The following is a 57,671-nucleotide window of genomic DNA, read 5'->3' on the forward strand; positions in this document are numbered from 1 at the left end:
GTCACCATCACCGGTGTTCCGGATGGCGCAACCCTGTCCGCCGGCACCGACAATGGCGACGGGAGCTGGACGCTGGCGCCGGCCGACCTGGACGGCCTCACCATCACCCCGCCGGCGAACTTCGCCGGGGACATCGCCGTGTCGGTCACCGCGACCGCTCGCGAGTCCAATGGCGACACCGCGACCCGCACCGCCGCCCTGACCGTGACGGTGACGCCGGTCGCCGACGCGCCGCTGCTCACGGCCGCCGACGCGGCCGGTGCCGAGGACAGCGCCATCGCGCTGGACCTGTCGGCCGCGCTGACCGACACCGACGGGTCGGAGGTTCTGTCCGTCACCATTTCCGGCCTTCCCGACGGGGCCACGCTGTCCGCCGGCACCGACAATGGCGACGGAAGCTGGACCCTGGCGCCGGTCGACCTTGACGGCCTCACCATCACCCCGCCGGCGAACGCCAGCGGCGCCTTCGCCCTGACGGTCACCGCGACCTCGACCGAGGCGGGTGGCGGCACGGCAACGACAACGGCGCCGGTCACCGTGACGGTGACGCCGGTCGCCGACGCGCCGCTGCTCACGGCCGCCGACGCGGCCGGTGCCGAGGACAGCGCCATCACGCTGGACCTGTCGGCCGCGCTGACCGACACCGACGGCTCGGAGACGCTGTCCGTCACCGTGTCCGGCCTGCCCGATGGGGCGACGCTGTCGGCGGGAACCGACAACGGCGACGGAAGCTGGACTCTGACCGCGAGCGAGCTGGATGGGTTGACCATCACCCCGCCGGCGAACTTCGCGGGCGAGATCGCGCTGACCGTCACGGCGACCAGCGTGGAGAGCGACGGGACCACGGCAACGAGCACGGCGGCCTTCGCGGTGGCGGTGGCGGGGGTTGCCGATACCCCGGTCCTGACGGTTGTGGACTCTGCCGGCGTCGAGGACACGGCCATCGCGCTGGACCTGTCGGCGGCGCTGACCGACACCGACGGGTCGGAGACGTTGTCGGTGACGGTGTCCGGCCTTCCCGACGGGGCCACGCTGTCCGCCGGCACCGACAACGGCGATGGCAGCTGGACACTGACGCCGGATCAGCTCGACGGGCTGACGATCACCCCGCCGGCCGGATTCGCTGGCGCGATGGGCCTCACGGTAACCGCCACCGCCGCGGAAGCCGGCGGTGGCGTCGCGACGAGCAGCACCGCCTTGACGGTCACGGTCGCGGCGGTGGCGGATGCGCCTTCGCTTGCTGTCGCAGAGACGACGGGCGTCGAGGACACGGCCATTCCGCTGGACATCGTCGCGACGCTCGGCGATCCGGACGGGTCCGAGACCCTGTCGGTCACGATCGGCGGAGTCCCGGCGGGCGCCACCCTGTCGGCCGGAACCGACAACGGCGACGGGTCCTGGACGCTGGGGGCCGACGATCTGGCTGGGCTGACGCTGACCCCACCGCAGGATTTCAGCGGCGCACTCGACCTGACCGTCACCGCCACGGCCCGCGAGGCGACCGGTGATACGGCCGTTGTCGCGCGCACCCTCACGGTGACGGTGACCCCGGCGGCGGACGCTCCGGTACTCGCGGTGACCAATGCCTCCGGCGCCGAGGACGGCGCCATCGCGTTGGATCTGTCCGCCGCGCTGACCGACACCGACGGGTCGGAAACGCTGTCCTTGACCGTGTCCGGCCTGCCCGACGGTGCGAGCCTGTCGGCCGGTACGGACAATGGCGACGGAAGCTGGACGCTCGCGCCCACCGATCTTGACGGCTTGACGGTAACGCCGCCGGCGAATTTCAGCGGTGGGATGGCGCTGACCGTGGCGGCGACCAGCCGCGAGGCCAGCGGCGCCACCGCGACGACCACAGCGGTGCTGACCGTCACGGTGGCGCCGGTGGCTGACGCGCCGGTGCTCGTGGTGACCGACGCCGTCGGCGCCGAGGATACCGCCATAGCGTTGGATCTGTCGGCCGCGCTGACCGACACCGACGGGTCCGAGACGTTGTCGGTGACGGTATCCGGTCTGCCCGACGGTGCCACGCTGTCTGCGGGAACCGACAACGGGGATGGAAGCTGGACGCTCCAGGCTGCCGATCTGGACGGGTTGACCCTGACTCCGCCGCTTGATCACAGCGGCTCGATCGCGCTGACCGTCACGGCGGCGAGCCTCGAACGTGACGGCTCCACAGCAACCACGACCGCAAGCCTTACGGTCGCGGTCGAAGCGGTGGCCGACGCGCCCGGCCTGTTCGTGTCGGACGCCGCCGGCGTCGAGGACGAGGCGATCGCGCTCGACATCCATGCGGTCCTTGGTGACATGGACGGGTCCGAAGCCCTCTCCGTCACCGTGTCGGGCGTGCCGCAGGGTGCGTCGCTGTCGGCCGGTACCGATCTTGGCGACGGCGTCTGGGCGATCCCCGTTGACGCGCTGGATGGGCTGGCCATCACCCCGCCGGCCGACTTCAGCGGTGCCTTGATGCTGACGGTGACCGCCACCAGCACCGAGGAGAACGGCGACCGTTCCTCCAGCACGGCGTCGATCACCGTTCAGGTCGCCGGTGCCGCCGACGCGCCGGTGTTGGATGTGACCGACGCCACCGGCGCCGAGGACACCGCGATCGCGCTGCCCATCGCCGCCGGCCTGTTCGACGATGACGGATCGGAGACGTTGTCCGTCACCATTTCCGGCGTTCCGGCGGGCGCTTCCCTGTCGGCCGGCACCGACAACGGCGACGGCACCTGGACGCTGTCGGCAGCGGAACTCGACGGGCTGACGCTGGCGCCACCGCCCAACGTCAGCGGCACCTTCACGCTCACCGTGTCCGCCGTCTCCACGGAGGGTGGCTCCAGCGCCGCCAGCACGGCGGCCCTGACGGTGACCGTGACGCCGGTGGCCGACGCGCCGGCGCTCTCTGGCGCCGACGTTGCCGGCAACGAGGATTCGGCCATCGCCCTGGACCTGTCGGCGGCACTGACCGATCTGGACGGCTCGGAAACCCTGTCGGTGACGGTCGCCGGCCTGCCGGACGGCAGCACCCTGTCGGCCGGCACCGCCAATGGCGATGGAAGCTGGACGCTGTCGGCGGCCGATCTGGACGGACTGACCCTGACACCCCCCGCCGGCCACGCCGGTGTGCTGGCCCTGTCGGTCACCGCGACCAGCACGGAACGCGACGGGACGCAGGCAACCTCCGCTGCGACGGTCACCGTGACCGTGGCCGCCGTCGCCGACGCTCCGGCACTCGCCGTCGGCGATTCGTCGGGTGACGAGGACGCCGCCATCGCGCTGGACATAGCCGCCGCGCTGACCGACCTCGACGGCTCGGAGACCCTGACCATCACCGTGTCCGACCTGCCCGACGGCGCCAGCCTGTCGGCCGGCATCGACAACGGCGACGGAAGCTGGACGCTCACGCCCGACGATCTGGACGGACTGAAGGTCACCCCGCCGGCAAACTTCAGCGGCGCGATGGCGCTGACGGTGACCGCGACCAGCCGCGAGGCGGCCGGCGGCACGGCCACCAGCACGGCCGCCCTGACCGTGACCGTCACCCCGGTCGCCGACACGCCGACCCTGACCGGCAGCGACGCGTCGGGCACCGAGGACACTGGCATCCCGCTGGTCCTCTCGGCGGCGCTGACCGACACGGATGGGTCGGAAACCCTGTCCGTCACCATCTCCGGTCTGCCGGAGGGGGCCAGCCTGTCGGCCGGCATCGACAACGGCGACGGAAGCTGGACACTCACGCCCGACGATCTGGACGGGCTGACACTCACCCCGCCGGCCGACTTCGCGGGCGACCTGGCGCTGACGGTCACCGCAACGAGCCGTGAAGCCGATGGAGCGACCACCAGCAGCACGGCCGGCATGGCCGTCACCATCGCCGCGGTCGCCGACACCCCGACGTTGACGGTCACGGACGCGGCGGGCGACGAGGACACGGCCATCGACCTGGACGTGACGGCCGTGCTGGGCGATCTCGACGGGTCGGAAACGCTGTCGGTCATCATCGGCGGCGTTCCTGCGGGCGCGGTCCTCTCGGGCGGCACCGACAACGGCGACGGCAGCTGGACGCTGGGCGCCGCCGACCTGGGCGGCCTGACCATCACGCCGCCGGCGGACTTCAACGGCGATCTGCAACTCTCCGTCACCGCCGTCGCCACCGAGGCGAACGGCGATCGCGCAGAGACGGCGACCGCGACGCTGACCGTCTCCGTCGCCCCGGTGGCGGATGGTCCGCAGCTCACCGTCGAGCCGGCCTTCGGCGACGAGGACAGCGCCATCCGGCTGGACATCAGCGTTGTCGCGCCGAACGGCTCCGACGACATGCTGACCGTCGCCGTCAGCGGCCTGCCGGAAGGCTCGACCCTCACCCGCACCGACGGCCCGGACGGCGGCTGGTACTTCACGCCGCCCGCGAACTTCAGCGGTGAGATCGCGCTGACAGTCACCGCCATGACCACTGGTCTGGACGGGGTGACCTACGCGGTCGAACAGCCGCTGACGGTCACCGTCGCCCCGGTCGCCGACGCGCCCACGCTGGGCGTCGCCGATGCGTCGGGCAGCGTCAACGCCCCGGTGGCGCTTGACATCGCCGCGGCGCTGACGGACCTGGACGGGTCGGAGAGCCTGTCCGTCGTCGTCGGCGGCGTGCCTGCCGGTGCCACACTTTCGGCCGGCACCGACAATGGCGACGGCACCTGGACCCTGACCGCGGAGAATCTCGCCGGCCTGACGCTGACGCCTCCGCTGAACATGGTTGGTGACATCGCCCTGACCGTTACGGCAACGGCCAGCGAGGCCGGCGGCGGCACGGCGTCGGTCGCGGCATCGATGACGGTCACGCTCGACGATGGGCCGACCCGCATCGTGGTCAGCAACGGTGTGTCCGCCGACGGCTCGCAGGACCGCACCGACTTCTTCACCCTGCCATATGCGGGCGTCGACAGCCGGCGGACGGTCGACGGCACCGCCATGCAGATCGCCGGCGTCGCCGCGACGGCCACCGTGTCGGTGGCGCGCGACGCGTCCGACAACCCCACGGTCACGGCCGACCTCGGGTTCGGCAGCGTGCGCAATGTCTACGTCGAAGGCGAAGGGGGCGGCCGCGTCACCACCCAGGACTTCGTCAGCAGCGACGTGACGCTGGGCGACGGCGGCAACTCCACCGTGGTTGCCACGGGCGGCCTGTCGGCCGCCATCGACACCGGCAACGGCGACGACCGGATCGAGTTCACCAGCGCCACCCAGGCGGTCGCCGGCAGCGGTGCCGCGGGCGTGGTGCGCGTGCGGTCCGGAGCCGGCAACGACACGGTGCTGGTCACGGCCCAGACCGGAGTCGCCGTCGCGGCGGCCATCGAGGCGGGTGACGGCGACGATGTGGTCACCATCAGCAACCGCTCCGCCGATGTGATCGACGGTGGCGACGGCAACGACACGCTGTCGGGTGGTGGCGGCGACGACACCATCATCGGCGGCGCCGGAAACGACGTCCTGAGCGGTGGCGCCGGGGGTGGCGATGTGCTGCTGGGCGGCGCTGGAAACGACACGTTGCGCGATTCCGATGGTGTCGTCACCGCCGATGGCGGCGAGGGCGACGACAGCTTCGTGCTCGACGTCTCCGTCGCCGCCGCGGATCCGGACGTCCAGCGGCTCATCCGCGGCGGTGCCGGGGCCGATCTGATGACGCTGAGCAGCTCGCTCGGCACGCTGGCCCTGCGCATCCTGGGTGACGGTGATACCGCCGCCCCGGACGACGGCGCGGACAACATCACGCTCACGGGCATCTACGCCACGGCCGAGGTGATTCTCGGCAACGGAGCCGACTTCTATCAGGGCGACAATTCCGGAAGCAGCACCACCACCATGCTGATCGACCTGGTCAGCGGCGGTGACGGGGACGACGAGATCCGCACTGGCGGCGGCAACGACGTCGTCTATGGCGATGAGGGCAACGACCGCATCTTCGGCGGCTTCGGCGACGATCGGCTGTACGGCGGCGTCGGCAACGACGACTTGTGGGGCAATGGCGGCAACGACACGCTGTCGGGCGATGCCGGCGACGACACGCTGCGCGGCTTCGACGGCAACGACACGCTGGCCGGCGGTGACGGCAACGACACGCTCTATGGCGAGGCGCACAACGACACGCTCGACGGCGGCGCCGGAGATGACACCCTGATCGGCGACACCGGGAATGACCGGCTCGACGGTGGTGCCGGCTCTCTCGACCGGCTGGATGGTGGCGCCGGCAGCGACGAACTGGTCGATGCAGACGGCGTGCAGGAAGCGCTTGGCGGCTCCGGAAGCGACAGCATCACCGTGACCTTCACCAGCGACGGCGGTCGCGCCGATCTGGTGCGCACCCTGTCCGGCGGCGACGGCATCGACACCATCACGGCGGTCAGCCAGGACGCGGACCTCCGTTTCCAGCTCGATGGCGACGACGGGGTGGACGAGGCTGGCGACAACGCCGACACGGTGCGGCTCTCCGGCCCCTACACGGTCGCCCAGGTCCGGCTCGGCGGCGGCAACGACACCTACACCGCGGATGCCGCGGACAGCGCGACCCTGATGGTGGACAATGTGTCGGGCGGGTCGGGTGACGACACGATCAACCTGGGCGGCGGCCACGACATCGCCGACGGCGGCACCGGAAACGACAAGCTGTACGGCGGTGCCGGGCGCGACACGCTGGCCGGCGGCGCCGGTGACGACCAGCTCTACGGTGATGCGGGCAATGACGCCTTGGACGGCGGGGTGGGGCTGTTCGACCAGTTGTTCGGCGGTGCGGCGCAGGACACCCTGACCGACGCCGATGGTGTCCTGGTTGCCGACGGCGGAGCCGGTAACGACGTGATGACCATCACCTACACCGACGACGGCGCACTGCTCGACCCGCGCCGCGTGCTGGGCGGCGATGGTCTCGATACGATCACCGTCACCAGCCGCGATTCCGATCTATCCTTCGTGGTCTACGGTGACTACGACGGTGAGACGACGGGTGACAAGGCGGATGTCGTGAACATGGTTGGCACTTACCGTGCCGCGGAGGTGCGGCTCGGTGGCGGCAACGACACCTACCAGGGGGACAACGAGGGAGCCGGCGGCGGACGGGTCGACACCGTCTACGGCGGCACCGGCGACGATACCATCCGCATGGGCGGTGGCAACGACATCGGCTATGGCGAGGCGGGCAACGACCGCGTCTCCGGCGGCGACGGCGATGATCTGGTTTATGGCCAGGATGGCGACGACCTGCTGTGGGGCAATCTCGGCAACGACCGCGTCGAGGGCGACGTCGGCAACGATACGCTGTGGGGCAACGAGGGCAACGACACGCTCGACGGTGGGGCTGGTGACGACATCCTCTATGGCGGCGATGACGCCGACCGCATCACCGGCGGAACCGGGAACGACACCATGACCGGCGGCACCGCGGAGGACATCTTCGTGTTCCGCCGCGGCGACGGGTTCGACATCATCCAGGACTTCGGGGCCGGTCCGGACAAACTCGACTTCACCGCTTTCGGTTTCGCATCGGCCAACGACGTGTTGGCCCACGCCATCGAGACTGTGGACGGGTTGCTGATCCAGATCGATGAAGACCAGTCCATCCAGCTCTCGGGCCTCACCGCCCGTCAGCTCGCCGCCACCTCGCTCATCATCTGAATGCCGCGCCGGGGTTCCGCTGTCCGCCCGTCCGGGATGGGACCGGCCCTGGCGCTCGCCGGCTCGCTGCTGACGGCGTCCTGTACGGTAGGGCCGGACTACACGTCACCGGCGGTGGACATGCCCGCCGCGTTCGGTGGCATCACCGGAACCGGGTCGGGCGGGGCCGCCACACCCGTGGATGCCGCCGTGCAGAACGCGTGGTGGGCCGGATTGCAGGCGCCGGTGCTGACGGACCTCGTGACGCGGGCCGCGGATCGGAACCTGACGGTGGCGGCGGCGCGGGCCCGCGTCCGCGAAGCGCGGGCCTTGCGCCGTGCGGCCGGTGCCGCGTTCGACCCGCGGCTGGATGCGGCTGCCGGCGTGCGCACCGGCCGCACCAGCAAGACCGTGGATTCGAACGACACGGGTGGGAACAGCGATTTCCACAGCGTCGGCTTCGATGCCGCGTGGGAGATCGACCTGTTCGGCGGTGGCTGGCGCACGGCCGAGGCCGCCACCGCGCGATACGAGGTGGCGATCGAGGAGGCGCGCGGTGTGCTCATCACCGTGATGGCGGAGGTCGCGCGCAATTACGTGGAACTTTGCGCCGCGCAACGCCGGATGGTTCTGGCGGAGTCCACCATCGCGATGCGTCAGCGGCTGGCCGAACGCGTGCGCAACCGCTATCGCGCCGGCCTTGCCGTCGAATACGACGTCGCGGGCAGCGAGGCGCAGCTGGAGCGCAGCCGCGCGCAGGTGCCGAAGCTGCGCGCCCAGATCCGTGCTGCGGCGCACCGCATCGCGGTGCTGACCGGTGACAATCCGTCCAACCTGGTGGAACGGCTGACGGCGGAGCAGCCACCTCCGGCCGCACCGGACCTGGTGCCGGTCGGGCTGCCGTCCGACCTGCTGCAGCGCCGCCCTGACCTGCGGCGGGCCGAGCGGGCGGTGCACGCGGCGACCGCCGAGGTCGGCGTGGCCACGGCGGACCTGTTCCCGCGCGTCTCGCTGACCGGCAGCGTCGGCTTGCGCAGCGGCTCCTTCACCGACCTGTTCCAGGCGGCCAGCGGAGCCTGGTCCTTCGGTCCCTCGATCACCATCCCGCTGTTCAATCAGGGACGCCTTCAGGCGCTGGTGGACGCGGCCGGTGCGCGGGCCGAGGCGTCGGTGGCCGAGTACCGGCAAGCGGTCCTGATCGCGCTGGAGGAGGTGGAGAACGAGCTTGTCCGCCATGCCCAGGAGCAGATCCGCAGCCGCGACCTGCGGCAGGCCGTGGCCCGTTCACGCCGGGCGCTGGAGCTGGCGACCGACCTCTACGACCGGGGGCTGAAGGATATCGTGAACGTGTTGTCGGCGCAGCGCGAGGCGAACGAGGCCGAGGAGGCCCTGATCGCCAGCGAAACCGCGGCCATGCTCCATCTCGTCGCCTTGTACAAGGCGCTGGGAGGGGGCTGGGCCCCCTCCGACCTGATGGGCTAAGGCGTGCCGGACGGCGTGTTCCAGCGCACCCGCGGCAGGATCCGGCCGACGTCGATGCGGTCCTTGTGGCACGCGACCATCTCGAGCATCGCCGTGAGCGCGTCCGCGTCGAGCCGGTGGGGGTCCAGTCCCAGTCCGAGGAGCCCGTCATGAACGGCGACGTAGCGGTGTTCCTCCAGTTCACGGCGGGGATTGTCGATGTGCTGGACACGCACGTCGAGACCGAGGCGCGTCCCCGCTTCCTGGACGCGTTCGGCGATTTCGCGGATCGAGAAAATCTCCGTGAACTGGTTGAAGATGCGCAGCTCCCCGGCCGCCGCTGGATTGAGGATCGACAGCTCGACGCAACGCAGCGTGTCGCGGATGTTGATGTAGCCGCGTTTCTGCCCGCCCCGCCCGTAGATGGTCAGCGGCATGCCGATCACCGCCTGCACGAGGAAGCGGTTGATCACCGTGCCGAAGATGTCGTCGTAATGGAAGTTCGGCACCAGGCCGGGATGCAGGTCGGCCTCCGCCGTGGACAGCCCGTAGACCGGCCCCTGCATCAGATCCGTCACGCGGAGCCCATAGAGCCGGCAGTGAAAGGACAGCAGGTCGGTGTCCATGATCTTGGTGGTGTGATAGAGCGATCCGCCGGCGCGCGGGTACAGGAAGCGGTCCGAACGTCCCTTGTGCTCGATGGTGATCCAGCCCTCCTCGATGTCGATGTTCGGGGTGCCATACTCCCCCATGGTGCCGAGCTTGACGATGTGGCAGTCGGGGGCGTGCGTGAGCACCGCCCACGCGACGTTGAAGGTCGAGCGGAGGTTGTTCTCGAGCGTCAGGCGCGCTTCCGCCTCGCCGCGCATGGAAAAGGGTGCGGACGGCTGCTCGGCGTAGTGGACCAGCGCATCCGGGCACAGGTCGCGGATCAGAGCGGACAGCCGCTCGCCGTCGGTGCAATCGAAGAGGTGGACGGCGATCCGCCGGCCGTTGATGGTGTGGAACAGGTCGGCCCGCTCCTCCAGGTCGCCGGTGGGGATCAGGGCTTCCGACCGCGTCTCCGCTGCCAGCCTGCGGCGGAGATAGTTGTCCACAACGTGGACTTCATGGCCTTTCGCGGCCATGTGCATCGCCGTCGGCCATCCCAGATACCCATCTCCACCAAGAATTACAACTTTCATTGCATCGTGTCCACTGCGCGGTCCGGCGGGCATTTCTCAATGAGATAAGTCTTTAGTATATTTTAGTAGATCGCGTCCAATCCTCCTGGTGACAATGCATAGCATCGGTTGCGGGACAGTCGAATTTTCTCGCCGTTGAACTTTGAGGCTGCGCATCCGTGAGGCTCAGACGACGAACCGCCGGGATCTCAACGCGCCAACAGGCGCTGTTGCTGCGCCAGACCCAACCGAGCCGACCCGTAAGCGTCTGGCAGCAGCGCCTTGGACCGTTGTTGCCGCATCTGCGGCGCTTCTATGGCTGGGTGAAGCGCTGGCTGTTCGTCATCCTGATCACCCTCTTTGTCGGGTGGGTCACGCTGATGGACGAGCTGCGGGTCGTGGCGCTGGGCGCCATCGATGCATCGGTGGTCAGGGTCGCGGCCGCCTTCCCCGCCCAGATCCAGTCCGTGGCAGTGACCTGCGATGCCCGCGTCGAGGCGGGCATGGTGTTGGCCGTGGTCCGCAATGAGATCATGCTCCAGCAGTACCGGACGGACTTCGCCCGCGTGGAGGCGGAGTTCAACCAGGCTCGCAGCGCCTATGATGCGCGCGTGGCTGCCGTGGACGAATCGGCCAGCGCCGCCCAGCACGAGCATCGCGCGGCCATCAAGGTGCGCGAGAACGTGGGTCTTCTCCGCAGCGCCATGGAGCCGCTCTGGCAGAAGCGACAGATCACCCTGACCGAGTGGTTGGAGATCGACAACAGTTGGCTCAAGGCCACATCCACCGAAGCAGCCGCCGAGGCGAACGTCCGCAGCCGCCAGGCCGAGGCCCGCAAGACGAGGCTGGAGATGCAGGAGCAGATCGCCGGGCTGCAGGCCCGGCTGACGGAAATCGGCAAGCTGGTCGAGATCAGCGGCCATCACGAGCTGCTGGCGGAGACGTCCGGAGTGATCACCGGATGCGAACGGCGGCCCGGCGAGGTGGTGGCATCCGGGGAGCCGATCCTGGAAATCCAGCAGTCCGGTACGCCGTCGGTGATTGCCTATGTCGCGGCGTCCGACATGGACCGTGTGCAGGCCGGCATGGCCGGGCTGGTGTACCTGGCGACCGAGCCGGAGCCCCTGTCGGCCAGGGTCGAGAAGCTTCCGGTCCAGGTCGGCCGCCTCCCCGGCCGCTTGAAGCGGTATTTCTGGCAGGGGCAGGAATGGCAACAGTATGCGCCCGTGCGGCTGGCCCTCGGCGGGTTGCCGGCGGATACGGCGGCGCGGCTTCGCAACAACGAGCGGGTCGACATCCTCTTCGAGATGTATCCCCGGCTCCACATCCCGGTGTCGATCCTCAATGTCTTCTGACCGCCAGACCGGCCGGCCGATCCGCCTCGCCGACGATGCGACCTTGGGATCGGCGCGCGAGACGGAGTTCCTGGTCACTCTGGGCGGGCGCCGACCGCGCGAGCGGCGGCTTGCCCTGCTGATTCTCGTGCAGTTCCGCGGCGGCCAGATCATGCCCAACTGGGCGATGGACCGGCAGGACGGCATCGCCTATTGGCCCACCCTGCCCGAGCGCGTGCAGGAGTTGCTTGTGGGCGACATGGAGCATCTGGCGGCCAACGATTATCTCGAACGCCTGCACTTCGACCGGGTCCATCGCTGCCCGGGTTGCGGCGGCCATCTGCTGAACATCCGGGAGGTGTGTGTCGAATGCGGGTCCTCGAACATCGAGAACCTGCCCGTGCTGCACCATTTCCGTTGCGGCTACGTTGCGCCGATCGGCGAGTTCGAGAGCAAGGGACGAGGCCGCAGCTGCCCGAAATGCGGCCACAGCATGCGCAATCTCGGCACCGATCACGAGATCGTCGGCGAGCAGGTCCGGTGTCGCAGCTGTGCCATCAGCTTCGATGAACCGAACGTCGAGGCTGCCTGCTTCCGCTGCGGTCGCAAGACGCCGGTGGACCAGTGCGTCACCATGGACATCTGGGGCTATCGGCTGACCACTCTGGGGCACGCGGCGGCAAAGGCAGGCCGGCTGTTCGAGGAGGAGGACGAGCGACTGTTCGAGCCGGGCGCCACGATCTACCGGCGCAGCGTGTTCCTGAAGATGCTCCGCGATGATTTCCGGATCAACCAGCGTTACGGGATCCCAGTCTCCGTCATCGCGCTCCGGCTGATTTACGAATCTGCGGACGTGCGCTCCGCGGCCGAGCGCACGGTGGTGGAGGTCTTGTTGGAAACCCTGCGCAACGTCGATCAGATCGGCCGGTTCGATGAAGGGGTTCTGGTGGTGAAGTTGCCGGCGACCGATCGCGACGGGGCGGAAGTGGTGCGGAGCCGGCTGGCCGCGGCCGTCGACGCCATCGCCGGCGTGGACGTCAGGGCGAGCCACGTGGTCATCTCCGACGACGTCAGCGTGGAGGCCGACATAGCCCGGGCGATCTCCGCACCGAAATGAGTCGGATCATGGTCCATATATGTCGCGATACGCTGCGGATTCCTGCAAGGAGTCGCTTGATGAACGTCTTGCAATTCGCGTAAAATGTTTGCCGACAGATGAATGGCCTATGGTCTTGGGCGGATGGCTGGCAACGCAAACACCGGGGCGAGCGGAGCCTATTACCTCATGATGCACGGCAAGAGCATCGGGCCGCTCAAGCCGTTGCACGTGAAGAAGCTGTACGAGGCCGGCATGATCACGCACAGCACACCGGTGCGCGAGCATGGCCTCGGTGACATCCGTTGTCTCTGCCATCACCGGCGGCTCGCGTCCCACATCTGGGGCGCCCGTGCCCCCCTCGTCGCGCTCCGTGGCTCCGTCGAGGAGTACCGGGCAAGACCGGTCTTCGGCATTGCAGCCACCCTCCTGGCCGGATTGCTTGCCGGAGTGGGGTGATCGGATCGCCGCATGTTCGAGGCGGACTCCTGTGGTGCAGGCGCCCGGGGGGCCATCGGCGGAACAGCCAAGCCTTGTAACAAGCCCGAGGCTGCTGCCCGGCATTACGAGGACATTCCCACACCTTGGAGTCTGTCTGATTTAGACGGAAGCATATCCGGCATGTCGGATGTATACGGCTGGAGGCCCGCCACGAGGCCGGGCTGCGGATTCCCTTCTGCTGAATTGGCCGGAACCGCGTGGCGCACCGGATCGGCGATCAATCAGCTCCCCACAGCCGCGGGTCGAAAGCGAAGTGCCGCTCGCCGACGATCCGCGCCCCGACTGCCGCCGGGTGGGCCGGGTTCAGAAGGCGGTTGGCGCTTTCCGGCACGATCGCCGACGGCACCTCCAGCACCGGCGTGCGTCGTTCGGTCAGCCAGCGGTCACCGAAGGCGCGCGGATCCTCCGGCAGGGCGGCCACCGTCTCCACCGCCAGCCCATCCAGGTCTATCTCCAGCAGCACGTAGTCCTCCGGGATCAGGTCCACCGGCAGGTCGAGATGGACGCGCACCTCCAGCACCGCCAGCGCCGCCGACGACGCGGCGTACACCAGCGGGCGGCCCGGCGCGTTCCAGCGGCCGCCATAAAGCCGGGCGCCCTCGCCCGACAGGTCGGCGAAAGGCGCGCGGCACAGCCGCCATGCCCGCATCAGGCGGCGATCCCGTGCGCGATCCGGCCGAGCAGCGTTTCCACCTCGCGGGCACCCTCGTCGGTGTCCAGCAGGTCGAGCGGGCGCTCGCCACCGAGCGCCGTGGTGGGCCGGCGCAGCCACGCCGCCGCCTTGGGCTGCGCCCCGAAGGTGTCCTCCGCCAGCGCCACGACGCGCGCCACCCGCATCAGCCGGTCCGACTGCTCGGGCGTCAGCGAGCCGACCTTGCGGCGGTTGGCCAGCGTCTTGCGCGGCAGCACGACGCGGTCGACCTCGCCGGCAGTCAGCCGGCCGCTGTCGAGCAGGTGCTGGACCACCGCGACCGGCAGCCCGTCGCGCACGGCCCTCACCAGATCGAGACCGTGCCGGATGTCGCGCCCCACCACCGGGGCGCCGCCGACGACCGCGATGGTCCGTGCGGGATCGATCATACCATGCCTCCCCAGGATTGTCCGGCCAAACGCACGCCAAGTATGGGCGTTCGGCCGGTCGCGCGCAAGGTGGGCATGGTGCCGTTGAGGGCACGGCCGACCACCACGCCGGCCACCGCCAGCCCGAACACCATCAGCGGGTGTGATGAACCGTACCGAGTTTCCTGGAGGCCCCGTTTCCTGAGAGGATGAGGGCACCGCGACGTCGCCGAGCACGCGTCTGCCGATCCTGCCGAGGCGGAGGAGGCGCACCGCGCGGCGGACTTACGGCAGGGCCTAGCCCGCCAAAACGCTTGGCAGCCAGAGCGCGATGCCGGGGAAGGCGACCAGCAGCAGCGCCATCAGAAGCATGGTGACGACGAAGGGTGCCGCCCCGTAGATGACGTCCTTGATGTTGCCCGACTGGCGCGTGCTCTGCACGACGAACAGGTTGATGCCGATCGGCGGGGTCAGCAGGGCGGTCTCCAGCAGGATCATCATCAACACGCCGAACCACACCTTGTCGATCCCGGCGGCGGCGATCGCCGGTATTACCAGCGGCACCGTGGCGATCAGCATGGACAGCGATTCCATGAACATGCCGAGCACCAGGAAGAAGACGATGGCGGTCATGATCAGCATGGTCGGCGACAGGCCGGACTGTGCGAACAGGTCGGTGACGATCTGCGACAGGCCGATGGAGCTCAGCACGAAGTTCAGAAGGAACGCGGCCACGACGATCAGCAGGATCATGGCCGTCGTGCCGACGGTCGCCTCCCCGGCGTCCAGCAGCATGCCGAATGACAGCCGCCGGCGGAAGGCCGCCAGGACGATGGCCATCAGCACACCCAGCGCCGCCGATTCCGTCGGCGTCGCCCAGCCCGCGTAGATCGCCCCGATCACCGCGGTGAAGATCAGCAGCGGCGGCAGCAGATCCGGCAGCACGGCGAGACGGGTGCCCCAGGAGGACGGCACCGGTGCGCCGCCCCACTTGGGCCGCAGCAGCGTGGCGACCAGCACCGTGACCGAGAACAGGGCGGCCAGCAGCAGGCCGGGGATCAGCGCCGCCAGGTAGAGCTGCGGGATCGAGGTCTCGGTCAGCACGCCATAGATGATCAGCGGGATCGACGGCGGGATCAGGATGCCGAGCGCTCCGCCGGCGGCGATGGTGCCGAGGAACAGCGGCTCGTTGTAGCCGTACCGCCTGACCAGCGGGTTGGCGATCGTGCCCAGCGTCGCCGCGCAGGCGACGCTGGAGCCGCTCATCGCCGCGAACACGGTGGAGAAGCCGACATTCGCGTGCATCAACCCGCCCGGCAGCCGGGACAGCCATTGGGCGATGGCGTGGTACATGCGCTCGCTGATCCCGCTGCGCAGCAGGATCTCGCCGAGCAGGATGTAGAGCGGGATGGCGAACAGGTTGAACTCCGCCGAGGTGCCCCAGGCCAGCTCGCCGAAGGCGAACCACAGCGGCATCGGCGAGTACAGGTTGGACAGGATCAGGGCGAGGAAGATCAACCCCGCCGCCACCGGCACGCCGAGGGCGAGGATGGCCAGCAGCAGGCCGACGGACAGGTTAAGCACGGGCACCTCCGACGCCGGACGATTCGACGACCGACTTCTGTTCTTCCAGATCCTCCGTGGCCGTCCTGGTCCCGACCAGCTCCAGCGCCGCCCGCCGCTCGCCGCGGAGCAGCAGGCGGACCGCCTGCACCAGCAGCACCACCGCCGTCAGCGTCAGGAACGCCAAGCCGGCCAGCCAGATGCCCTGCGGCACGGCCAGCGGCGCGGCCAGCGGGGTCATCGAGCGGGAGTCGAGCGCGAAGGAGCGGGCGAAGGTCCCCCAGCCCATCCAGGCCAGCACCCCGCTGGCGATGGCGAAGGTCGCCATCGCGAACAGGTCGAGCGCGATCGACAGCGGGCGGGGAAGCAGGGCCTGCACGGTGTCGATGCGGATGTGCGCCCGCTTGAGGAGCGTCAGCGACGCTCCCCAGGCCGACACCGCCGCCAGCGCGTATCCGGCCAGCTCGCCGACGCCGCCGGACAGCAGGGTGGCGTTGAGGAACTGTCTCGCCAGGATGTCGGCACTGATGAGAAGCGCCATCAGCACGACCAGAAGACCCGAGGCGCGCGCGACGAACCTCGCGACCGTCCAAACGTGTTGCGTCACAGAGTCCATGATCGGCATTCCGAAAGCGGCTGCGGGACCGGGGCGAACGCCCCGTCAGATCTTGTCGAGCGGGATGGACAGGCCGACGGCCTTGCCGACGGTGTCGTTCCATTTGGTGGCGCAGGCCTTGCCGCAGCGCTTGCCCCACTGCACCAGCACCACCTCCTGCGAGATCTTGCGCAGGAGCGTGCGGTCCTCGTCGCCCACCGCGACCAGCTCCATCCCGGCCTTCTTACCGAGCGTGCAAGGGTCCTTGCCGGTGTTGCAGCTCACCCCTTCCGCGTGCGCCTGCGCGGCGATCGTCCACAGCCGCTCGTTCAAGTCCGCGAATTTGGCCTCCAGGAATTTCTGCAGCTCGGGGCTGTACTTCTTCCAGGAGTTGAGGTTGGCCGACTGGTAGTAGATGGACCAGTTGACCGGCAGCGGGAACAGGTACTTGGTCACCTCCGACCAGCCGGCGGTGTTGCCGGTCAGGCTGCCGGTGATGGCGCAATCGAAGACGCCGCGCTGAAGGCTCGGCACGACCTCGCCGAAGGGGGTGGTGATCGGGGTGCCGCCCAGCGTGGTCACCATGTCGGCCATGGTGCGGCTGTTCACGCGGACCTTCTTGCCGGCGAAATCCGCCAGATTCTTCACCGGGCTGCGGCACCAGAAGACGAGGCCGGGGTTGGGAGCGAGGCCCAGAAGCTTGGTCTGGAACTTGCGCTCCATGGCTTCGGCCACCACCGGCGCCCAGGCGTCGCACGCCTTGCGCGCGGTCGGCAGGTCGGGGGCGATGCCGATCAGGTCGCAACCCTCGAACACCGGGTCGTCGCCGGCCAGCTTGACGATGTCGGTCGATGCGAAGTCGGCGACGCCCGCCTCCGACAGCCGGATCATCTGCTGCTCGCGGATGCCCATGATGTCGTAGTTGTTGTAGGTCACCGTGATGCGGCCGCCGGAATCCGCCGGGATTTCCTGGGTCCAGAAAGGCTTTTCGACCTTTTGCACCTGGACCTGGCTGCTGAAGTTGCCGATGACGCGGATGGACGTCTCCGGCAGGGTCTGCGCCGATGCCGGCAGCGTGAACGCCGCCAGGGCCGCGCCGACCGACAGGGCCAGCAGGCGCCGGGCGCGCGGTGCCCGGCCGGAGCCGGGGGTGTGGGTGTCGGTGCGTGTCGCTCGCATGGTTGTTTCCTCCCTCTTTCTGAACGGTATCGTCGCCGCGGTCAGGCGCGGCCGCCGGCCGGGCGCCGGCCTTCCAGGGCCGCCTCCAGGATCCCGCGCACCGCGTCCACGGTCACCGGTCCCGGGTTGCTGCCGTTGTCCGTCTCCACGGTGATGCGGGCCGCCTCCGCGACGGCGTCGCCGGAGAAGCCGACCTCGCCCAGCCGGGTTGGCAGGCCCGACGCCACCATGGTGTCGAAGATCGCCGCGCCGACGTCGGACACCCCCATCGCCGCCGCTACGCGGCCCATCGCCTCGGGCGCGAAGGGCGTGTTGTAGGCCGCCACATGCGGCAGCACCAGGGCGTGCGACAGGCCGTGCGCAACCCCGTAGGTGCCGCCCAGCACATGCGCCACCCCATGCTGGAGCGCGAAGCCGCCGGTCAGCGCGGCGCCGGCGAGGTAGGCGCCGTACAGGAGATCGCCGCGCGCCTCGACGGACCCGGGCTGGCGCGCCACGCGCGGCAGCGCATCGACGATCACCCGCGCCCCTTCCACCGCCGCCTGCACGATCACCGGGCTGGCGGTCGGCACATAGATCACGTCGATGCAGTGGGCCAGGGCGTTCATGGCGCTGGCGGCGCTGACGGCGACCGGCAGCGAGAGCGAGAGGGTGGGGTCGTAGACCACCGTGCTCGCCAGCATGCGCAGGCTCTTGTGCATGCGCTTCACGCCGTCGATGGTGATGCCGCAGAAGCCGGTCATCTCCGAGCCGGAGTAGGTCGTGGGCACCGCCACGATGGGCAGCCCCAGCTCCAGCGCGATGGCCTTGCCGAGCCCGATGGAGGCGCCGCCGCCGACGCTGACGAGGCAGTCGGCCCCCATCTCCGTCGCGCGGGCCTGGCCGCGGCGGGCCAGCTCGATGGGCACCTGGGACACCGCTTCCGGCAGCAGGCCGATGCAGCGGTCGCCGAGCCGCTCCACGACGCGGGCGGCCATGGCGCCGCGGCCGGGCGTCGACACGACCAGGGCGCGGCATCCGCCGAGGCGCGCCACCTCGGCGTCGATCCGGTCGGCCGTCCCGGCGCCGAACACCACGCGCGGTGGGACGGCGTTGTAGACATCGCCGGGGGTTTCGAACTGTCGCATGGCTGTTCCTTGGTAATCGGGGCTTGGCGATCGGGCCTTCGGGCTGCGGGTGGGTTCGAGGGACGGCTCACCAGTCGACGATGGTGCCGTCGGGCAGCACGGCGGACATCGCGTGCATGACCTCGGGCTTGAAGGGGTGCTTGGCGGCCTCCGCCTCGTTCACCTCGATGCCGAAGCCGGCGACCTCCGGCACCTCCCAATGGCTGCCGGTGCGGCGGATGGGGGTCTGCACCACGTCGTCGTACCAGGGGACCGCGCCGCTCATCTCCTCCTGGATCACGAAGTTCGGGGTGGACACGTCGAAGTGCAGCGCCGCCACCCCGGCCAGAGGGCCGTTGGGGTTGTGCGGCGCGATGCCGATCAGCGCGGCCTCGGCGGCGGCGGCGATGCGCTTGCCTTCCAGCAGGCCGCCGGTATGGTTCAGGTCGGGCTGGGCGATGTGCAGCGCCCGCTTCTCGAACACCGGCAGGAACTCCTTCAGCCCGACCAGCCGCTCGCCGGACGCTATGGGGCATTCCGCCCGTTCGGCGATCTGGCGCAGGGCCTCGGTCTCGCCGGGCTGCACCGGCTCCTCGCAGAACATCGGGCGGTAGGGCTCCAGCTCGCGGATGAAGCCCAGCGCGGCGGCGCTGGAGGCCGGGCGGCCGTGGAAGTCGATCATGATGTCGACGCCGTCGCCCACCGTGTCGCGCAGCGCCTGCATCATCCGGCCAACATGGCGCCGGGCGGGGATGGCGCTGGTGTAGGCGCCGTAGGGGATGAAGACGACCTTCAGCGCGTCGTAGCCCTTCTCCACCACCGCGGCCGCCCGCTCCTTCAGCGAGCCGACGTCGAAGGTCTCGTAGACCGAGCGCATGTCGCCGAGGCCGAGATGGGTGTAGACGCGCACGCGCTCGCGCACCTTGCCGCCCAGCAGGCGCCAGACCGGCAGGCCGACGCTCTTGCCGAAGATGTCCCACAGCGCGTGCTCGATGCCGCTGATCGCGGTCACCCCGACCATGCCGAGGTTGTAGTAGCTGAACTTGTTCATCGCGCGGGCGCACTGCTCGATGTCGCGCGGGTCGCGGCCGAGCAGGATCGGCTCCAGATCCTCGACGGCGCCGGTGACCGCCCGCGTCTTCCAGTTCAGGCTCGCCTCGCCCCAGCCGTACAGGCCGGGCTGGTCGGTCAGCACCTTCACGAAGATCCAGTTGCGCATCTCGGCGTTGACCACGATGGTCTTCACGCCGGTGATGCGGATCGGCGTGCCGGTGGTCCGCGGGGCGATGTCCTCGGTGTCCCGGATCATGAAACGACTACTCCCTGCTTTCGGAAAGGGGCGCGCGCACCATGTTCAGCAGCGGTTCGCCCGACCGCAGCCGGTCGATGTTCCGCGCGATGAACGCGTAGCGCCGTTGCGGCAACTGGCTGGTCCAGGCCGACGAGTGCGGCGTGCAGACGGCGTTGGGAAGCTCCTCGAACGGGAACCGCGCCGGCGGCACCCGGTCGGTCCCGCCGGTCGGGTAGCCATACCAGACATCGAGGTAGGCCCCGCCGATCAGCCGGCGCGACAGCGCGTTGTACAGCGCCTCCTCATCGACGATCGGCGCGCGGGAGACGTTGATGAGCACGGCCGTCGGCTTCATGGCGCGGAGCTGGCCGGCGCCGATCAGGCTGCGGGTCTCCGCGGTCAGAGGGCAGGCAATCACCAGGTAATCGGCCACCGCCAGCACCTGTCCGAGCTGCGCCGGCGGCAGCACCGCATCGGCCAGCCCGCCGCCGTCGCCCGCCATCTGATCGACCGCCAGGATGCGCATGCCGAAGGCGCGGGCACGTTGTGCGATGGTGCGGCCGATGCGGCCGATGCCGACGACGCCAAGGGTCCGGCCGTGGATCTCGCCATGCGGCACCCGTGCCCGGTAGGTGTCGGACCAGCTGTCCGTCGCGAAGGAGCGGCGCAGCTCGTCCGGGCGGATTTCCCAGTTCAGCATGGCCGCGGTGACGAATTCGGCGATGGGAATCTCATGCTCGAAGACGTTGCACACGGTGCAGCCGCCCGGCAGCGACCCCAGGTCGATGCCGTCGAGACCGGCGCCCGGCACGTGCAGAAGGCGGAAATCGGGGGCGGTGCCGCCGGTGCGGGAAAAACGCAGCGAGATCACCACGTCGTTCGCCCCGATCTCCGTGTCGAACTGCGGCGACTGCGCGGCTTCGCGCGGCAGGGAAATGATCGGCAAGGGCGCGCTCAGATGGGCGGCAAGCTTGTCCTTGTGATTGGCGGCTTCGCCGATCATGAACACTTTCATTGGCGTGGTCCTCCGTAGAACGGACGATAGGACGGGCCAATTGAACAGGTCCAACTATTTATCGTGATTGTTTGAAAAGCAGAACTTATCACTGCCGGTCAGGTGACGCTCCGGCCCACTTCCGTCGCCACGTCGAGAAAGGTTCGGATGGCGGGGGAGCTGTCGTCGCTCTGATAGGCGACGCCCAGCGTCAGATGCGGCGCCGGCCCGTCCAGCGGGCGGTAGACGACGCCCGGCCGGTCGAACTGCTGGAGCCGCGACGCGATCAGCCCGATGCCGAAATTGGCGGCGGCGAGCGCGATGATCGACTGCGCCGGCGAGGCTTCCAGGATCACCTCGGGGCTGAAACCGGCCTGCTGGCAGAGCGCGACGATCTCGTCGTAGAGGCTGGGACCGATCACCCGCGGGAAGATGATGAAACGCTCGCGCGACAGTTCCTCCAGCCTGAGCACCGGGTGTGCGGCCAAAGGGTTCAGGTCGGACAGGACGATGTTGAAGCGCATGCTGGTGATCAGGTGCGAGGACAGCGAGCGGTCGTCGAGCGGCGGGTGGAAGATTCCGACGTCGATGCTGCCGGAACGCAGCGCCGCCTCCTGCTCCGAGGTGGTCATGACCTGGACATTGACGCCGAAGTTGGGCAGCGCCAGGCGGAACCGGTGCATGATCTCGGGGAACACGATGTAGAGAGCGGGGGCGGTCACGGCGACGGAGAGCCGCCCGATCTCCCCCCGGTCCGTCTGTCGGGCCAGATGGGCGGCGTGCTCCATCTGCCGCAGGATGCGGCGCGCCTCGTGCTGGAAAACCTCCCCGGCCCGCGTCAGGGAGACCCGGCGTTTGTTGCGGTGGACGAGCTGGACCTGAAGCTCGGCTTCGAGCTGCTGCAGCTGCTGGCTCAAGGCGGGCTGGGTCATGTGGCAGCGCGCGGCGGCGCGGTGGAAGTGAAGCTCCTCGCACAGCGCGACGAAGGATTGCAGGCGTCGTCGATCCATGAGCGAGTGATAAGGCCTTCTTATCGCAAGCTCAAGGCCACGCCGCCGCAGCTTGGCGGCCATCCGGCTGGGGCGGGCCGTACCGGGCAGACAGACTGTAGCGCATCACAACGCCGAGGAGGCGGAGGCGATCCAGACCCGCCTGGACCGCATGAAGTGGCGGCTGTGGCACGGCGACGTCCGCGAAGCGCTGATCCGGATCGAGGATTTGGTCGAGGATCTTGCCGAGTTGGAGAGTGGCTACCTCAACCTGGCTCGTTTCGCGAAGGCAAAGACCGAGTTCGCCACCTACATCCGGAACAACCTCTCCATCATCCCGCACTATGGCGAGCGTCGGCCCAACGATGAGCCGATCTCCACGGCCTTCGTGGAATCCACTGTCAACGTCGTGGTCGGCAAGCGCTTTGCCAAGAAGCGGCAGATGCAATGGACAAAGCTCGGCGCCAATCGGCTGGTGCAAATCCGCACCCGGACCCTCGACGGCACCCTGCGCGACACCTTCACGGCATGGTACCCGGCCATGGCCACCAACGCCTCCTCAGCCCCGGTCACCGTGAACGCCGCCTGACCGCCCCACACTTCTGCATGCTCTCCCCGCAGGCGGCGATGCACAGGGTGGCGTGGTGGTGGAATCCCCGCCAGCCCCGGCCCTCGTGGTGATCCTTCAGCAGAACCTCCCACCGCGCAAATGGCGGAGGTGATCCTGTGGGCGGTGTGCTGGTATCTGCAGTTCCCGATCAGCTACCGCGACCTCGAACGCATGCTGGAAGAGTATTTCCTGCGGACGCTGTCGATCTCGCGCGGCGGCACGATGGTCATCGTCCTGACTCCGATCAGCATCGGTCTGCTGGCGCTTTCGGCGATCATCCTGGCGGCGTCCGTGCTCCCCAGCATCGGCCGGTAGCGCGAGACCATCTTTGTCGAATAAAGGCCTGCGTCGTGTGGACGGCCCCGGACGCCAAGGTGTCCGGGGCCGTCGGCCCTACAGCCCGAGCGTCTGCCGCGCCTCCGCCGGGGTGGCCATCTCGATGCGGAACTCCCGGAGGATGCGGCCCATCTTCTCGACCTGCGCGGCGTTGGAAGGGAAGGGCACGCCGGGGAATTCGAACAGGTTGTCCTCCTGGCCGACGCGCACATGGGTGCCCATCAGGGCACCCTGCACCGCCGCCCGGATGTTGCCGGTCCCGGTACCATGGATGAACAGCACGGCGTCGTTGCCGAACAGCCGCTCGGTGGTGCGCTTCATGTGAAGCAGGTGGTCGATGTCGGACGGGATGCCGCCCAGGATGCCGGTGAGGAACTGGATGATCAGCGGCCGCTTGACCGTCTTCCGGCGCAGGTGATGCTCCAGAATGTAGAGGTGGCCGACGTCATAGCACTCGAACTCCATGCCGATGTCGTGGTCGATCAGCATGTCCATCATGCGGTCGATCTTGGCGAAGCTGTTGGAGGTGATGATGTCGTAGCTCTTCGGGCCGAAGGCCTCGCGTTCCCACGCCGTGTCGAAGCTGCTGATGCCCTGGTTCTCCGCCTTGCGGAACAGGCCGTAGTTCATCGAGCCGACGATGACGGTGGCGATTTCCGGCCGCAGGTCGATCACCGCCTCCAGCCGCTCCTCCGCGGTGGAGCCGAGCGAGGCCGACATGTTGATGACGGCGTCGGTCTCCTCCCGGATCCGCGGCACGAACTCCCGCCAGGTCGCGATGGCGTTGGTCGGCCGCCCATCCGTCTCGCGGGCGTGCAGGTGGACGATGGCTGCCCCCGCCTTGATGGCCGCGATCGACTGGTCGGCGATCTCCTGGCCGGTCACCGGCAGGGCTTTCGACATCGAGGGTGTGAGCGACGCGCCGGTGATCGCGCAGGTGACGATGGTCTTGGTGTTGGTCGTCATCGGTTTTCTTTCGTCGGAGGGGATGTGGATGGATGTCAAGGCGCCGGCTCGTAGACGAAGGCGTCTCCCTGGCGGCGGATGAAGCCGCAGTGAGGGGGTGGGAAATGGCAGGGCATGACCAGGGCGCCGGCGTCGCTCACCTCGTTCAGGAAGCGCGCCCTGGTCGCCTTGGCCTCGTCGGGCAGGACGCAGAAGGCGGTGTTCCAGCCGGGGTTCAGGATCTGCACGGGGTGGTGCAGGATGTCGGCCGAGAACACGCCGGTCTCGCCGCCGGAGTGCAGCCAGTAATTGAGCTGCCCCGGCGTGTGGCCAGCGGCGTCGGCGATGCGCAGGCAGCCGGCGACCTCGCCCTCGGTGCCGATGAAATCGACCAGCCCGGCGTCCAGCACCGGCAGCACGCTGTCGGCGAAGGACGGCTCGCCGGCGGTGCCCGCGTCGTGGAGACCCTTGAAGTGGTCGAAGTCCCGCCTGGGCATCACGTAGCGGGCGTTGGGAAAGGTGGGGACCCAGCGGCCATCCTCGAACACGGTGTTCCAGCCGACATGGTCGGCGTGCAGGTGGGTCATCACCACGTGGGTCACCGACTCGCGGGTCACCCCGGCCGCCTCCAGCCAGCTCGCGGTCAGCGTGTTCAGCCGGTTCATGCGCGCCGCCGGGCGCGGTTTGCCGTTGCCGACCCCGGTGTCGATGACGATGACGTTGGGCCCGGCCAGCACCGCCCAGAGCTGGATCGCGATGACGAAGCGGTCCATGGCGGGATACCAGTGCCCCGGCGGCAGCTCGCCCGCCCTCCGCGCGAAGGCGGCGCGGTCGAACTCCGGGAACACCGTCTCGGGCTGGTGGGTCGGGCCGAAATACTCGACGATGCTGACGACGGTGGCGTCGCCGATCTTCCAGGACCGGATCATGCCGCGGCCTCCGTCCGCAGGGCGCCAAGGTCGCCTGCGAAGGCCAGGATCGCGGCGGCGACCGCGTCCGGCGCTTGGTCCGGCATGTGATGCCCGGCCTCGATCACCGCCAGCCGCGCGTCGGCGATGCCGGCCAGGACCTCCCGCACATAGGTCGTCGGCCGCAGCGGGTCGTGCCGGCCGCTGATCCCCAGCACCGGGCAGGCGATCGCCGGCAGCATCGGTCGCAGATCCGTGTCGGCGAGCATCAGGAACAGCGCGCGCAGGCTGACCGGATCGTTGGCGATCCAACGGGCGCGGAACCGCGCGAAATGCTCCGGATCCATCCGTCGGAACGCGTCCGGATAGCCCTGGGCCAGGGAGTCGTCGACAATGGCGCGGGTGCCGCCCTGGCGCAGCCGCTCGGCGCGGTCGAGCAGGGCGGGGCGGTTCTCCGCCGCGACGCCGATGGCCGGGTTCATCGCGATGGCGGCGGCGCAGCGCGCCGGGTGGCGTGCGGCGAAGCTCAGCGCCACCCCGGCACCCACGGCGCAGCCGGCGACCATGACCGGCTCCGCGATCGACAGCGCGTCGAGGAGTGCGGCCACGTCGTCGGCCAGATCCTCGACGCGCACGCCTTCGGCCACCTTCTCCGACAGGCCGGCACCGCGGGTGTCGAAGCGGAGGACGCGGAGGTGCCCGTCGAGCAGCGGCACGACGCGGTCCCAGGATTCCAGGGTGCCGCCCATCTCGTGGATCAGCACCAGCCATGGGCCCGCCCTTCCGCTCAGCCGGAAGCGGAGCGCGACCCCGCCGGCCTCGCACCATCCCAATGTCATGACTTTCCCTCCCGCAGCCGGATGAACCGGTTCATGATTGACTCCGTTGCAAGCGACGGCCATTCCCCGGATGGGCAGTCCGGCGTTTCAGTAGGTTTCGACGAAGCCGGTGTTGACGATCGACGGTCGTGACAACACGCGGTCGTACCAGCCCGCCAGCGCCGGCCGGCCGGCCCGCCAGTCGAGCTCCCCGAACCGGAAGTCGAGATAGGCGAGCGCGCTGGCCGCAGCGACGTCCGCCAGGGTGAATGGCGACTCCGGCGTGCCGGCGCCGTCGCGTTCCAGGGCGTCCAGGCCGGCGGCGATCCGCACCCGGCTGGCGTCTATCAGCGCGTCCTGCCGCTGTTCCGCCGGCCGGGCCCGCTCCAGGAGCCAGACCAGGCAGGTCTCCAGCAGCGCGTCGACCATGGCGTGCCGGGTCAGCACCCGCCACCGCTCCAGCCCGGATCCGGGCACCAGTGTCCTGCCGCCGAACTCGGCGTCCAGGAACTCGCAGATGACGCGGGAATCGTAGACCGCCGTGCCATCGTCGAGGATCAGGACCGGGATCTTGGCGATGGGATGGACCGCCATCATCGCGGCGTTGGGCCGCGCCGGATGCACCAGCGTGCGGACCGTCGCGACGCGGTCCTCCAGTCCAAGCTCGTGCACCACGATCATCACCTTGCGCACGAAGGGCGAGCGGCTCGACCAGTAGAGTTTCATCATCAGCCTCCGACATCTCCGCGCTCAGAAGTAGTCCCAGAGGTTGATCGTCTCGGCCTCGGCCCGGGTGCCGCGGAACACCAGCCGTCCGCTGTTGATGATCATTACATGGTCGGCGATCCGCATCGCCGACGCGATCCGGTGCTCGATGAGGATGGCCGAGACGGCGAGGGTCACGCAGACCTCCCGGATCGTGCCGAACAATTGCTCGACCAGGTCGGGCTGCAGCCCCACCGACGGCTCCTCCAGCAGGATGCAACGGGGCGAGCCGAGCAGGCACAGCGCGAAGGCGAGCATCTGCTGCTGGCCGCCGCTCATGGCACCGGCGGTGGCGCCGCGCAGGGACTTCAGCATCGGCAGCAGCTCGTAGACGTCGTCGCGCGCGATCTTGCTGCCCGATCCGGCGCAGTTGCGCCGGGCCACGATGTCGATGTTGTCCTTGACGCTGAGGTCGGGGAACACCCCCCGGCGCTCCGGCAGAAGCCGCAGGCCGCGCTCCAGCCGGTCGGCGATCGGCATGCCGTCGATGCGCTCGCCGTCGAGCAGGATCTCGCCGGCCTGCACCGGGATCAGCCCGACCACCGCCTTCAGCGTCGTCGATTTGCCGGCGCCGTTGTGGCCGAAGAAGGCCAGGGTCTCGCCGTCCTGCAGCGTGAACGACACCTGTTCCAGGATCGACTTGTCACCATAGCCGGCGACGACGTTGCGTGCCTCCAGGGTCAATGGACCTCTCCCTTGCCGAAGTAGATCCGGCCCAGCTCCTCGTCGGCGATGATCGCGTCCGGTGTTCCCTGCGCCATCAGGTGGCCGCGGTGGAAGAACAGCACCTCGTCGGCGATGCGCTGTACGATCTGCGTGTTGTGCTCGACGATCAGCAGCGTCTTGCCCTGCCGTTTCAGCGCGTGGATCATCTCCACCATCGTATCGAGCGCGCCGGCGGCCAGACCGGAGGTCGGCTCGTCCAGCAGCACCAGCTCGGCCCCTGTGGCGAGGACCCGGGCGATGCACAGCAGCTTCTTCTGGCCGTAGCTGAGGCTGCCCGCCAGGGCGTCGGTCTTGTGCCCCAGCCCGACCTGCACCAGCAGCGCCGCCGCCTCGGCCTTCTTGCGGCGGAGCACCGCCGCGGTGTGGAACGGACGGAACATCGCCGTCAGGGGATCGTTGCCGGCCTCGTCCTTCAGGCAGACCAGAACGTTGTCGAGCGCGCTCAGATCCTCGAACAGCTTGAGGTTCTGGAAGGTGCGGGCGATGCCTTGCCGCACCCGCTCGTGCCGGTTGGCCCTGGTGATGTCCCGGCCCTGGAACGCCACCGTGCCGGTTTCCGGGGTGATGAAGCCGGTGATGACGTTGAAGATCGACGTCTTCCCCGCGCCGTTCGGTCCGACCACGCAGGTCGTGCGCCGGGGGTCGATGGAGAAGCTGCAGTCGTTCAGGGCGACGATGCCGCCGAACCTCTTGGTGACGTTCGACACGGTGAGGTTGGTCATGGTCAAAGCCTCTTCCCGGCGATGCCCTGGGGGCGCCACAGCATGAAGGCGATCAGGATGACGCCGTAGATGAGCTGCCGCGCCGGGCCGACGATGGTCGAGGGGATGTCGACCACCGCCAGAAGCTGCGCGATCGCCATCAGCAGGAACGGCCCGATGATGGAGCCGGCGAGGGTGCGCGCACCGCCGACCACCAGCATGGTCACCACCAGCACCGAGACATGGATGTCGAACGACATCGGGTCGATGAAGCTGATGTAGGTCGCGTACAGCGCCCCGGCGATCCCGGCGCAGGCGCCCGACACCGCGGACACGCCGACCTTGGCCCGGAGCACCCGGCGACCGGCGGCGACCACCGCAACCTCGTTCTCGCGGATCGCGTGGAGCAGCCGGCCGTAGGGCGAGCGCATCAGCAGCCAGAAGCCGGCCGCCACCAGGATCAGGCACAGGCTCGACAGCACGATGAATTCGCGGGCGGTGGGAAAGCCGGCACCGGCGATCTCCACCACCGGGATGCCGGACAGGCCCGACGCGCCGCCGGTGAGGTCCTGCCAGTTGATGAAGACCGCGGTGGCGACGAGTTGCGTGCCGAACGACGTGATGATGAAGTAGTCGCCGGCCAGCCGCAGCGCCGGCAGGGAGGACAGCACGTTGATCGCCGCGCAGACGGCGACCGCCGCCAGCATGGCGAGCGGAAACGGCGTTCCCGCCATCATCAGAATGGCGGTGGTGTAGGCCCCCACCCCCATGATGGCGGCCTGCGCCACCGAGAAGATGCCGATGATGCCCATCAGCAGGTTGGTCGAGACCGCCAGGATCGAGAAGATCTCGGCCAGGATGACGAAGCTGAGGAAGTAGTTCATCGGCCGGCCTCAGATCGCACGGCTGAAGCGGCTGCGGATCAGGCCCTCGGGCCGCAGCAGGATGAACAGGATGAAGGTCCCGAACACCGCCGCGACGCTCCAGCGGCCGGGCATGACGGCGACCGACAGCGACTGGATCACCGCCAGCACGATCGACATGCCGAACGCCCCGGTCAGGCTGCCGATGCCGCCGGCGATCATGGCGACCACCGCGGTCAACAGGACCAGCAGGGAGGTGTAGGGCTGCAACGCCTGGTCGACGCCGACCAGCACCCCCGGCACGGCGACGATGCCGGAGCTGATCGCCAGCACCTGGGCGAACACCCGCTTGGGATCCAGGCGGGTGATCTCCGCCAGCTCGCGGTTGGAGGCGACCGCGCGGATGCGCTTGCCGGCCGCGGTGTGGTGCGAGAACAGGACCAGCCCGGCGAAAAGCAGCAGGCTCAACACGCCGAGGATCGCCTGCGGAAGGCTGAGCGCGATGGGGCCGATCGCGGTGTGGGACAGCCGCCAGGGCAGATCGAACTGGACGATGTTGGGCGAGAACAGGATCGCGACGACGTTCTGCAGCACGGTGAGCAGGCCGATGGACGCGATCATCAGGACCAGCGGGGTGGCCCCGCTTTCCTCCAGCGGCCGGTAAAGCAGGCGCTGGGTCAGGTAGCCGACGACGACCGCGGCGAGGATGGCCAGCGCCAACGCCGCGGCGAAGGGCGTGCCGAGCCCGACCATCCACCAGGCCAGATAGCCGCTCAAGGTGTAGATACCGGCGTGGGCGACGTGGAAGATGCCGGTCGTGGCGTAGAAGTAGGAAAAGCTGATGGAGACGATGCCGATGGCGCAGCCGCTGACCACGCCGTCGATGAGCAGTTGCAGGTAGAGCATGGGTGGATCCGCCGGCGGTTACTGCGCGGGCCGCGCGGTTTCGACGAGCGCCCGCTCCGCGCCGCGGTACTGCAGGATCTCCACCGGCCGGAGCGCGGTGTTGGTCTCGAAGGTGATGCTGGCGATCGGCGAGTCGAAGGTCTTGATCGACAGGACCGCGGCCTTCAGCGACGGGCCCGACAGCGTGCCGCCGGATGCCAGCACGCTCTTGGCGGCTTCGAGCACGATGTTGGTGGCGTTGAAGTACTCGCGGGCGAAGAAGCCCATGTCGGCCGTGCCGAACTGCTTCTTGAACGCGGCCAGTGTTCCGGCGTCGGGATAGCCGGACTGGATGGCGGTCTGGTACCAGCCGTTGGTCGAGGCGTGGCCGAAGAACGGGCGGGAGAAGGTGTTGCCGATCGAGACCGGGAAATTGGCGATCTGGCCCACCTGGTCGGCCATCGTCTCGTGGCTCTGGGTGATCGCGATGTAGACGAAGTCCGGCTTGGCGTTGGCGATCTTCAGCAGGGTGGAACGGTAGTTGGTCTGGCCGAACTCGACCGGTTCCTCGGCGATCACCGTGCCGCCGACCTGCTCGAAGTACTTGCGGAAGTCGTTGCGCCCGTCGATGCCGGCCGCCGCGTTCTCGTAGATGATGGCGGTGCGCTTGCCGATCTTGTCGATGGCGAAGCGGGCAAGGACGCTCGCCTCGTGCCGGACCATCGGGATCGTGTTGATCAGGAAGGGCGACGCCGTCTCCAGCTTGTCGGTCTGGGCCGCGGGGTTGACGACCAGAACCTCGCGCCGGGTGGCCAGCGGGGCGATCGCCAGCGACACCGAGGAGAAGGCGGTGATCAGCACCGGCACATTGTCGAGATCGATCATGCGGTTGAAGGCCAGCACCGCCTGGTCCGGCTTGCCCTGGCTGTCGTCGAAGCGGACGCGGACCGGGCGCCCGGCGATGCCGCCCGCCGCGTTCGCCTGGTCGATGGCGAACTGGACGCCCTGCTGTTCCTCGATGCCGATCGACGCCGCCGGACCGGTGAGCGGCAACAGGGCTCCGAGCAGGATCTCCTTGGGCTGGGCGAGGGCTGGCGAGCAGGAAACGAGAAGGGCGGCCAAGGCCCGGCCGGCGCTCTTGAGCATGGTTCCTCCCAAAGTGAACCGTTTCATATTTTCTGACGTCACCATTGATCGGATCGTCGCGCCGTGTCAATGAATCGTTTCAGGCCACCGCGGTCCGGCGAAGCCCGACGCTGCTCTCCGTTCAGGAGGCCGTGATTCACTGGGTTGCTGGATGTGGATAAAAGGACGCGGTGGCGAAAAGCGCCGCTGCATCCGGCACGGCAGCAAAGGGTTTGACATGAACGGGTTCAGAGGATTAACAGCGTGACTGGCATCAGCCGGGACGCCACACGCGATCTGCGATCAGAAGGAGACGACCACGTGCGCGACGACGATGCCGCGCCCGAATCCGCAACCGGAAATCGGCGGAAACCCCCCACCATCAATGACGTCGCACAGCGCGCCGGCGTCTCGGTCGGCACGGTGTCGAACGTGCTCAACCATCGCTCGACGGTGTCGGCCGCGCGGCGCGAGCGCGTCCTGCAGGCGGTCGACGAGCTGGGCTTCAGCGGAAGCATGCTGGCGAAAGGCATGCGTGCGCAGAGCAACTCGCTCGTCGGGCTCTGCGTGCCCCACACGGCCTTCGCCAATCTGGCAGCGCTGGCCGACACGCTGGACGAGCGGGCGGTCGGCGCCGACTACGAACTGATCCAGGTCGTCAGCCGCTACGATTCACGACGGGAACTCTCGCGCATCCGGCGGCTCATCGCCTACCGCGCCGCCGGGCTCATCATCGTTCCCAGCCTGGACCCGAAGCCTGTCCTCGATCACTGCTACAAGGCCAAGCTTCCCACGGTGATCATCAACCGCCTGGTGCCGGATGAACGGCGCTTCGACCAGGTCACCATCGACCACGACAAGGCGATCTACGACGCCAGCCGGCAATTGCTGGCCTGGGGACACCGGCACATCACGCTCGCCGTGCAGTTTCCCGCGCTGTCCGTCACCCGCCAGCGCATCGACAGCCTGAGCCGGGCGGTCGGGGGCTTCGGCGGCGGGGCGCGCTGGGGGGTGCTGGAATGCGGGCTGGACGAAGAGCGGTTCAAGGACATCTTCGCCAGCCATGTCCGGCGACGCGATGCGCCGAGCGTCATCATCGCCTCCAACAGCACCGTGACGTCCTGGATCCTGCAGAGCGCACGGTCGCTGGGCATCCGCATGCCGGACGACCTGTCGCTCCTGTCGCTCGAGGAGCCGGAGTGGGCGTTGCTGACCGAGCCCCAGCTGTCGGCCGTCCTGCAGCCCACCCGCGAGATCGGCCGGATCGCCTGGGACCTCCTGCTGAAGCGGGTCGAAGGGTCGGCCGAGGAGCCGGTCAGCATCCGCTGCGAAGGGCGGATAAATTTCCGGGGGTCCGTCGCCCGCGGGACGTGAAGCGGGGGTGTTTCACGAGGCCAGCACCACCCAGTCGATGGCCTGCCCCGCACCGAGCCACGCGGGATCGACGCGGTCCGGCACGGTCAGGTACCCGTCGCGGATGTCTGGCCCCTCGAACGGATCGCCGTCGAGCAGTGCGTGTTCCGCCAGCTCGTGGGCGAGCGGCAGGTCCGGCAGGATGGAGGCGACCTGGGCCGCGAACGCCTGGAACGGTCCCGGCAGGAAGCAGACGCCGAACCGGTAGCGCAGGCCGAAGGCGCGGCAGATCGCGACGCACTCCAGCACGGCCGTGACGCCGCCCAGGCGCGGCAGCCGCAGCACCACGGAATCGACGGCGCGGTCCCGCCCCAGCCTGGCGATCTCGGCCGGCGAGCCGGCACTTTCGTCGGCCTCGACCATCGGCCTTACGGCGTGCGTCACCATGCGCAGGCCGTCGAGATCCTCGCGCGGGACCGGCTGTTCGATGATGTCGATGGCACATGCGTCCATAAGCCCGATGGTGTCGATGGCGGACTTCGCGCCATAGCGTCCGTTGGCGTCGGCCGTCAGCCGGACCGCGTCTCCCACCGCCGCCCGCACCGCGCGCGCCCGGGCCACGTCGAGATCGGAGTTGCCGCCGAGCTTGAACTTGATGACCCGGAAACCGTCCGCCACCAGATCCGCGGCTGCCCGGCCCATCAGTTCGGGCGACTGGAGAGAGACCATCCGCGAAACCGGGAGCCGGTCATGCCGGCGCCCGCCCAGCATGGACGCGATGCTGCGCCCGCCCGCATGGGCGGCGACCTCGTGGAACGCCATCTCGAACCCGGCCCGGACCTCGGGAAAGCCGAACAGCGCCTGCGCCATCCCGGTCATCAGCGGGGCGATCCTGAGCTCCTTGCCGATCAGGCGGGCACCCAGATAGGCGACGCATTCCCGAATGGCCCCGGCGGGGGCGTCGAAGGGTTGCAACGCTCCGATCAGGCCAAGGCCGGCATGGCCGTCCTCCGTCTCGACCTTCACGGCGACGCAGGGCAGCCGCGGCACCTGACCGGTCACCAGGGACCAGCCATCGACGCGCACCGCGGGTTCCAGGACCGCAGCGCTGACCCGGACGATCGTCGGGACGGAAGCGGTCGGAGGGTCGGACATGGTGGTCACTCGACGAAGACCTTGTTGCGCTTCTTCGCGATGGCGGGAAAGGCCATCGCCAGGAGGGCCAGCAGCGCCAGCAGCAGCAGGCCGGCGCTGATCGGCCGGGTCACGAACACCGCGGGATTGCCGAAGGACAGCAGCATCGCGCGCCGCATGTGCTCCTCCAGCATCGGCCCCAGGACGAAGCCCAGCAGGAACGGCGCCGGCTCGCACCCCAGCCGCAGCAGGACGTAGCCGAGCACGCCCGAGACGCAGAGCGCGTAGAGGTCGAAGACGTTGCCGTTCAGCGAGTAGATGCCGATGGCCGAGAAGGTCAGGATCGCCGGGAAGAGCCATGTGTAGGGGATGGTCATCAGCCGTGCCCAGACCCCGACGAGCGGCAGGTTGAGCACCAGCAGCATGAGGTTGCCGATCCACATCGAGGCGATCAGCCCCCAGAACAGCGCCGGCCGCTCGGTCATCACGTTCGGGCCCGGAACGATGCCCTGGATCACCATCGCTCCGACCATCATCGCCATCACCGCGTTGGCGGGCAGGCCGAGGGTGAGCATCGGAATGAAGGAGGTCTGCGCACCGGCGTTGTTCGCCGCCTCGGGCCCCGCGACGCCTTCGATTGCTCCCTGGCCGAAACGTCCGGGTGTGTCCGACAGCTTCTTCTCCAGCGTGTAGGAGGCGAAGGACGACAGCAACGCCCCGCCGCCCGGCAGGATGCCGAGAAGAGAGCCGATCGCGGTACCACGCGCGATCGGGGCGACGCAGGCGCGCAGATCGGCCCGGGACGGCAGCAGCCGGCCGATCGTCCGGGTGACGATGCCCGCCGTGCCTTCGGTTTCGAGGTTGCGCAGGATCTCGGCGATCCCGAAGAAGCCCACCGAAAGCGTCACGAAGTTGATGCCATCGGCGAGTTCGAGCCGGCCGAAGGTGAAGCGCGGCTCCCCCGAGGTGACGTCGTTGCCGACGAGCGACAGCAGCAGCCCGAACACGACCATCGCCAGCGCGCGCACCGCCGACCCGTGCGCGAGCGCCACGGAGAAGATCAGCCCCAGCACGACCAGCGAAAAGTACTCGGCCGGACCGAACTCGAGGGCCACCGAGCTCAGCACCGGTGCGAAGAGCACGATCACGAAGGTGGCCAACGTGCCGGCGGCGAAGGAGCTGGTCGCGGCGATCGCCAGCGCATGGCCGGCGCGACCCTGGCGCGCCATCTGGTATCCGTCGAGCGCGGTGACGGCGGACGATGGCTCTCCCGGCAGGTTCAGCAGGATCGCCGTGGTCGAGCCGCCATACTGGGCGCCGTAGTAGATGCCGGCCAGCATGATCAGCGACGGCGTCGGGCCGAGCGTGAAGGTGAAGGGCAGCAGCAGTGCGATCGTCGTCGAGGGGCCCAGCCCGGGCAGCACTCCCACCGCGGTGCCCAGCACCGTACCCAGCAGGCAATAGAGCAGGTTCTCGGGCGTGGCGGCGGTCGAGAAACCCAGCATCAGGTTGGCGAGAACATCCATGGTCAGCCTGCGCCGCCGCTGAGCCAGGGGCCGAGCAGCGGGTAGGGCAGCCCCAGCAGGTGGCTGAACACGCCGACCGCCACGCCCAGCATCACCGCCGTCATCACCACGGCCTGCCCGATCCCCATCGTCCGACTGGCGAAGGCCGACGTGGCGATCAGGACGAGCAGCGCCGGGGCAAGGCCCAGTCCCTTGATCGACACCGCGAACAGAAGCGGGGCCAGGGTGATGAAGAGCAGGCCGCGCCACGGTACCGGCCGTGCGCCGGCCTCCTGCTCCGGATCGCGTTCGAGGGCCACCGCAATGGCCAGGACGAGCAACAGGACCGACAGAAGCACCGGCATGAAACCCGGCCCCATGCGCAGTGTGGTGCCGGTGTCGAGTGTCAGGAGGGAAGTTGCGAGGAAGAAGAGAGCGATGGCGGCGAAGATCCCGCCCGCCGTGAGGTGTCGGATCGTCATCCCGGCGCTCACTTGGCGGACTTCGCGTTCGGCAACCACTCGCGCCATTCGCGCGACTGCGCCATCACATCGTCCGCCGAACCTTTCGCGCCGAGGTTGATGCGGGTGTTGAAAGTCTTGGCGGCGTAGTCGCCGATCTCGGGCGATTTCACCGCCGCGTCGATCGCATCGGCGAGCGTCGCCTTGACGTCGGCGGGCATGTTCTTGGGCGCGACGAACAGAAAATAATTCTTGATGGCGTAGCCGCCGCCCTGCTCGAGCGAGGTGGCGACGCCAGGGGCGTAGTCGGCGCGCCCGTTGGTCATGCTGGCGAGCACCTTCAGCCGGCCGTCCTGGATGTAGGGCACGTGCACGCCGCCGGAGATCGTGACGTTTGCATGCCCGCCGAGCACAAGCTGGACGGATTGCGCGGAGCCGGAGGTCGGTGCCGAGACGAAGGCGATGCCCAGCTTCTCCGAAACCCGTTCCATGGCGAGATCGAGGATCTTGCCGGTGCTGGAGAAGCTGACCGGCCCGTTCTTCTTCGTATGGGCGGCCAGTTCCACCAGATTGTTGTAGGGAGCGTCCTTGGCTGCGACCAGGGCGTACTCGATCTTCGCGATGGTCCCGATGTAGTCGATGTCCTCCGGCATGTACTGAGCAGTTTTCACCAAGAAGGGATCCAGGGCGAAGTTGCCGGTCGACAGCAATCCGATCGTGTAGCCATCGGCCGGCGCGTTCTTGACGTCGATCGCGGCAAGCGCGCCTTGGGCGCCCGATTTGTTCTCGACGATGAATTTCCAGCCCCGCTGTTCCTCCACTTTTCGCAGCGTGAGCCGGCCGATCGCGTCGGTGCTGCCGCCGGCCCCATAGCCGATGACGACACGGATCGGCTTCTTGGGCTCCCAAGCCTGACCCTCGGCCGCCCGGGCTGCCGGAAGGCCGGCGAGCACGGCGGCGTGAGCGGCTGAAATCAGAAGGCCGCGCCTATCGAGCATCTCATTCCTCCCCTGTGTTTTCTAAATTGAACCGGTTCATTGAAGCCAGATTCGCTTGAACTGTCAACTGTCGGCTCGGCCAAGCAGGGCGAAGAGGGGTGTGCATGGAACCGGTCCACACATGTGATGGCTGTTGGCTGTTGGATCGTGCCCCGCGTGGTGGTGTAGCAACCGTGCGTGATGAAGAAAGTCGATGAACCGGGTGTGCCCCGCGTCAAGGCGCGCGCTGACGCGCGCCCGCCGTTTCGGTGGCTTCGGCCTTGACTCGTCCGCTCCCCCGGTTCGCTTGGCTTGGCATGCGGTCGGCGACGAGCGCCGACCGTCGGCGTTTTCAGGCGGGCTGAGCCTCCCAGGTGGCCCCTTTGGCCAGCATGGCGTTGAGACGGACGATCAGTTTGCGCATGCAGGCGGTCACGGCGACTTTGAAGGGTTTTCCGCGTTGGATCAGGGTGTTGTGGAAGTGGGCGATGACGCCTTTGGTGTTGATGGCGGCGGACAGAGCCGCCAGAGAGAGGGCACGGCGGACATCGGCGCGCCCTCCGTCGATATGGCGGTGCCCCCATCTTTCCGCTGTCGTGATCGAAAGGGGCCACGCCGACGAGCGCGGCGATCTTCTCGTCGGACGTCCGTCCCAGCTCGGGCCGCAGGGCGGCCAAGGTCGTCGCCGTGACCGGACCGATGTCGGGCGCGGTCCGGAGGGCCTGGAGCGTCTGCGACAGGGCCGGCTGCGCTTTGGTCGCTTGGCCGATGGCGGCGTCCGACACGGCCACCTCGCGAGCCAGATGCTCGACCGCACGGGTCAACGCCTCCCGCGCCGCGATCGGAGCCTGGGTGATGCTCTTGCTCAGATCGGCCCGTTTGTCACCGCACAGGGCGCCGACCCTTCGTCGCCACTGTGGGCGGATGCGCGTGAATTGGCCGGACACACTCTGGTGGGCTGGCCCGCCGGTCGGCGCCGGCGCCGCCCGGGCGGCGGGGACAGCCACGCCACCCAGATGCTGGCCACGCTGGTGCGGTTGCGCGACACACAGCGGATCGAAGAGTTCATGGGACAGGTGGTGGCGCTGGGCGGGTGCAACTGCGACGACGCGCCGGCGATCGTCGCTGCTCTCGGCTTGCTGGCCCCGGGGAGGGGGGGCGGTCGCTGCATGGCCACGCGGCGCGCTGTCCGAACTCCACCAACCCACCGCCGCCCTCATCGACGCGTTGCCGGCATCCATTGGAAAATCACCGGGTTGGATGCAGCCGGCCGGGATCTCGGCCGGGGTGGTGGTCGATCTGCTGGCCTGGCTGGGAAGGCTCGACGGCGACTTGGCCGGACGCGCCCTGGCGCACATGTTGGCGACGCCCGACGTGTTCGAGCCGGACCGGGTTCTCGTGCCGGCCGCCCACGCCCTGGTGGAGCGCGCCGATGCGTCGGCTTTTCCCGTGACCGACCGGCTCCGCGCGACAACGCGGACGCATCCCGGTGCCCGCATCGCCGAACCGCTGGAGCCCCCACCGGACTGGCGGCGCCGCAGCGACCTTCCCTGCGACTGCCCGACTTGCCGGGAACTCGCCGCCTTCCTCGACGATCCCGCCGCCCGCGCTGGGATTACAAGGCGCCACAGGCCAACCGGAAGCACGTCGAGGAGATCATCCGCCAAGCGGGTGCGGATCTGGACCTCCACACGGTCCGGCAAGGCAGCCCCCGCCGGTTGGTCTGCACGAAGAACCAGGCGAGCTACGAACGTCGGGTGGCGCAGCGCCGGGAGGATCTGGCGTACGCGGCGCGATTGGATAGGAATCGAACAACGAGCTTATTTTCCATAAGACTTCTTATCGCGCTTTCTGGTGTGGGCGGGTGGATTCAAATTTGAAGTGCTACTCTCGTTTGATATCAATGACTTGCGCCACGAGGGTTGCATGGGAACGTATTATTCGCACGTCGATATGGCCGAGTGCCGGATGCGCAGGATGTGGGCGGCAACGATTGGCCACCGGGTGCGACCCACCCCTGCCCCGGTCACGACGCGCCCGTCACCAGCAGCGCCTGTGGTTTCCGGATGCGCCCTGTCGGATCGGCGAGGCCGAGCAGGTAGGACTCGGCCTCCTTGATGTCGGCGACGATTTCCGCCTCGGCCCTGTCGGCGTCGCCCTGCCGGATGGCGTCGAGCACGTTGCCGTGGTGGTCGGTGCCCTTCAGTGTCAGCACATATTCCGGGAGGACGAAGGTCAGCACCGGACCGCAGCGCAGCCAGAGATTTTCGATCACGTCGTACAGGATCGGATTCCCCGCCATCTCATAGATGCCGAAATGGAAGCGGCGGTGGATGTCGAGATAGGAATCGAGATCACGCCGGGCGATGAGGGCCCGCATGGTGTCCAGCCGTTCCTCCAGCACCGCGAGGTCGCGCGGCGTCCGCCGCAGGGCCGCCTCCCGCGCGGCGCGGCCTTCCAGCTCCGTGCGCACGACGGTCAGGTGGCGCAGCGTGCCGGTGCCGACGTCGGGAACGACGGCCGAGTTGCGGGCTCCCTGTTCCAGCACGCCCTGGGCGACCAGCCGCATCACCGCGTCGCGCACCGGGGTGATCGACGTGCCGAAGATTTCCGCGAGATGGCGCAGCGTCAGGCTGCGGCCGGGTTCGAACCGGCCGCCCAGCAGCGCATCGCGCAACTGCGCCTGGGCAAGGCCCCACAGGCGGTCCCGGTCGATCCGTTGCAGGGACCCGTCGGGCGCATCGGTCATGTCGCTCCTCCTCAAGGATCGGGCGGGGCATCGCTGCCGGTCACGGTGATCCGCCGAACGGATTATCACACCGGCCTTGACAGCGTCATCGGCCGATGTTTGTTATAACAAACAACAAACGAGGAGGGAACAGCCGTGATCATCGCACGCCGCGCCATACTCGCCGCCCTGACGGCAGCCACCATCGCCGGCCCCGCCGCCCTGGCCCATGCCCAGTCCGGCTATCCCACGCGCGAGGTGCGTTGGGTGATTCCGTGGAACGCCGGTGGCTCCAACGACATCATGGCCCGCGTCTTGCTACCGATCCTGGAGAAGGAAGGCCTGCGCGTCGTCATCGAGAACGTGCCCGGTGGCACCGGTGCCATCGGCATGGGACAGGTGGCGACCGCGCGCACCGACGGCTACACCATCGGCAACGGCACCAGCTCCACCCTTGCCATCATCGCGCAGGGCAAGGTCCCGCTGAAGAACGAGCAGTTCGACCACATCATCCGAGTCTCGGTGGACCCGCTGATCCTGGTCGTGTCGGGCAAGAGCGGGTTCAAGACGCTCGACGAATTCCTCGCCCACATGAAGGCCAACCCGGGCAAGGTCACCATCGCCACGCCGGGCTCCAACAACATCAACCACATCTTCGCCGCGATGACCGCGCGCGGGGCGGGCGTCGATTACCGGCACGTTCCCTATCCCGGCGGATCCCGCGTCGTGGCCGAGCTGATGGGCGGGCAGGTCCAGGCGGGCGTGCTGAAGCCCAGTGAGACCATGGAGCAGATCAAGTCCGGCGACCTGCGCCCGCTCGGCGTCTTCGAGAACAAGCGGTTGGACGCGCTGGGCGACGTGCCGACCTTCAAGGAGAAGGGCATCGACGTCTTCCCCTACGGCCCGGTGGTGCAGATGGCCTACATCGCCGCCCCGGCCGGGCTCGACCCGAAGGTGCGCGACACGCTCACGACCAAGTTCAAGGCCGCGCTGACCAGCGCCGAGTTCAAGGACTTCGCGGCGAAGAACGGCTTCATCATCGATCCGCTGTCGGGCAAGGAGCTCGACGCCGAGGTGTCGAAGGTCGCCGACGCCCTGGCCGAAGTGGCCAAGCACGTCTTCGCCAAGCCGTAACGCCTTGTCCGGCGGCGCCCGCCGCCGGCCTCCATCCGGAGCCACGCCATGCCGACCATGCGTCTGGCGGCCGGTGCCGCTGTGTCCCTTCTGCTGCTCGCGCTGTGCGCCCTGCTGGCCGGGCCGTCCTTCGAACTGCCCGGCGCTGCTCCCGACGGTGGGATCGGCGCCGGCGCCCTGCCCCGCTTCGTCGTGGTCGCCGTCGCCGTCCTGGCCGTCGCCGTCTTCGTCCAGCAGGTGATGGCGGCTCGTGCGGGCCGGGCCGTGCATGCCGACGACGGGGCGGACGAGGCGGACCCGCGTCGTGTCCTCGGGCTGGGGGCCGGCGTGCTGGTGCTGCTGGCCGGCTACGCCTACGGCTGGACCGTGGCCGGCTTCCTGCCGGCCACCATCGCCTTCATCCTGGCGCTGGGATTGCTGCTGGTCCCCGCCGAAAGCCGCACCCCGCGCGGCCTTCTGGTCATCGCCGCCACGGCGGTGCTGTTCAGCCTGGGGGTGTGGGGGCTGTTCGTCCACATCCTCGCGGTGCCGCTGCGCTGACGAGCCCTGCAAGGACAATCCCATGGACATCCTGTCGAGCCTGGGGACGGCTCTCCTCTTCGAGCTGTCGAACCCCTACGGGCTCGCCCTCATCCTGTTCGGCGTGGTGGTCGGCTTCGCCTTCGGCGCCACGCCGGGGCTGACCGCGACGATGGGCGTCGCGCTGTTCATCCCGCTCACCTTCCCGCTGCCGCCCGACCTGGCGGTCGGCATGATGGTGGCGCTCTATTGCGGGTCGATGGCGGGCGGCGCCATCCCGGCCATCCTCATCAACATCCCCGGCACGCCATCCGCCGTGGTGACGACGCTGGACGGCCATCCCATGGCGCGGCAGGGAAAGGCGGCGCGTGCCTATGGCTGGGCGCTGATCTCCTCCATCGCCGGCGGGCTGATTTCCTGGCTGGCGCTCGCCACCATCGCACCGGCGCTGGCCCGCGTGGCGCTGATGCTGGGACCGGCGGAATACGCGGCGACCGCACTGCTGGGCATGACCATCATCGCCTCCATCGTGCCGGGGCAGGTGCTGAAAGGACTGCTGGGCGCGATCATCGGCGTCGGGCTGTCGGTGGTCGGGCTGGACCAGATCACCGGCGAGGCGCGATGGACCTTTGAAACGCTGGCGCTGATCCGCGGCATCGACATCATGCCGGCGCTGATCGGGCTTCTGGTCATTCCCGAGCTGATGAACTCCCTGTTCGAGCGACGGGCGAGCGCCCGCGCGCCGACCGACCTCAAGGGAATGTTCCCCAGCCTGTCGGAGTGGATGGGGCAGGCGGTGAACACCGTACGCTCTGCGGTGATCGGCACGGCCATCGGCATCGTGCCGGCGCTCGGCGGCAGCGTCGGTTCGCTGATCGCCTACGACCAGGCCAAGCGCTTCGACCGCGACGGCGCCCGCTACGGCAAGGGCGCGCCCGGCGGCGTGGTGGCGTCGGAAGCGGCCAACAACGGTGTCACCGGCGGCGCGATGATCCCGCTGCTGACGCTGGGCATTCCCGGCGACACCGTCACCGCAATGCTGCTGGGCGGCCTGATGATCCACGGGCTTCAGCCGGGGCCGCGGCTGTTCGAGACCAGCGGCGACATCGTGTGGGCGATCATCGCCACCATGCTGCTCGCCAACATCGCCATCGCCGCGGTGGGGGTGGTCGGCTTCCGTTTCTTCGTGCGGATCCTGGACGTGCCCCGCCATCTGCTGGCCCCGGCGCTGTTCGTGCTGGCGGTGGTCGGCACCTACTCGCTGGCGAACCAGTGGTTCGACGTGGTGGTCATGCTGTGCCTGGGCACCTTCGGGTTCCTGCTGACCCTCGCCAACATCTCCGTCTACCCCATCGTCATCGGCGTGATCCTGGGGCCGCTCCTCGAATCCGAGGTGCGGCGCGCCCTGGTCATCAGCGGCGGCGACTGGAGCACCTTCCTAACCCGGCCCGGCTCCGCCGCCATCCTGGCGGTCGCGGTCGCGGCACTCGTCCTTCCCACGCTGCTCGCGCGCCTGAAAGGCAACGGCGCGGCGGGCGGCGGCACCCCCCATGCCACAGCGGAGCAGTCCAAGTGACGATCAAATCGGTCAAGACCCACGTCCTCAGCTCACCGGTCGAGCGCCCCTTCACCTCCTCGCGCGGGTGGCTCTACAAGACGCGCGGTACCTGCCTCGTCGAGATCGAGACGCGCGACGGCGTCGTCGGCTGGGGCGAGTGCTACGGCCCGTCGGCGGTCGCCAAGGCCTTCATCGACACCCAGCTCGGGCCCCGCGTGGTCGGCCGCGACCCCTTCGACGTCGAGGTGGTGTGGGAGGACCTGTACAACCGCATCAAGGATTATGGCCCCAAGGGCATGTCCATCGCCGCCATCAGCGGCATCGACATCGCGCTGTGGGACATCATCGGCAAGAGCTGCGGCAAGCCGGTGCACAAGCTGCTGGGCGGCGCCTTCCGGACGGAGGTGGACGCCTACGCCACCGGCCTCTACTTCACCGACATGGACCGCCTGATCGACGAGGCGGTGGAGGAGGCCGAGGGCTACGTCAAGGACGGCTTCAAGGCGGTGAAGATGAAGATCGGCCTCGGCTCCATCGAGCGCGACGTCGAGCGCGTCGCCGCCGTGCGCGCCGCCATCGGCCCGGACATCCGGCTGATGGTGGACGCCAACCACTGCTTCTCCGTGCCCACCGCCATCCGGCTCGGCCGGCGGCTGGAGGAGTTCGACATCGAATGGTTCGAGGAGCCGATCTCGCCGGAGGACATCGACGGCTACGTCGAGGTCAGCCGCGCGCTCGACATGGCGGTGGCCGGCGGTGAGAACGAGTTCACCCGCTGGGGCTTCCGCGACGCCATCGTGCGCAAGGCCATGGATATCGTGCAGCCCGACGTGTGCGCCGCCGGCGGCCTGACCGAGTGCAAGAAGATCGCCGCCGTCGCCTCCACCCACGGGGTCGAATGCGTGCCGCACGCGTGGGGTTCGGCCATCGGTCTCGCCGCGACGGTGCATTTCCTCGCCTCCCTCGCCGACCAGCCGCCGAGCCTCTTCCCTTTCCCGCCGATGCTCGAGTTCGAGCAGTGCGAGAACCCGTTCCGCGACCATCTCTCCACCGTTCCGATCCACCAGGTGGACGGCAAGGTGGCGGTTCCGACGGGTCCGGGCCTCGGCATCGAGATCGATCGCTCGATCATCGACCGCTACCGCGTCGGCTGACGGAGGGGGCGATGCGCTTCGTCACCTTCCGCCACGAGGGGCGGGAACGGGCCGGCGTGCTCGATGGCGACGCGGCCACCGGCAGCGTCGTCGACCTCGGGCACGAGGCCATGCGCGCGGCGCTCGGCGGCCTGCCGCCGTCGGTCGAGGCGTTCCTTGAGCATGGGCTTGCCGATGTCGTCGCCGCCGTCGCGCGGCATGGGTTCGCGGACGACGCCCGGCTGCCAGCCGGCGCGGTCGCGCTGCTCGCCCCATACCGGCCGCGGCGGATCGTCGGCGCCGCCTTCAACTTCCGCGACGCGCTGGCCGAGCGGGGCATGCCGTCGCCGGCCGCACCGGTGCTTTTCGAGAAGCTGCCGGAGACGGTGGTCGGGCCCGGCGATGCCATCGTGCTGCCGGCCGGGATCGGCGGCGTCACCTACGAGGCGGAGTTGGCCGCGGTGATCGGCCGCGTCTGCCGCGACGTGGACGAGGCCGACGCGCTGTCGGTCGTCGCCGGCTACGCCGCCTTCAACGATGTCAGCGCCAGCGCGCTCATCAAGCGGGACGGCCGTTTCGACCGCGGCAAGAACCTGCCCACCTTCGGCCCGCTCGGTCCCTGGCTGGCGACCGCCGACGAGATTCCGGACCCGCAGGCGCTGCGGCTGGGGCTGGCGATGGACGGCGAGACGCTCCAGGACGGCACCACCGCCGACATGCTGTTCGGTGTCGCCGCCCTGATCGCCCACGTCTCGCGCGCCGGGGAACTGCGCCCCGGCGACCTGATCGCCACCGGCACGCCGGCCGGCGTCGCCCCCGTCCGCAACCCGCCGACCTGGCTGCGTCCCGGCTCCACCGTCGCCCTGTGGGTCGACCGGCTCGGCACCCTGTCCAACCCCGTCGTGGAAGGAGCCACCTTCGATGGCTGACCGCCCCACCCTGCTTCTCACCAACCCCATGCACCCCGACGGCGCGGCCCTGTTGGAACCGCAGGCCCGGTTGGTCACCGCGCCCGACACGAAGCCGGAGACGCTGCGCGCACTGGCCGCCGAGGCCGACGGCATCATCGTGCGCGCCAAACTGCCGGACGACATCTGCGACCACGCGCCCAGGCTGCGCGGGATCGTGCGGCACGGGGTGGGGCTCGACTTCATCCCCGTCGCCGCCGCCACCGCGCGCGGCATCCCGGTCGCCAACCTTCCGGGCAGCAACACCCAGACGGTCGCGGAATACTGCCTCGCCGCGATCCTCAGCCTGCGCCGGCCGCTGCTGTCAATGGACGCCCGGCTGCGGCGCGATGGTTGGCTGCCGGCACGCGGCATGGCGGACCCGCTGACCGAGATCGGTGGCACCACGCTGGGCGTGGTGGGCGTCGGCACCATCGGTGGCCGGGTGGCGCGGATCGCGCGCGAGGGTTTCGGCATGACCGTGCTCGGCGCCTCGCGCCGCGCCGGCCGCATGCCGCCGGGGGTGGAGGAGGCCGCACTCGACGACCTCTTCGCCCGCAGCGACGCCGTGGTGCTGACCTGCCCGCTGACCGACGAGACCCGCGGGCTGGTGGACGACCGGCGGCTCGGGCTGATGAAACCGCACGCGGTGATCGTCAACGTTTCGCGCGGGCCGGTGATCGACACCGCGGCACTGGAGCGCGCGCTCAACGCCAGGACCATCGGCGGGGCCGCGCTCGATGTCTTCGACGTGCAGCCGCTGCCGCCCGACGACCCGCTGTTCGCCTGCCCCAACCTGCTGCTGACGCCGCACGCGGCCGGCATCACCGCCACCAGCATGCGGACCATGAGCATCGGTGCCGCGGAGGAGATGCTGCGCATCCTGCGCGGCGACGATCCCGTCAACCTCGTCAACCCTGAATACCGGCCCGAACACCGAAAGGCGTGAGTCCCGCCATGCGCATCACCGAACTCCGCGCCGTCCCCATCTCCTTCCGCGTGCCCGAGGGGCAGAACGTGCGGCTCGGCATCGGCCGTGCCGTCAAGCGGGACGCGGTGCTGGTCCGCGTCCGCACCGACGAGGGCATCACCGGCTGGGGCGAGGCGCACCACGGCCGCTGCCCCGGCGCCATCGCCAAGCTGATCGACACCACCATGGCCGAGCTGGTCGTCGGCATGGACGCCTTCGACACGGTCGGCGTGTGGAACCGCGTCTACCGCATGCAGCTCGCCAGCCATGGCATGGGGGCCGCGGCGGCGCTGGCGCTGAGCGGTGTCGACCTGGCGCTGTGGGACATCCGCGGCAAGGCCTGCGGCTGGCCGCTGTACCGGCTGCTGGGCGGCGCGTCGCGGCCGATCCGCGCCTACGCCGGCGGCATCTCGCTCGGCTGGCAGGAGCCGGCGTCGCTCGCCGAGGAGGCCCGGCGCTATGTGGAGCAGGGCTACCGCGCGCTGAAGCTGCGTGTCGGTGACACCCCGAAGCGGGACGTCGAGCGGGTGCGGGCGGTGCGCGAGGCCGTCGGCTCCGGCATCGACATCCTGGTGGACGGCAACACCGGCTGCACCCTGGACGACGTGCGCCGGGTCATGCCGGTTTACGAAGACCTGGATATCGGCTGGCTGGAGGAGCCGTTCCCGCCGCACGACCACCGCAGCTACGCCGACGCCGCCGCGCTGGGCACCGTGCCGCTGGCGGCGGGCGAGAACCACTACACCCGCTTCGAGTTCAGCCGACTGCTGGAGGACGGGAACGTCGGCTTCGTGCAGCCGGACCTGTCGAAGACCGGCGGCGTGACCGAGACGATGCGCATCGCCGCGATGGCGTCGGCGGCCAAGATCACCGTGAACCCGCACACATCGGCCACCGGCATCAACATGGCCGCCTCCATCCACCTGTTGGCGGCGGTGGACAACCCCGGTTATTTCGAGGGCGACGTCGCCCGTCACAACCCGTTCCGCGACGAGGTCGGCGGCATCCCCTACACGCTCGACGCCGACGGGTGCGTGCGACCGCTGGAGGGGCCGGGCATCGGCATCGAGGTCGACGAACGCTTCGTGGCGGCGCACCCGCTGATCGAAGGCCCCTGTTACGTCTGACGGCACGAGCGCGGGCGGTCGTCCCCTCGGATCACCGCTCGCGCTCGGCCCGCGACAAGGCATCGGCCATGTGACCCATCGCCAGCTTCATGTCGTTGAACACGGTGCCCGGCGACACGCCGAGATGCTCCGCGATCGCGGGATAGGACCAGCCCTCCAGCCGGTTCAGCATCCACACCCGGCGCGCCCGTTCCGGAAGGGAATCCAGCGCGCCGCGGAAGCGGTCCAGCCGCTCTCGCTGGAGCATGCGGTCTTCCGCGGAGGGGGTTCCGCAGGGCACGTGCGACACATCCACCATCTCCGACGAGCCGATCTCGACGCGGGCCTTGGCCTGGCGCCGGCGCAGATGGTCGAGCGCCAGATTCCGCACGGTGCGGCAGAGGAAGCCGGCGACGTTCTCGATCGGACCCTTTTCCGCCGCGTGATGAGCGCGCAGATAGCTTTCCTGGATCAGATCCTCGGCCGTCTCGCGGTCGCGGACGATCCGCTGCGCCTGCCCGAGCAGCAAGGCACGATGGTCCAGGTAGATCGATTGCACGGATTTGGGCATGGTCCGGCCTGTGGTCGGCGCGCAGGCGTGAATGGCGGTGGCGGAGACGGCGGATTTTTATTAAGCAACTGACTATCATTCGCAAATATTGATGTCAAGACGCGGTCACCGGGAGGGTGCGGATCGGTTGCACGGGTGTGTGCTACCCGACACGGCTCCCGGTTCCAATCGGCGGCCGTTCCGCGCTACACTCGGCGAGGGTCCCGCGGCAACCCTGGATCGCGCGCTCCATCACCGTTGCAGGACATCCGGGCCGGCGTCAGGTCCGGACAGGCAGATGCGAATGGCCACCATGGATCAGCACAGCGACGACGGATACCGGCAGGGCGGCTCCGGTCAGGGCGACGCCTTCCGGCACTCCGATCCCATCACCGACGCGGCGCTCGACTGGTACGTCACACTTCAGAGCGGCGTGGTGGATGCGGAGACGCTGTCCGCGTTCCAAGCTTGGCGGTCCTGCGACCAACGGCACGCAACCGCCTACGACCGGCTGGCCGGAATCGACAGGATGCCCGAGCTGCGGATGGCCACCCTGGAACACGCCGCCGCGACGGCCATCCCATCCGCACCCCGTCGCAGCACCCCGCGCCCGCGGGTTCGCATGCGCATCGCCTCGCTGATGACCGCCACGGTGCTGTTGGCCATCGGCCTTCACCTCTATCCGGAGCTCGGCCTGGCCCTGAACGCCGATGTGCGCACCTCGGCCGGGGAGCGGCGCCAAGTCACGCTGCCCGACGGTTCGCGCATGATGCTGAACACGGCATCGGCCGCCGCGTTCGATTTCGGCGGGGACCGGCGTTCCGTGCGGCTGCTGGCGGGCGAGGCCTATTTCGAGGTGGTGCCCGACGCCGCACGCCCGTTCACGGTCGCCGCCGGCCACAGCACCGTCCGCGTCACCGGCACCGCCTTCGCCGTGCGCACCGGCGATGCGGAGGACAGCATCGTGCTGGAACACGGCCGGATCGTCGTCGACCGGCCGGGAGGGAGCGACCCGGCGCTGGAACTCATCCCCGGTGACCGGGTGACGGCCAGCGCGCGCGGCCTGTCGGCGATCGTCCGGGCCGAGCCGGCCACGCTGCTGGCGTGGCGCGACGGGCGCTACATCTTCCACGAGCAGCCCTTCTCGGCGGTCGTGGACGATTTGCGCCGCTATTACGGCGGCATCGTCCTGTCGCTCGGCCACCGTTCGGACCAGGAGCGGGTGAGCGGCAACTACCGCCTCGACGATCCGGTCGCCGCCCTGAAGGCCGTGGCCGGCATCGCCGGCGTGCCGATGACCGTGCTTCCCGGCGGTTTCATCATCATCGGCTGAGATCCGTCGAAGTTTTTTTGTGAGACGCCCCGGCCCCGTGCGTCGGGTGGAGATGAGGGGCGACGGATCCCGCCGGGACCGTGCCCTCCGCCATCGCCATCGGACGGGAGTTGTGGGGCATGCTGGGCCGGACGGACACTGGATCGACAGTCAACGCGCGTGTTCGGAAGGCGGCCGCCCCTCCCCTGCTCGCAGCCCTGCTGGCGTCGATCGCACCGATGGTGCTCACCTCACCGGTCGCGGCCCAGACGTCGGCTCCCGCGGGAGTCAGCTTCGCGCTGCCGGCCCAGCCGCTGCCGGCGGCGATCGACGCGTTCAGCCGGCAGACCGGCTGGCAGATCGGCTATTCCAGCTCTCTCGCCGCCGGCGTCATGGCACGGCCGGTCACCGGCACCATGACCCCGTCCCAGGCGCTCGACACCCTGCTCGCCGGCACCGGCGTGACCTACCGCCTGACCGGCCCCTCCACCGCGACTCTGGTGGCCGCCCCGGCGCCCGCACCGCAGGATGGCGCCGCCGTGCTCCCCCCGGTCACCATCTCGGCCGCCGGACAATGGGAGGTCAGCCGCACCACCATCACGCCGGAGGAGATCGAGCGCAAGAACCCGCAGGACATCCGCGACGTCTTCAAGGGCGAGCCCGGCATCCGCGTCGGCAGCTCGATCCCGATGTCGCAGAAGGTCTATGTGAACGGGGTGGAGGAGACCAACCTCGCCGTCAGCATCGACGGCAGCCGCCAGAACAACAAGGTCTTCCACCACAACGGCACGACCCTTCTCGATCCCGCCTTCCTGAAGGTGGTGCGTGTCGATGCCGGCGTGGCGCCCGCCGATGCCGGTCCGGGCGCACTGGCCGGCGCGATCGCCTACGAGACCAAGGACGCCCGCGACCTGCTGGCCGGCGACGGTGTCGGCGCCTTCCTGAAATCGACCTTCAACACCAACGGCCCGTCGCTGGTGACCAGCGCCGCCGGCTATGGCCGCCAGCAGGGGGTGGAGGGGCTCGCCTACCTGACCTTCGGCAAGGGCGGCGAATACGCCGACGGTGACGGCCACCACGTGGCCGGCACCCGCACCGACCTGATCAGCGGGCTGGGCAAGGTCGCGATGGAGACGCGGGGCGGGCACCGCCTGCAACTCAGCCATGAGCGGGTGCACGACGACGCGGCGCGCCCCTACCGGGCCAACATCGGCTTCATCTCCGGCCGGCCGGGGTGGGAGCCCCGGGTCCGCGACTACAGCATGGACCGGCAGAACACCGTGCTGACCTACACCGACACCCAGCCGACCGCCCTGTGGAACCCGAAGCTGGTGCTCGCCTACGGCCGCACCCACATCGAGACGCCGATCTACCTGCGCCCGGCCGCTGGAAGCTCGACGTCGGGCAGCTATCCCGGCAACGGCAAGACCACCTCCTTCAACGGCAAGGCCGAGAACGTCTTCGACGTGGGCTTCGGCACGGTCACCGCGGGCGCCGATTTCTACCGGGACGAGGCGACCTACAACGACCCGACCTTCGCGGCCGGCGAGCGGGCAACCAACGCCGGCCTCTACGCCCAGGCGCGGCTGGCGCCCATCGAGCGGCTGCGGCTGTCCTTCGGTCTGCGCGGCGACCGCCAGCTCTTCCGCGGCACGACCGGCGAGGACTGGGACAACGCCGGGGTCAGCCGCAACATCTCCGGCGAGTTCGACCTGCTTCCCGGCCACCTGATCGCGAAGGCCGGCTATTCGCACAGCTGGGGCGGTATCCCGCTGGCCGAGAACTTCATCCTGAACACCGCCTGGCGTTACGGCGGCGGGCCGAGGCCGGTGTCCTCCGACAACGTCACCGCCGGGCTCGAGGCGCGCTACCAGGGGTTCAGCGTCGAGGGCCGCCTGTTCCGCACCAAGCTGGACGACGCCCGCGCCGCCCGCTTCGCCGTGACCAGCGGCACCCTCACCCACGACGTGCGCTCCGAAGGCTACGAGATCGGCGCCGGCTACGCCTGGCCGGACAGCTTCGTCCGGGCGAAGTTCGCCGACATCGACGTGACCATCGACGGCAAGCCGGTCGACTCCGATATCGGCACCTATCTGGCGACGCCGGTCGGCAAGGCGCTGACCTTGACCGGCGGGCACACCATCCAGCGTTGGAACCTCACGGTCGGCGCCGATCTCGAATATGTGTGGGACTACGACAAGTTGCAGGCCGGACAGCAGTCGCTGGACGGCTACACGGTGGTCAACCTCTTCGTGGAACACCGCATCCCGCAATACTCCGACTTGGCGCTGCGCCTGGACGTGCGCAACCTGTTCGACGCCACCTACGCCGACCGGGCGACCTACGGACAGGAATTCGACACGGTCACCCCCCTCTACCAGCCCGGACGGGCCTTCCTGATCTCCGCCTCGGCGACGTTCTGAACGGGGCGGGTGCGACTTTGCCGGACAACGACGGGACCGATCCGCCATGCTATCGCAGCAGCACACCGCAGGACCGGACAACATGCGGGCGAAGCCGGTGAGAAGGCCGCCCGGCCTTCTGCAGGCGACGTGGCTGGCGCTCGTCTTGGTGCTGCTGGCTCCCACGGTGTTGGCGATGCCGGGATGGGCGATGGAGGTGGCGACGGCGCGCGGCCCGGTCAGTGTCGACGGGATGCCGCGGCGCATCGCCGTGTTCGACATTGCGGCGGTGGACACGCTGGCGCGCCTGGGGATTCGGCCAGACGGGCTGCCGGACCGGCTGTACGTCCCGGACCTCGATGCAATGGCCGGGCGCGCCACCCGCGTCGGCACCATCCATGAACCCGATCTGGAAGCCCTCAGCGCCTTCGGCCCCGACCTCGTGATCGTGGGCGGGCGCTCCTCCCCCTGGCTGGACCAGGTTCGGCGTGTGGCCCCGGCCATCGACATGAGCATCGACGGACGCGACCTGCTGGTGCAGGCGCGCGCGCGTCTGGCAAGCTACGGCGCGCTGTTCGGCCGCCGTACGGAGGCCGACGCGGCAGCGGCCGAGCTGGACGCCGCGGTCATGCGGGCGCGCGATGCGATCCGTGGCAAGGGAACCGGCCTGATCGTCATGGCGAACGGCCCGAAGGTGTCCGCCTACGGCGCCGGCTCGCGTTTCGGCTGGATCCACACGGATCTCGGTCTTCCCCCGGCGGTTCCGGAGCTGAGCGGTGCCGCCGTCCATGGCGAGGCCGTGTCGTTCGAATTCATCCGCAAGGCCGATCCCGACTGGCTTCTGGTGCTCGACCGTGCCATGGCAATCGGCGAGCCGGGGGCCAAGGCCGGCAGCACGCTCGCCAACGAACTGGTGGCGCAGACCAGCGCCGCCCGTCATGGGCGCATCGTCCAATTGCCGCCCGCCGATGTCTACATCGCCGCCGGCGGCATCACCGCCACGCTGCGCGCGCTGGCCCGCATCGAGGCCGCCTTCCGCGCCGCGCCATGACCAGGGCCGGTGCCGCGGGCGTGCTCGTCCTCGTGGCGCTGTGCGGCGCCAGCCTCGCGACCGGGGTCGCCGACCTGTCCGCGGGCGGCGCCGAGAGCGTCGACACGCTGCTGATCAGCCGGCTGCCGCGCACCCTGGCGGTGGTGCTGGTCGGGGCGGGGCTCGCCGTCGCCGGGCTGGTGATGCAGACGTTGGCCCGCAACCGCTTCGTCGATCCGGGCATCGCCGGGACGGAACAGAGTGCCGCGCTCGGCATCCTGCTGGCGACGCTGCTGTGGCCCGCCGCGCCGCTGCCGGCAACGATGCTGGCGGCGACGCTGGCGGCGCTCGCCGGCTCCGGGGTGTTCCTGGCGCTGGCGCAACGCCTGCCACCCACCGAACCGCACCTGATGCCACTGTTCGGACTGATCTACGGCGGCGTCATCACGGCCGGGGTGACCTTCGTCGCTTGGCACATGGACCTGCTGCAATATCTCGACATCTGGCTGAACGGCGACTTCTCCGGCGTGCTGCGCGGCCGGTACGAGCTGCTGTGGGCGATCGCCGCCATGGTGGGGCTGGCATGGTGGCTGGCCGACGCACTGACGATCGCATCGCTGGGGCGGGAGGTCGGCACCGGGCTCGGCCTCGACTACGACCGCATGCTGCGGCTGGGATTGCTGATCGTCGCCATGGTCTCCGCGCTCACCGTGGTGGTGGTCGGACTGATCCCCTTCGTCGGGTTGATCGTGCCCAACCTCGTCTCCCGCCTGCGCGGCGACAACCTGCGCGGCACCCTGCCCTGGGTGGCCCTGGGCGGGGCGGCGCTGACCCTCGCCTGCGACGTGCTTGGCCGGGTCCTGCGCTATCCCTACGAGATTCCGGTCGGGACCACGCTGGGCGTGGTGGGTGCCGCCGGCTTCCTCGCCCTGCTGGCGCGGGAGCTGCGCCATGGCTGAGCGCGGGCTGTGGATCGCCGGTGCGGTGGCGCTGCTGGTGGCGGCGGTCTTCCTGGGGCTTGGCCTGCGTGGCAATCTCGCTTTCGTGTTGGAGCTGCGGGCGTTGCGTCTGCTCGGGCTGGTCCAGGTGGGAGTTGCGGTCGCGGTCGCCACCGTGCTGTTGCAGACGGTGACCGCCAACCGCATCCTCACCCCATCGGTCATGGGGCTCGACGCGCTCTACGTCCTGGGTCAGACGCTGCTGGTGTTCACCCTGGGGGGCATCGGCTACGCGTCGATCGACGCCCGCCTGCGCTTCGCCTGCGGGCTGCTGGTCATGATCGGGATGGCGCTGGTGGTGTTCCTGCCGCTGCTGCGCCGGCGGCTATCGCTCACCCTGTTGCTGCTGACCGGAGCCGTGCTCGGCATCCTCTTCCGCAGCCTGACCGCCCTGGTCGCGCGGCTGATCGACCCCAACGAGTTCGCCGTGGTCCAGGGGGCCAGCTACGCCAACTTCTCCGCCGTGCCCCCTGCCCTGCTCCTCCCCGGCCTGCTCCTGATCACCGCCGGTGTCGGGGTGGCGTGGGCGTGGCGGCACCGTCTGGACGTGATGTCTCTGGGACCGGACGCCGCGGTCAGCCTGGGCATCGACTGGATACCGGCGGTGACCGCGGTCCTCGGGCTGGTGGTGGTGCTGGTGGCGGCGTCCACGGCGCTGGTCGGGCCGGTCGCCTTCCTGGGGCTCCTGGTGGTGGCGCTGGCCGAGCGGCTGACCGGCACCCGACGCCACGCGGTGCTGCTGCCGGCCGCGGCGCTGATCGGCGTCGCCGTGCTGGTCGGCGGGCAGGCGACGCTCCAGCACGGGTTCGGCGGCGCCTCCACCCTGGGGGTGATCGTGGAGTTCGCGGGCGGACTCCTGTTCCTGGTTCTTCTGGCAGGCGGGCGGCGGGCATGATCGAGATCGAGGGCGTGTCCTTCGCACACCGCGGGACCCCGGTGCTGCGCGACGTGACGGTGAGCCTGCCGAAGGGCGGGCTGACCGCGCTGATCGGCCCGAACGGCGCCGGCAAGTCCACGCTGCTGTCGCTGGTCGCCCGGCTCCAGCCTCTCCAGTCCGGACGCATCGCGGTGGATGGCATGCCGGTGGACCGCACCCCCGGCCGGCTGCTCGCCCGGTCGCTGACCATCATGCGCCAGGACACCGGCCCGGTCGGGCGCCTGACCGTCCGGGAGCTGGTGGGGTTCGGCCGGTTTCCCCACAGCCGTGGCCGGCAGACCGCCGAGGACCACCGGCACATCGACGCCTCGCTCGAACGCTTCGACCTCGGCGACCTCGCCGCCCGCGGCCTGGACACGCTGTCGGGCGGGCAGCGGCAACGCGCCTTCGTGGCGATGGCCTTCTGCCAGGGAACGGACTACCTGTTGCTCGACGAACCGCTGAACAACCTGGACCCGATGTACGGCCGCCAGATGATGCGGCACCTGCGCGACGTGGTGGACGGCGGGCAGCGGACCGTGGTGATCGTGCTCCACGACATCAACTACGCGGCCGCCTACGCCGACCGCATCCTCGCCATGAAGGACGGCCGGATCCTGGCCGACGGCACGCCCGCCGAGGTGCTGACCCCCGACCGGCTGGAGGCGTTGTTCGGCTACCGCATGGAGGTGCGGGAGTTCGAAGGACGGGTGCACGTGCTGCATCACGGTCCGTGACCCGCTCCGCTGCCGTTGGACCCATCGATTAAGCAAGACTGGTACTACCGGCCCGTCGTCGCAGCGGCACACTTCGCATGCAAACCATTGCAGTGCAACAGAACGCCGGCACAGGGAGAGACCGCGGGTGAGCAGCACGACCATCTTCGCCGCGCGCAAGATCCTGACCATGAACCACAGCCGTCCGGCCGCCACCCACGTCGCCGTGCGCGACGGCCGAATTCTCGGCGTCGGTTCGCTGGAGGAACTGGAAGGCTGGGGGCCGCACCAGGTCGACGACCGCTTCGCGTCCAAGGTGCTGATGCCGGGGTTGGTCGAGGGGCACGCCCATGTGCTGGAAGGCGGCTTCTGGGACTTCACCTACGTCGGCTACCACGACCGCCGCTCACCCGACGGCACGCTCCAGCCCGGCCTGACCAGCATCGACGCGGTCGTCGAGCGGCTGCGTGCCGCCGAGGCGGCGATGACCGATCCCAATGCGCCGCTGCTCGCCTGGGGGTTCGACCCGATCCTGTTCGGCGGCCAGCGCATGACCTGCCGCGACCTGGACCGCGTCTCCGCCACGCGGCCGGTGGCCGTGCTGCACGCCAGTGTGCACCTGATGAACGTGAACTCCGCCCTGATGACGCGGGCGGGCATCACCGCGGCCACGCCGGTGACCGGCATCGCGCGCTTTCCCGATGGGGAGCCGAACGGCGAACTTCAGGAATTCGCCGCCATGTATCTCGCCTACAAGGTCGCGGGCGGCGAGTTCTTCACCGCACCGGGCACGGAGCGGGCCGTGTGGCGCTTCGGGCGGGTGGCGCAGCTTGCCGGCGTCACCACCGTGGCGGACCTCTACAACGACCTGTCGGACGAGATGGTCGGCAACCTGACCGCCGTCACCGCCGACCCGGCCTTCCCCGTGCGCGTGGTGTCGGCCCTCAACGGCTCCGGCCACGGGGTGGACGGGGTGGAGAAGCTGCGCCGGCTGGTGGCGCGCAACACCGACAAGCTGCGCTTCGGCATCGTCAAGCTGATGACCGACGGCTCGATCCAGGGCTTCTCGGCCCGGCTGAAGTGGCCCGGCTATTACAACGGCGCGCCCAACGGCATCTGGAACACCGGGCCGGAGGAGCTGCGGAGCATCCTGGCCGCCTACCACAAGGCCGGCTTCCAGGCGCACATCCACGTGAACGGCGACGAGGCGTCGGAAGCGGCACTCGAGGTCATCGCCTCCGTTCTGACCGAGACGCCGCGCCCCGACCACCGCCACACCCTCCAGCACTGCCAGATGGCCGACGAGGCGCAGTTCCGCAGCATGGCGTCGCTGGGCGTCTGCGTGAACCTGTTCGCCAACCATATCTTCTACTGGGGCGACGCGCACTACGCCCTAACCATGGGCCCCGACCGGGCCAACCGCATGGACGCGGTCGGCACCGCCAAGCGGCTCGGCGTGCCCTTCGCCGTACATTCCGACGCACCGATCACGCCCATCGGCCCGCTCTTCTCGGCCTGGTGCGCGGTCAACCGGCGGACCTCCGGCGGGCGCGTGCTGGGCGGGGAGGCGGACCGGATCACCGTGGAGGACGCGTTGCGCGCCATCACGCTGGGCGCCGCCTACACGCTGCGCATGGATCACGAGATCGGCAGCATCGAGGTCGGCAAGCGGGCCGACTTCACCGTGCTCGACGTGGACCCGACGGAGGTTGCGCCGGAGGCGCTGAAGGACGTGCCGGTTTGGGGCACGGTCCTGGGCGGCACCGTCTTCCAGGCACCGGGAGGACCGGGAGGAGGGAACGCGTGACCATCGCCCTGACGGTCATCGGCGGCTTCCTGGGGGCGGGCAAGACGACCCTGCTGAACCGGGTGCTGCAAGGCCGGCATGGCCGCCGCGTCATGGTGCTGGTCAACGATTTCGGGTCGATCAACATCGACGCGGAGCTGATCGCCGGGCGTCAGGGGCGGACGCTGGAGCTGAAGAACGGCTGCGCCTGCTGCACGGTCGGCGGCGACCTGATGGCCGCCCTGCTCGACCTCCAGCGCCGCCCCGACCGGCCGGACGACCTGATCATCGAGGCCAGCGGCGTCTCCGACCCCATGCGCATCGCGGAGATCGGGCTGGCCGATCCCGACTACCGCCTCAACGCGGTGGTCGTGGTGGTCGATGCGGAGCGGGTGCGCGCGCTCGCCGCCGACCGCTACATGGGCGACACCGTGCTCCGCCAGCTCGCCGCCGCCGACCTTCTGGTGCTCGGCAAGCTCGACCTGATCGACGAGGCGCAGGGGGACGCGGTGCGGGCGTGGCTGAAGGCCACGGTCCCGCACGTGCGCATGGTCCCCTCCCGCTACGGTGCCGTCGCCGAGGAGATCCTGTTCCTCGACGCCGACCACCCGAAAACCGCGGACCATGTCCACGGCCACGCCCCGCACGCGGACTTCGCCACCTGGAGCGCCGAGACCAGCCGTCCGATCGACCGCGGTCGCTTCGCCGAGGCCATGGCGGCGCTGCCGCCCGGCGTGGTGCGGGCCAAGGGCGTTCTGCGCTTTGCCGACGACGATTCGACCCGCCCCGCCGTGTTCCACATGGTCGGGCGGCGGATGAGCATCGAGCCGCTGGCAGAACCGGCGGACACCCAACCCGGCAGCCGGCTGGTGGCGATCGGCATTCCCGGCGCTCTGGGACCGGACGGGCTATGGCCCCTCCTGAACGAGGCGTTGCGCTGACGGTTTGTCTGTATACAAATAACCACGACCAAGGACGGGGGACAAAAGGCACATGTTCAGGGAATTCACGAAACTGCTGTGCGGCGCGGCCGTCGCCACGGTGATCGTGGCCGGTGCGGCGCTGGCCGAACCCACCCGCGGCGGCTCCATCGTTTGGCCGGTCGCCTCCGCGCCGCGCCACTTCAACTCCGCCGTCCAGTCCGGCATCGCCACCGCCATGCCGGCCGCCCAGATCTTCGCGAGTCCGCTGCGCTTCGACGCCGACTGGAAACCGCAGCCGTATCTGGCCGAGAAGTGGGAGATGGCGCCCGACGGGCTCAGCGTCACGCTGACCCTGGTGGACGGTGCCAAGTTCCATGACGGCAAGCCCGTCACCTCGGAGGACGTCGCCTTCTCCGTCATGGCGGTGAAGGAGAACCACCCCTTCAAGAGCATGCTGGAGCCGGTGACCGGCGTCGACACGCCGGACCCGCGGACCGCGATCGTCCGCCTCGCCCACCCGCACCCGGCGATCCTGCTGGCGATGTCGCCGGCGCTGATGCCGATCCTGCCCAAGCACGTCTACGGCGACGGCCAGGACCTGAAGAGCCACCCGGCCAACCTGAAGCCCGTCGGCTCCGGCCCCTTCAAGTTCGAGGAGTACCGCGAGGGCGAGTACATCACCCTGGTGCGCAACGACGACTTCTTCATCAAGGACCGGCCGTACCTCGACCGCATCGTGATGCGCATCATCCCCGACGGCCCCAACCGCACCATCGCCATGGAGCGGCACGAGGGCCATGTGATGCCGTTCGAGGAGCGCATCCGCGACATCAACCGGATGAAGCGCCAGGACGGGCTG

General features: G+C 69.3%; 49 protein-coding genes and 1 pseudogene (1 of these 50 running past the window's edge). 24 read left to right on the forward strand and 26 right to left on the reverse strand.

The features are described from left to right. Together HL658_RS18335 and HL658_RS18340 are read left to right on the forward strand one after the other, a co-directional pair. Positions 1 to 7,662, forward strand: a 7,662-nt coding sequence (locus tag HL658_RS18335) for a tandem-95 repeat protein (RefSeq protein ID WP_180287649.1), incomplete at its 5' end; no start/stop codon positions are given. Positions 7,663 to 7,698: 36 nt separating this feature from the next. Next, positions 7,699 to 9,123 (forward strand): efflux transporter outer membrane subunit, encoded by a 1,425-nt coding sequence (locus HL658_RS18340; RefSeq protein ID WP_180286066.1) that lies wholly within the window; start codon positions 7,699 to 7,701, stop codon positions 9,121 to 9,123. Here HL658_RS18340 and HL658_RS18345 read toward each other — a convergent pair. Beyond that, positions 9,120 to 10,319, reverse strand: coding sequence for an NAD-dependent epimerase/dehydratase family protein (locus HL658_RS18345; protein WP_343055199.1), 1,200 nt, complete (start codon positions 10,317 to 10,319; stop codon positions 9,120 to 9,122). The genes HL658_RS18340 and HL658_RS18345 overlap by 4 nt on opposite strands. A 176-nt stretch (positions 10,320 to 10,495) precedes the next feature. On the opposite strand from HL658_RS18345, the gene HL658_RS18350 reads away from it, so the two are divergent. The 3 genes from HL658_RS18350 (at position 10,496) to HL658_RS18360 (ending at position 13,154) form a co-directional block, all read left to right on the forward strand. Continuing rightward, positions 10,496 to 11,620 carry an HlyD family secretion protein gene (locus tag HL658_RS18350; RefSeq protein WP_180286068.1) on the forward strand — a complete coding sequence of 375 codons (1,125 nt, stop codon included), beginning with the start codon at positions 10,496 to 10,498 and terminating at the stop codon, positions 11,618 to 11,620. 43 nt (positions 11,621 to 11,663) lie between these two features. Continuing rightward, positions 11,664 to 12,716: a TackOD1 domain-containing metal-binding protein gene (locus HL658_RS18355; protein WP_180286069.1), complete on the forward strand. Its 1,053-nt coding sequence runs from the start codon at positions 11,664 to 11,666 to the stop codon at positions 12,714 to 12,716. Between the two features lie 102 nt (positions 12,717 to 12,818). Next, positions 12,819 to 13,154, forward strand: coding sequence for a hypothetical protein (locus HL658_RS18360; protein ID WP_180286070.1), 336 nt, complete (start codon positions 12,819 to 12,821; stop codon positions 13,152 to 13,154). A 259-nt stretch (positions 13,155 to 13,413) separates the two neighbouring features. On the opposite strand, the gene HL658_RS18365 is transcribed toward HL658_RS18360, so the two are convergent. The 9 genes from HL658_RS18365 to HL658_RS18405 form a co-directional block, all read right to left on the reverse strand. After that, positions 13,414 to 13,845 carry an RES family NAD+ phosphorylase gene (locus HL658_RS18365; protein WP_180286071.1) on the reverse strand — a complete coding sequence of 144 codons (432 nt, stop codon included), beginning with the start codon at positions 13,843 to 13,845 and terminating at the stop codon, positions 13,414 to 13,416. Further along, complete coding sequence (gene parS / locus HL658_RS18370) at positions 13,845 to 14,276, reverse strand: type II RES/Xre toxin-antitoxin system antitoxin (protein WP_180286072.1); 432 nt, start codon at positions 14,274 to 14,276, stop codon at positions 13,845 to 13,847. The genes HL658_RS18365 and parS overlap by 1 nt, the downstream gene beginning before the upstream one ends. A 276-nt stretch (positions 14,277 to 14,552) precedes the next feature. Beyond that, positions 14,553 to 15,839 (reverse strand): TRAP transporter large permease subunit, encoded by a 1,287-nt coding sequence (locus HL658_RS18375; RefSeq protein ID WP_180286073.1) that lies wholly within the window; start codon positions 15,837 to 15,839, stop codon positions 14,553 to 14,555. Beyond that, positions 15,832 to 16,434: a TRAP transporter small permease subunit gene (locus HL658_RS18380; RefSeq protein ID WP_180286074.1), complete on the reverse strand. Its 603-nt coding sequence runs from the start codon at positions 16,432 to 16,434 to the stop codon at positions 15,832 to 15,834. Before HL658_RS18380 ends, HL658_RS18375 begins: the two co-directional genes overlap by 8 nt. Positions 16,435 to 16,479: 45 nt before the next feature. Beyond that, positions 16,480 to 17,592 carry a TRAP transporter substrate-binding protein gene (locus HL658_RS18385; protein WP_180286075.1) on the reverse strand — a complete coding sequence of 371 codons (1,113 nt, stop codon included), beginning with the start codon at positions 17,590 to 17,592 and terminating at the stop codon, positions 16,480 to 16,482. 41 nt (positions 17,593 to 17,633) lie between these two features. After that, positions 17,634 to 18,719 carry a maleylacetate reductase gene (locus tag HL658_RS18390; protein WP_180286076.1) on the reverse strand — a complete coding sequence of 362 codons (1,086 nt, stop codon included), beginning with the start codon at positions 18,717 to 18,719 and terminating at the stop codon, positions 17,634 to 17,636. 67 nt (positions 18,720 to 18,786) lie between these two features. Beyond that, complete coding sequence (locus HL658_RS18395) at positions 18,787 to 20,007, reverse strand: enolase C-terminal domain-like protein (RefSeq protein ID WP_196242403.1); 1,221 nt, start codon at positions 20,005 to 20,007, stop codon at positions 18,787 to 18,789. 7 nt (positions 20,008 to 20,014) lie between these two features. Next, complete coding sequence (locus HL658_RS18400; protein ID WP_180286077.1) at positions 20,015 to 21,004, reverse strand: 2-hydroxyacid dehydrogenase; 990 nt, start codon at positions 21,002 to 21,004, stop codon at positions 20,015 to 20,017. Between the two features lie 98 nt (positions 21,005 to 21,102). Further along, on the reverse strand, positions 21,103 to 21,993 hold the full coding sequence (locus tag HL658_RS18405) for a LysR family transcriptional regulator (protein WP_180286078.1): 891 nt from the start codon (positions 21,991 to 21,993) through the stop codon (positions 21,103 to 21,105). A 97-nt stretch (positions 21,994 to 22,090) separates the two neighbouring features. On the opposite strand from HL658_RS18405, the pseudogene HL658_RS18410 reads away from it, so the two are divergent. Next, a pseudogene (locus HL658_RS18410) lies at positions 22,091 to 22,561 on the forward strand (ISKra4 family transposase); the annotation flags it as partial. Positions 22,562 to 22,681: 120 nt separating this feature from the next. Further along, the gene (locus HL658_RS36640; protein ID WP_211109787.1) at positions 22,682 to 22,897 is read left to right on the forward strand and encodes a hypothetical protein; all 216 of its coding nucleotides are present in this window, start codon (positions 22,682 to 22,684) and stop codon (positions 22,895 to 22,897) included. A gap of 78 nt (positions 22,898 to 22,975) precedes the next feature. Here the strand turns inward: HL658_RS36640 and HL658_RS18420 are convergent, their stop codons facing one another. The 9 genes from HL658_RS18420 to HL658_RS18460 form a co-directional block, all read right to left on the reverse strand. Then, the gene (locus tag HL658_RS18420) at positions 22,976 to 23,884 is read right to left on the reverse strand and encodes a beta-keto acid cleavage family enzyme (RefSeq protein ID WP_180286080.1); all 909 of its coding nucleotides are present in this window, start codon (positions 23,882 to 23,884) and stop codon (positions 22,976 to 22,978) included. Between the two features lie 35 nt (positions 23,885 to 23,919). After that, positions 23,920 to 24,792, reverse strand: coding sequence for an MBL fold metallo-hydrolase (locus HL658_RS18425; RefSeq protein WP_180286081.1), 873 nt, complete (start codon positions 24,790 to 24,792; stop codon positions 23,920 to 23,922). Further along, positions 24,789 to 25,610 carry an alpha/beta fold hydrolase gene (locus tag HL658_RS18430; protein ID WP_180286082.1) on the reverse strand — a complete coding sequence of 274 codons (822 nt, stop codon included), beginning with the start codon at positions 25,608 to 25,610 and terminating at the stop codon, positions 24,789 to 24,791. Before HL658_RS18430 ends, HL658_RS18425 begins: the two co-directional genes overlap by 4 nt. 87 nt (positions 25,611 to 25,697) lie before the next feature. Beyond that, entirely contained in the window at positions 25,698 to 26,318 is a 621-nt protein-coding gene (locus HL658_RS18435) for a glutathione S-transferase family protein (protein WP_180286083.1), read from the reverse strand. A 21-nt stretch (positions 26,319 to 26,339) separates the two neighbouring features. Continuing rightward, on the reverse strand, positions 26,340 to 27,038 hold the full coding sequence (locus tag HL658_RS18440) for an ATP-binding cassette domain-containing protein (RefSeq protein ID WP_180286084.1): 699 nt from the start codon (positions 27,036 to 27,038) through the stop codon (positions 26,340 to 26,342). Beyond that, positions 27,035 to 27,802 (reverse strand): ABC transporter ATP-binding protein, encoded by a 768-nt coding sequence (locus tag HL658_RS18445; protein ID WP_180286085.1) that lies wholly within the window; start codon positions 27,800 to 27,802, stop codon positions 27,035 to 27,037. The genes HL658_RS18440 and HL658_RS18445 overlap by 4 nt, the downstream gene beginning before the upstream one ends. Before the next feature lie 2 nt (positions 27,803 to 27,804). After that, complete coding sequence (locus tag HL658_RS18450; protein ID WP_180286086.1) at positions 27,805 to 28,665, reverse strand: branched-chain amino acid ABC transporter permease; 861 nt, start codon at positions 28,663 to 28,665, stop codon at positions 27,805 to 27,807. 9 nt (positions 28,666 to 28,674) lie between these two features. Then, positions 28,675 to 29,550, reverse strand: a complete 876-nt coding sequence (locus HL658_RS18455) for a branched-chain amino acid ABC transporter permease (protein ID WP_180286087.1) — start codon at positions 29,548 to 29,550, stop codon at positions 28,675 to 28,677. 18 nt (positions 29,551 to 29,568) lie between these two features. Continuing rightward, positions 29,569 to 30,675 (reverse strand): ABC transporter substrate-binding protein, encoded by a 1,107-nt coding sequence (locus HL658_RS18460; protein WP_180286088.1) that lies wholly within the window; start codon positions 30,673 to 30,675, stop codon positions 29,569 to 29,571. A 300-nt stretch (positions 30,676 to 30,975) separates the two neighbouring features. Between HL658_RS18460 and HL658_RS18465 the strand changes: the two genes are divergently transcribed. After that, complete coding sequence (locus HL658_RS18465; RefSeq protein WP_180286089.1) at positions 30,976 to 32,028, forward strand: substrate-binding domain-containing protein; 1,053 nt, start codon at positions 30,976 to 30,978, stop codon at positions 32,026 to 32,028. A 12-nt stretch (positions 32,029 to 32,040) separates the two neighbouring features. On the opposite strand, the gene HL658_RS18470 is transcribed toward HL658_RS18465, so the two are convergent. From HL658_RS18470 to HL658_RS18495, 6 genes are all read right to left on the reverse strand, one after another. After that, a complete protein-coding gene (locus tag HL658_RS18470; protein WP_180286090.1) occupies positions 32,041 to 33,162 on the reverse strand; it encodes a mandelate racemase/muconate lactonizing enzyme family protein in 1,122 nt (373 codons plus the stop codon). A gap of 5 nt (positions 33,163 to 33,167) precedes the next feature. Beyond that, positions 33,168 to 34,667, reverse strand: coding sequence for a tripartite tricarboxylate transporter permease (locus tag HL658_RS18475; protein WP_180286091.1), 1,500 nt, complete (start codon positions 34,665 to 34,667; stop codon positions 33,168 to 33,170). Between the two features lie 2 nt (positions 34,668 to 34,669). Then, the gene (locus HL658_RS18480) at positions 34,670 to 35,128 is read right to left on the reverse strand and encodes a tripartite tricarboxylate transporter TctB family protein (RefSeq protein ID WP_180286092.1); all 459 of its coding nucleotides are present in this window, start codon (positions 35,126 to 35,128) and stop codon (positions 34,670 to 34,672) included. Positions 35,129 to 35,136: 8 nt separating this feature from the next. Continuing rightward, a complete protein-coding gene (locus HL658_RS18485) occupies positions 35,137 to 36,105 on the reverse strand; it encodes a Bug family tripartite tricarboxylate transporter substrate binding protein (RefSeq protein ID WP_180286093.1) in 969 nt (322 codons plus the stop codon). Next, positions 36,081 to 37,583 carry a transposase gene (locus tag HL658_RS38210; protein ID WP_425485350.1) on the reverse strand — a complete coding sequence of 501 codons (1,503 nt, stop codon included), beginning with the start codon at positions 37,581 to 37,583 and terminating at the stop codon, positions 36,081 to 36,083. The genes HL658_RS18485 and HL658_RS38210 overlap by 25 nt, the downstream gene beginning before the upstream one ends. A 527-nt stretch (positions 37,584 to 38,110) precedes the next feature. Further along, positions 38,111 to 38,833 carry a GntR family transcriptional regulator gene (locus HL658_RS18495; RefSeq protein WP_180286095.1) on the reverse strand — a complete coding sequence of 241 codons (723 nt, stop codon included), beginning with the start codon at positions 38,831 to 38,833 and terminating at the stop codon, positions 38,111 to 38,113. A gap of 135 nt (positions 38,834 to 38,968) precedes the next feature. Between HL658_RS18495 and HL658_RS18500 the strand changes: the two genes are divergently transcribed. The 7 genes from HL658_RS18500 to HL658_RS18530 are packed head-to-tail and all read left to right on the forward strand — an operon-like array spanning position 38,969 to position 46,200. Then, positions 38,969 to 39,946: a tripartite tricarboxylate transporter substrate-binding protein gene (locus HL658_RS18500; RefSeq protein ID WP_180286096.1), complete on the forward strand. Its 978-nt coding sequence runs from the start codon at positions 38,969 to 38,971 to the stop codon at positions 39,944 to 39,946. Between the two features lie 48 nt (positions 39,947 to 39,994). Then, complete coding sequence (locus HL658_RS18505) at positions 39,995 to 40,486, forward strand: tripartite tricarboxylate transporter TctB family protein (RefSeq protein ID WP_180286097.1); 492 nt, start codon at positions 39,995 to 39,997, stop codon at positions 40,484 to 40,486. 22 nt (positions 40,487 to 40,508) lie between these two features. Further along, on the forward strand, positions 40,509 to 42,041 hold the full coding sequence (locus HL658_RS37205; RefSeq protein WP_180286098.1) for a tripartite tricarboxylate transporter permease: 1,533 nt from the start codon (positions 40,509 to 40,511) through the stop codon (positions 42,039 to 42,041). After that, a complete protein-coding gene (locus HL658_RS38040; protein WP_180286099.1) occupies positions 42,038 to 43,177 on the forward strand; it encodes a mandelate racemase/muconate lactonizing enzyme family protein in 1,140 nt (379 codons plus the stop codon). The genes HL658_RS37205 and HL658_RS38040 overlap by 4 nt, the downstream gene beginning before the upstream one ends. A gap of 11 nt (positions 43,178 to 43,188) precedes the next feature. After that, positions 43,189 to 44,085, forward strand: a complete 897-nt coding sequence (locus tag HL658_RS18520) for a fumarylacetoacetate hydrolase family protein (protein WP_180286100.1) — start codon at positions 43,189 to 43,191, stop codon at positions 44,083 to 44,085. After that, a complete protein-coding gene (locus HL658_RS18525) occupies positions 44,078 to 45,052 on the forward strand; it encodes an NAD(P)-dependent oxidoreductase (protein WP_180286101.1) in 975 nt (324 codons plus the stop codon). Before HL658_RS18520 ends, HL658_RS18525 begins: the two co-directional genes overlap by 8 nt. Positions 45,053 to 45,060: 8 nt before the next feature. Further along, positions 45,061 to 46,200 carry a mandelate racemase/muconate lactonizing enzyme family protein gene (locus HL658_RS18530; RefSeq protein WP_180286102.1) on the forward strand — a complete coding sequence of 380 codons (1,140 nt, stop codon included), beginning with the start codon at positions 45,061 to 45,063 and terminating at the stop codon, positions 46,198 to 46,200. Between the two features lie 31 nt (positions 46,201 to 46,231). Here the strand turns inward: HL658_RS18530 and HL658_RS18535 are convergent, their stop codons facing one another. Continuing rightward, positions 46,232 to 46,738 carry an RNA polymerase sigma factor gene (locus tag HL658_RS18535; protein WP_343055201.1) on the reverse strand — a complete coding sequence of 169 codons (507 nt, stop codon included), beginning with the start codon at positions 46,736 to 46,738 and terminating at the stop codon, positions 46,232 to 46,234. Positions 46,739 to 47,042: 304 nt separating this feature from the next. On the opposite strand from HL658_RS18535, the gene HL658_RS18540 reads away from it, so the two are divergent. The 9 genes from HL658_RS18540 to HL658_RS18580 form a co-directional block, all read left to right on the forward strand. Continuing rightward, positions 47,043 to 48,062 carry a FecR family protein gene (locus HL658_RS18540; protein ID WP_180286104.1) on the forward strand — a complete coding sequence of 340 codons (1,020 nt, stop codon included), beginning with the start codon at positions 47,043 to 47,045 and terminating at the stop codon, positions 48,060 to 48,062. A gap of 80 nt (positions 48,063 to 48,142) precedes the next feature. After that, on the forward strand, positions 48,143 to 50,464 hold the full coding sequence (locus HL658_RS18545; protein WP_343055203.1) for a TonB-dependent receptor: 2,322 nt from the start codon (positions 48,143 to 48,145) through the stop codon (positions 50,462 to 50,464). Between the two features lie 97 nt (positions 50,465 to 50,561). Further along, positions 50,562 to 51,494 carry a siderophore ABC transporter substrate-binding protein gene (locus HL658_RS18550; protein ID WP_211109788.1) on the forward strand — a complete coding sequence of 311 codons (933 nt, stop codon included), beginning with the start codon at positions 50,562 to 50,564 and terminating at the stop codon, positions 51,492 to 51,494. After that, the gene (locus HL658_RS18555; protein WP_180286106.1) at positions 51,491 to 52,432 is read left to right on the forward strand and encodes an ABC transporter permease; all 942 of its coding nucleotides are present in this window, start codon (positions 51,491 to 51,493) and stop codon (positions 52,430 to 52,432) included. The genes HL658_RS18550 and HL658_RS18555 overlap by 4 nt, the downstream gene beginning before the upstream one ends. Further along, entirely contained in the window at positions 52,425 to 53,366 is a 942-nt protein-coding gene (locus HL658_RS18560; protein WP_180286107.1) for an iron chelate uptake ABC transporter family permease subunit, read from the forward strand. The genes HL658_RS18555 and HL658_RS18560 overlap by 8 nt, the downstream gene beginning before the upstream one ends. Further along, a complete protein-coding gene (locus HL658_RS18565; protein WP_180286108.1) occupies positions 53,363 to 54,124 on the forward strand; it encodes an iron ABC transporter ATP-binding protein in 762 nt (253 codons plus the stop codon). Before HL658_RS18560 ends, HL658_RS18565 begins: the two co-directional genes overlap by 4 nt. A 127-nt stretch (positions 54,125 to 54,251) precedes the next feature. After that, on the forward strand, positions 54,252 to 55,910 hold the full coding sequence (locus HL658_RS18570) for an amidohydrolase (RefSeq protein WP_343055204.1): 1,659 nt from the start codon (positions 54,252 to 54,254) through the stop codon (positions 55,908 to 55,910). Beyond that, positions 55,907 to 56,830: a GTP-binding protein gene (locus tag HL658_RS18575; protein WP_180286109.1), complete on the forward strand. Its 924-nt coding sequence runs from the start codon at positions 55,907 to 55,909 to the stop codon at positions 56,828 to 56,830. The genes HL658_RS18570 and HL658_RS18575 overlap by 4 nt, the downstream gene beginning before the upstream one ends. A gap of 52 nt (positions 56,831 to 56,882) precedes the next feature. Beyond that, positions 56,883 to 57,671: the 5' portion of an ABC transporter substrate-binding protein gene (locus HL658_RS18580; RefSeq protein WP_180286110.1), read on the forward strand. The gene runs 795 nt beyond the window's last position; only the first 789 of its 1,584 coding nucleotides appear in the window; the start codon lies at positions 56,883 to 56,885; its stop codon lies off the right edge, out of view.

It is taken from the genome of Azospirillum oleiclasticum (assembly GCF_013423485.1).
In the GTDB taxonomy this organism is placed as follows: domain Bacteria; phylum Pseudomonadota; class Alphaproteobacteria; order Azospirillales; family Azospirillaceae; genus Azospirillum; species Azospirillum oleiclasticum.

Bases quoted from the DNA above. Each gene is read 5' to 3' on its own strand.
- HL658_RS18340 (WP_180286066.1), top strand. From the start codon at position 7,699: ATGGGACCGGCCCTGGCGCTCGCCGGCTCGCTGCTGACGGCGTCCTGT.
- HL658_RS18345 (WP_343055199.1), bottom strand. From the start codon at position 10,319: ATGCCCGCCGGACCGCGCAGTGGACACGATGCAATGAAAGTTGTAATT.
- HL658_RS18360 (WP_180286070.1), top strand. From the start codon at position 12,819: ATGGCCTATGGTCTTGGGCGGATGGCTGGCAACGCAAACACCGGGGCG.
- HL658_RS18365 (WP_180286071.1), bottom strand. From the start codon at position 13,845: ATGCGGGCATGGCGGCTGTGCCGCGCGCCTTTCGCCGACCTGTCGGGC.
- parS (WP_180286072.1), bottom strand. From the start codon at position 14,276: ATGATCGATCCCGCACGGACCATCGCGGTCGTCGGCGGCGCCCCGGTG.
- HL658_RS18380 (WP_180286074.1), bottom strand. From the start codon at position 16,434: ATGGACTCTGTGACGCAACACGTTTGGACGGTCGCGAGGTTCGTCGCG.
- HL658_RS18385 (WP_180286075.1), bottom strand. From the start codon at position 17,592: ATGCGAGCGACACGCACCGACACCCACACCCCCGGCTCCGGCCGGGCA.
- HL658_RS18390 (WP_180286076.1), bottom strand. From the start codon at position 18,719: ATGCGACAGTTCGAAACCCCCGGCGATGTCTACAACGCCGTCCCACCG.
- HL658_RS18395 (WP_196242403.1), bottom strand. From the start codon at position 20,007: ATGATCCGGGACACCGAGGACATCGCCCCGCGGACCACCGGCACGCCG.
- HL658_RS18400 (WP_180286077.1), bottom strand. From the start codon at position 21,004: ATGAAAGTGTTCATGATCGGCGAAGCCGCCAATCACAAGGACAAGCTT.
- HL658_RS18405 (WP_180286078.1), bottom strand. From the start codon at position 21,993: ATGGATCGACGACGCCTGCAATCCTTCGTCGCGCTGTGCGAGGAGCTT.
- HL658_RS36640 (WP_211109787.1), top strand. From the start codon at position 22,682: ATGGCGGAGGTGATCCTGTGGGCGGTGTGCTGGTATCTGCAGTTCCCG.
- HL658_RS18420 (WP_180286080.1), bottom strand. From the start codon at position 23,884: ATGACGACCAACACCAAGACCATCGTCACCTGCGCGATCACCGGCGCG.
- HL658_RS18425 (WP_180286081.1), bottom strand. From the start codon at position 24,792: ATGATCCGGTCCTGGAAGATCGGCGACGCCACCGTCGTCAGCATCGTC.
- HL658_RS18430 (WP_180286082.1), bottom strand. From the start codon at position 25,610: ATGACATTGGGATGGTGCGAGGCCGGCGGGGTCGCGCTCCGCTTCCGG.
- HL658_RS18435 (WP_180286083.1), bottom strand. From the start codon at position 26,318: ATGATGAAACTCTACTGGTCGAGCCGCTCGCCCTTCGTGCGCAAGGTG.
- HL658_RS18445 (WP_180286085.1), bottom strand. From the start codon at position 27,802: ATGACCAACCTCACCGTGTCGAACGTCACCAAGAGGTTCGGCGGCATC.
- HL658_RS18450 (WP_180286086.1), bottom strand. From the start codon at position 28,665: ATGAACTACTTCCTCAGCTTCGTCATCCTGGCCGAGATCTTCTCGATC.
- HL658_RS18455 (WP_180286087.1), bottom strand. From the start codon at position 29,550: ATGCTCTACCTGCAACTGCTCATCGACGGCGTGGTCAGCGGCTGCGCC.
- HL658_RS18460 (WP_180286088.1), bottom strand. From the start codon at position 30,675: ATGCTCAAGAGCGCCGGCCGGGCCTTGGCCGCCCTTCTCGTTTCCTGC.
- HL658_RS18470 (WP_180286090.1), bottom strand. From the start codon at position 33,162: ATGTCCGACCCTCCGACCGCTTCCGTCCCGACGATCGTCCGGGTCAGC.
- HL658_RS18475 (WP_180286091.1), bottom strand. From the start codon at position 34,667: ATGGATGTTCTCGCCAACCTGATGCTGGGTTTCTCGACCGCCGCCACG.
- HL658_RS18480 (WP_180286092.1), bottom strand. From the start codon at position 35,128: ATGACGATCCGACACCTCACGGCGGGCGGGATCTTCGCCGCCATCGCT.
- HL658_RS18485 (WP_180286093.1), bottom strand. From the start codon at position 36,105: ATGCTCGATAGGCGCGGCCTTCTGATTTCAGCCGCTCACGCCGCCGTG.
- HL658_RS38210 (WP_425485350.1), bottom strand. From the start codon at position 37,583: ATGCGGGCACCGGGATGCGTCCGCGTTGTCGCGCGGAGCCGGTCGGTC.
- HL658_RS18495 (WP_180286095.1), bottom strand. From the start codon at position 38,833: ATGACCGATGCGCCCGACGGGTCCCTGCAACGGATCGACCGGGACCGC.
- HL658_RS18505 (WP_180286097.1), top strand. From the start codon at position 39,995: ATGCCGACCATGCGTCTGGCGGCCGGTGCCGCTGTGTCCCTTCTGCTG.
- HL658_RS37205 (WP_180286098.1), top strand. From the start codon at position 40,509: ATGGACATCCTGTCGAGCCTGGGGACGGCTCTCCTCTTCGAGCTGTCG.
- HL658_RS18520 (WP_180286100.1), top strand. From the start codon at position 43,189: ATGCGCTTCGTCACCTTCCGCCACGAGGGGCGGGAACGGGCCGGCGTG.
- HL658_RS18525 (WP_180286101.1), top strand. From the start codon at position 44,078: ATGGCTGACCGCCCCACCCTGCTTCTCACCAACCCCATGCACCCCGAC.
- HL658_RS18530 (WP_180286102.1), top strand. From the start codon at position 45,061: ATGCGCATCACCGAACTCCGCGCCGTCCCCATCTCCTTCCGCGTGCCC.
- HL658_RS18540 (WP_180286104.1), top strand. From the start codon at position 47,043: ATGGATCAGCACAGCGACGACGGATACCGGCAGGGCGGCTCCGGTCAG.
- HL658_RS18555 (WP_180286106.1), top strand. From the start codon at position 51,491: ATGACCAGGGCCGGTGCCGCGGGCGTGCTCGTCCTCGTGGCGCTGTGC.
- HL658_RS18560 (WP_180286107.1), top strand. From the start codon at position 52,425: ATGGCTGAGCGCGGGCTGTGGATCGCCGGTGCGGTGGCGCTGCTGGTG.
- HL658_RS18565 (WP_180286108.1), top strand. From the start codon at position 53,363: ATGATCGAGATCGAGGGCGTGTCCTTCGCACACCGCGGGACCCCGGTG.